The organism is Paenibacillus etheri, from assembly GCF_001012825.1.
In the GTDB taxonomy this organism is placed as follows: domain Bacteria; phylum Bacillota; class Bacilli; order Paenibacillales; family Paenibacillaceae; genus Paenibacillus_AQ; species Paenibacillus_AQ etheri.
The window spans coordinates 36,890-94,560 of record NZ_LCZJ02000030.1 but is presented as its reverse complement, the minus strand read 5'-3'; the positions used below and the strand labels follow the sequence as shown (position 1 = coordinate 94,560).

Sequence of the window (57,671 nt, the reverse complement as noted above, 5' to 3'; positions counted from 1 at the left end):
TAATACATGAGAACTAGTTGTTTTGACGTAATTTCTCCGGCTTCTAATGCAGCTTGGATCTCCGGTATAGTGGCTTCTACGATTTCAAAACTCATGTGCGTTCACGCTTCTTTCCCTATAGGATATAGCTTCTCCTTCATCTAACCATAATTTGGGTTTTAGTGGTAGTATTCTTTTTTACTTACATATCGATTTTCCATTTGATACATTGAGGTGTGATAAAAATAGATTTTTAACATAGGCTGAAGACATAAGCTTGCAAGCATTTAACTGAAAAGAGGTATCCAAATCGCCAAAATAAATGGCTGTTTGGACACCTCTTTCTATTTTTTTCAGTTAGGAGTTGTTATTACCCCTGCGCTGTAAATCCCTCTTCCGCTAAATATTCTTTAGCTTCCTCAAGGGTCTCAAAGGCCATTTCCAAATTGAGATCGGCATAGACATACCATAAATCATCCTCAAGCTTCAGGATTAAGGTATGGCCCTCATCATTAGTCCAGAGTGAGTCGGCGGTTGCCGCAGCCTTTTTCTTTCTTTTGCTGGCTACAGGGGCATCCGGAATGTAAATCGACAGTGAGGTGATGGAGGCATCCAGCAGACTCCGCAGCTCGGATTCCGAGTAGTCGCGAATGTTCACAAAGCCCTTATCATCTGTCTCATAACCCCGCAATAAGCCTGCAAATACATAACCATTCCCATTAGGATGCAGGTGGTAAGCAACGGTTTTCTTATCATGCTGGCTTTCCTCGTAGTGATAGTTCACGCGCCCAAGGGATACATTTTTACGTTCCAGTTGGGGGTAAGAGTCGAGAATCGCTAATTTTTGTTCGAAAGTAAGCATATACAGCCTCCGGTTTTCGGTGTGATTGTGCACATGATTATACCATGACGATGCTCCGCAGACTATTTTTTAGTGATCAAGCGGTAAAGACAGTACGAAGGTGCAGCCTTCCTCGGAGTGCTCCTCAAGCAAAAGGCTTCCATTCATAGATTCTGCCAGCAGACGGCTGAAGGTTAAGCCGAGTCCTAGACCACGTAGTGTGCTCTGTTTGTCGCTACCTCGGAAAAAAGCCTCGAAAACATGCTCACTATGATTTGATGAGATGCCCAGCCCATTATCTTGAACACGAATCTCCGCCATGCTATGACCATGCTGTTCAAGCAACTCTACCGTTAGCTGTACCCTTCGGTCTGGAGCTTTGGCTTGTACACTGTTATTAAGTAAATTGACGATAATTTGTTGGATACGAAGGGAGTCCCCTCGCAAAAATATGGGATTTCTCGGCATATGGAGCATGGGCTCAGCAACTTCTTCCGCCTGTGTCAGCTTCCATTGATACACGATTTCTGATAACAGGGGTACGGCATCCAGTCGGTCGTGACGGACAGAAACGATTCCTGCAGTCAGTGCGTTGTAATCCAGAAGATCGGCAACCATTCGCTGCAATCGTCCAGCTTCCTGCAAGGCAATATCTAGAAACTCTACAGCCTCATCGTCTTCAACGACCCCTTCACGAACGGCATGGATTAGACCTTTAATAGAGGTAACTGGTGTTTTTAGCTCATGGGATACCCCAGCTAACATAACTGCACGGGAATGCTCGAATTGTTGTAACTTACCCGCCATCTCTTCAAAAGACAACATCAGCTCATGAATTTCTCGTTCCTTGGCATTCTTATCAAGTACGATATCATATCGACCATGACTAATTTGTGCCGCAGCGGCGGCTACTTTCTGAATCGGTTTTGCCAGTTTACGTGACAAAAGGTAAATGGTTAGCCAACTTAAAATGATTAGAAATAACAACAGAACGGAGAAAAAAATGATTTCCTCCTGCGGAATATGCCGCAGCGATTTCTTGGATTGCAAGACAATCACCTGTCCCAGCGTTTCCCCATTCGAATTTATAGGCGCTACTGCGGCTTTGAACTCCGGACTACGTGAATCGTTCAGGCTATCATTGAGTTTATGCCTCATTTCATCCTCAGTTAGAGGCGGCATAGAGAACAGCATCTGATCTTGCTGATCCGTAATAATTACACACATTTCAACGGTTAACTTGAAAAATCGTTTTCGGTCTTCAATGAGCTTTCCAAGATTCTGGCTGATCTCTATGGAACTCTCACGATTTACGCTCCGGTCGGCGATCTCCTGTGCTAATAACCCGGTAGTCTGCATTCGGTTGCTCATAGCCTCTTGTTGAATCCACCAGAACGTCGTTAGCGCAGTTAGCAGGAGACCGACACTGATGATGAGCAGGTAACGGACCGTCCAGTAGGAGAGAATGGAGGTGCGTTTGGGGCTGCTTTTCTTTAGGTTGTCCATAATTGGTATCCTGTCCCTCTCAAGGTACGGATTTCCCCCTCATCTACTGGCCAGTGCGACAGCGCTTGGCGAAGTCTTTTGATAGATAAATCCACTGCTCGGTCACTTCCTTCGTAATCCATCTCCCAGACATGCTCTATTAATTGTTCGCGAGTACATATTTGATTAGGTCTTTCGGCCAGAAATAACATAACCGACATGTCACGTGGACTAAGGTTCAGCTCAACCCCGTTTAAAAAAACAGCACACGCTGTAAAATCGATAAACAAACTGCCATAATGTCGTTTGCGGCTGCCATCAGACCACTGCGAGGGACGGCGTAATACAGCGTTCACGCGTGCCACCACTTCCTCCGGAATAAAAGGCTTAGACATATAATCATCCGCGCCACCGTCGAGACCGGCTAGTCGGTCATTGATCCCATCTCTTGCCGTCAGCATGATGACGGGGCAGCTGCTTTTTTCACGGATGAGCTTTAGCAGTTCAAAGCCGTCCATGTTAGGCAGCATGATGTCGAGTAATACTAATGAAGGTGGGGATACAGCAAAAGACTCCAGTGCAGCGCGCCCATCGGCTACTCGGGTAACCTGAAAACCTGCTTTTTTCAGATAGGCACTGAGGACCCTGGAGATGGCTTCTTCATCTTCTACAACAAGAATGGATTTCGTCAAATTGGAGTACCTCCAGTCCATAAAATTACGACAAGTTTAACACATCATAGCTCGTTCTGCTCTGACTTCTTCCCGACATATTGCTTTGTTAGAATGAGGGACGAGCTTGAAAATATACAGAATATTTTGAATATTGGAGGGAACAGGATGAAGAGAAAAAGAATAGCCTTGATCGTGGCCGGTGTTATCATCGTAGGAGTAGTCACGGGTTATACATTGCTGGATAAATCGCTGGGCAATAATGTAGAAATCGAGTCCGTGATTCCAGGGCAAGCCTCAACAGCAGGTAATGGAGAAAGCACGAATAACCCTGGAGCATCAGCAGGTGCGACGGTCACAGCCGAACAATTAAACGGTGACTGGGCGGTTGCGGACACTTCTAAAGTATATTGGTCGGTAACAACCTCTAAAGAAACAGTCAACTTCGTAGATAACAAAGTTCAAGGTACCTGGAAAGTTAATATAGAAGATTCTACTTCGATGGCTGGGGAAGGAACCGTGGATATGAGCGCTCTGGACTCTGGCAATGGTCAAAGAGATGAGCATGTAAAAGGGGAAGACTTCCTAGCCGTTACGGAATTTCCACAATCTGCGTTTGTAGTGAAATCATTCTCGAAGCTGCCGGCGGAATGGACCGAAGGAGCAACTGTGCCAGTTGAAATGCAAGGAACGCTCACAGTAAAGGGTGTGGAAAAGGACGTTACCTTCCAGTCTCAAGCAGCGTACAGTGGTGGACAGCTGATGCTGTCGGGTACGACAACAGTGGCCTTTTCTGACTTTGGCTTAAGCAATCCGCACACCGTTGTGCTGGATACTGAAAATAATCTTGAGGTTCGCTTGGAGCTTGTGCTGACGAAATAGCAGTCTTTCCGTAAGGGAAACACTGCTGTGAAATTTATAGAGAGACTGTACTGAAGAGATTTTCCCAAGCTATGTTGGCTTTTGGGAGAGTCTCTTTGGTTTGGAATGAATTGTATGTTTTAATAGAAGTATCTGTCTAATAAATAGCAATAAAGGAGGTATTCCTTGTGATCCAGGTTGCGGCAGCGATTATACATAATGAAGAAGGGCAGATTCTTATTGCTCGGCGACGGCAAGGTAAATCTCAGGCAGGTCTGTGGGAATTTCCTGGCGGCAAAATAGAGCAGGGTGAAAGCATCGCAGATTGTCTGCGAAGAGAGCTTCAGGAGGAGATGGGGATAATAATCCTTCCCTATGAAAGCTTTGGCGTGAACGAGCACAACTATGGAAGTGTCGAGATCAGACTGTTTGCTTGGAAAGCCCGATATCTGGGAGGTGTAATTGAACTTGTCGATCACGATGAATATAGGTGGGTGTTTCCAACTGCACTCGGTCAGTTCACTTTTGCTCCTGCAGATATTCCTTTTGTAGAACGGCTAATGGTGGGGTCAAGTCAAGTGTAAAGGCAGTCTGAACATCAAGTAGAACATGCTGGAAGTAATTCAAGCGCTGGCGGAGACACATGGGAGCAATAGCGTGGAGCTGGAGAAGCTTCGTGCGGAGAAAGCTGAACATCGTGGCGGATTTAAGGATCGGATATTTTTGATTGAAGTGGAAGGAGAATAACTAGAGATTATTGTTCCGTACAAGGAGGTTATTAATGTTGTCCAAAACCAAACTGACGACAATCTTAAGCAGTGTAGTAGCCTTAATTCCTGTAGCTATTTATTTATTCCTATATTCCAAAATGCCTGATAGGGTCCCGATCCATTACGATGGGAACATGGCTGATAGATTTGTAAGCAAATCTAGTCTGGAAGTTATTTTGCATAGCGGGCTTGGATGTTTGGGGCTTATAATCATGAAACTCCTTCAGTTTCTTTTGCAAAAAGCGTTTATTCAGAGCTCTAACGGGCATTCAGCGGCTTTGAGCAGGGTCTGGAATATTGCTATTTTGGTGGTGACGGTGGTGTTCGCTGGCATCAGTTCCTATACATTTATTAGAATGGTCTGATAGAATTAAAGAGACTTAGCAGAAGGATTAGGAGGAACCTGCAATGAGAATGGATAACGCTTACAAGGTGAGATGGGGAATTCTCGGTACAGGCTGGATTGCCCATCAGTTTGTTACTGATTTAGCTCACGCCAGCAATGGTGTGGCATATGCCGTGGGTTCGCGCTCACAGGAAAGTGCGGATAAATTCGCGAGGGATCATGGAGTACCGCATGCCTATGCCACCTATGAGGAATTGGTAAATGACCCGAATGTAGACGCGGTATATATTGGAACGCCACATCCATTTCACAAAGACAATGCATTATTGGCGCTGCGTGCAGGCAAAGCTGTCCTATGTGAGAAACCTTTTACGGTGAATAGCGGAGAATTGGAAGAAGTGGTGACCTATGCTAGAGATCATAAGCTGTTCCTGATGGAGGCCATGTGGAGTCGTTACATCCCGGCGATTGTGAAGGTTACAGAATGGATCGCCGAAGGCAGAATCGGTGAAGTTCGCTTGGTGAAGGCAGATTTAGGATTTCGCACCGACTGGAATCCGGAAAGCAGATTGCTGAATCCGAAGCTGGGCGGGGGGGCGCTGCTGGATGTTGGGATTTATCCGGTTTCTTTTGCCTCGATGGTGTTTGGACCTCATCCTGAATCTATATCCAGTACGGTTCATATTGGTGAGACTGGAGTGGATGAGCATTTCTCCATGCTGCTGTCCTATGGTGATGGGAAAACAGCTTCGTTGAACGGTGGAATTCGTCTTAACATGCTGGAAGAAGCGCATGTGTTTGGAACAGAGGGCCGTATTATTGTAGAAGGGACGTTAGTGAACCCGAAATCTACCTCCCTTTATATTGGGGATGAGAAGGTAGAGAGCTTTGTGGATGATCGAGCTTCTATTGGATATTGCTTTGAAGCAGAGGAAGTAGGACGTTGTCTACAAGCAGGGCTAACAGAAAGCCCAGTCATGTCACTGGATGAATCGTTAGCGATTATGAAACTGCTGGATCAAATACGTACGCAATGGGGTATGAAGTATCCTGGAGAGTAAATAAAGAAATAATAACACCCCTCGGTTTACATGCTACTTAGATAGCTCCGAGGGGTGTTTGCTATGTCGAACGATTGGTGGAAGCTTAGTTCTGACTATTGGTGTTTTTACCTGCTTGGACCCAGCCAGCCACTTCAACGGTACGCTTCGCTTGGTGAAAAACAGCGTCACGGATACGATCCTTCTCTTCGATCATCTTACCGTCTCCATCCACACTGACACTTGTTCCGTAGGGGTTGCCTCCTGCGCCAAATGTGACTGGGTCAGTATAACCAGGTGCCGCGACAATTGCTCCCCAGTGATACATCGATGTGTAGAGTGCCAAAATCGTAGCTTCCTGACCACCGTGTGGATTCTGTGCTGAGCTCATGGCGCTGACGACTTTGTTTACTGTGAGTCCTTTGCCCCAAATGCTTCCGGTTGTATCGATGAATTGCTTCATTTGAGAAGCAATGTTACCGTACCGGGTTGGAGAACTGAAAATAATCGCATCCGCCTCCACGATATCATCGGGTGTTGCTACGGGGATATCTTTTGTTTTTTCAGCTAGGGCCTTCATGGCCGGATTTGCCGCAATTTTGTCCTCGGGAACTAGTTCCTGTACCTTCAGTAATTTCACCTCAGCCCCCGCTTCCTCGGCGCTTTCTGCGGCCCACTGTGCGAGCTGGTAGTTAGTTCCTGTGGCGCTGTAGTAGATGACGGCTAATTTGATTTTTGACATGATGTTGTAGTCATTCCCTTCGAGTGTAGTTCCATACTATTAATTACCCCATTGCAGCATTTGTAACCCGAATCGATAATTCTACGCTAACTGGACAGACAGGTGTCCACTTCCCCTCTGTATACTGAACTCAATTACAGGAAATGAGGGAGAATGATGAATACTTATTTTGAACAAAAACCGAAAATGACCTTAGCTGGGGTTAGCATACGCACGACTAATGAAGTGGAAATGGGCCCGAATGGGGGCTTGTCGCGGCTGTGGGAAACGTATTTTCAGAGTAATATTGCGGGGCAGATAGATACGATTAGGCCTGAGTATATCTATGCTTTGTATACAGATTATGAGAGTGATGCGTCAGGAGCGTATACCGTTGTGATTGGGCATGAAGTCGCTGGGGAGAGACATTTAGAGGATAGCGGCCTCGTGAGTGCGGCTGTTCCAGAGAGCAGATACATGGTTTTTACAACGAAAAAAGGTCCGGTATTCGAAGTTGTCGCGCAAGCCTGGGGGGAGATTTGGGCGTATTTTAAGGGCTCTACAGAGGTAAGAACTTATACGGGCGATTTTGAAATTTACGATTCGCGGAATTTTGATCCTGCTAATACGCAGGTTGAGATATATATTGCGATTGAGTAGACCGGGTGATAGATTTTTTAGCTAAAATAAATGTTTGCGGGGATTTGGGGGCTGCCGAGAGGCAGTTCCTTTTTTCGCGGATGAACAGAATACTCCGGATGAAGGTGAAGGGTTACTCAACGATTGAAACGAATATATATCAAATAGAAGGAACGAGTAGTGACTGACTCTTCACATCATATGGGGATATGTTGATAACGTTGCCGCCCGGACCGAGTTATCTATAGTTCGGGAGGGGGCTGAGCTAGGGAAGTGTAGTTGAATTTGCCGATAGAGTGGATGTTTGATGGAGCAGGACTGTCCCGCTAAAATACCCACACACAAACCCAAAAGAAATGGAGAATACCAAATGGGAAAACAATTCACGGCTATGCTACCTGCACATGAGGAGTTTATTCTTCGGCAGCATCTTTTTTTCGTTGGTTCAGCGCCGCGATCAGAAAAAGGACATGTTAACCTTTCACCTAAGGGTCATGATTGCTTTCGTATTTTGTCTCCTAACCAGGTGGCTTATCTCGATATGACCGGTAGTGGCAATGAGACGAGCGCACATCTGCTGGAAAATGGAAGAGTGACGGTTATGTTTTGTGCGTTTGAAGGACCGCCGAACATTCTGAGACTGTATGGAACAGGAGCGGTAATCTTGCCTGGATCATCAGAATGGGAAACGCTATACCCTATGTTTACACCTCTGCCTGGAGCTAGACAGATTATTTTAATTGATGTTCATAAAGTACAGACTTCCTGTGGATATTCGGTCCCATTCATGAGTTATGATAAAGAGCGAGATACGTTACAACGTTGGTCTATTCAAAAGGGCGAAGCAGGTCTGAAAGAATATAGACAAGAGAAGAACACTACTAGTATAGACGGACTGCCAACACCTCTTGGACAAAAAAAATGAGCGACATGGCCGCCCCAGGTTTATGCATCGTGTAAAATAGCCCGGCAAGTTTAGGATTAATCCATTAAATAATTATATCCGATTACTTTTTCCATAGGTCAATTCATCTATGCCACAAGTCGAAGGGGAGCGCATTTGTCATGACGAGTGATCCCCTCCGAATAGTAGTTATCTTATAAGTCCTAGTCCTATCGCCCAAAGCTCATACTACCCACGGATTCCACCACAAACACAGGCACATATTGCTCTCCCATGTCCATACCTACAAGCTGATAACCATTCTGATATTGACCACTAACTAACGCGTTACCTGTAACGGAACCCACGTCTCCTTGAAGTAAAATATAAACTCCATTCGAGTAAGCAAGCGTATTACCAAAGTTATCTACGACGATTTCACAGTGAAAAGATACCTTTTCAAAAGGATGAAGTGCTACATCGGAAGCTGAAATTACCGCATACTCCTGAACAATCTCAGCAAATTGATAGCTTCCGTCTACTTTACGGTAACGTGCCGTCTGTCCGTCGATACCGTCTCCAAGATCTGCATTAGGTACAACTATGGAATCATCGGACTCCAGTTCGTAGCTATCACCTGAAATTGAAAATAACTGTGAAATACCATCCGATTTCATTTCATATGCTGTAAAAAGGGTGCGTCCACCTTCGGGCTCGGATTCCGCCAGAATCACGGGGACACCAGAACCTGTAGAGGCAGCAAGCTGATCATTAAAAGTAAGACTGTGCAGGCTCTCGAATTTTGGCAAACTATTTCCAGTTAAAGTAATGACACTTTCGTCGTTATTCATTGCTGCATAATAGAGGACACCATTGCTATCCGTTCCGGCCACAATGACCTTCGTGCCATGTAGTCCCTTGCTGGAGACGACATTCCCATATTTGCCTTGCTCTTCACCGCCCGGAAGGAGGCGTACAGGCTCAGTGATATTCCAAGCCAACCTTGTAGCGGCAATGATTGAAGAAGTATCCTCTAGCGGAGCAAGATCACCGTATAGCTGAATAGCTTCAGCATATTGACCTTTACTGGTCATGCGCTTGGCATTTTTAAGTAGTTTAGCTTTACTAGTATCTACTAAGGTTAGTACTTTGGATGAGGTGATCCCTGCTGATCCTGCAAAATTACGATAGGCAACAGCATGCCCAGAAAAGGCGCTGATGTTATCGCTCTCTAGATCTTTGTTCAGGATGATCTTTCCGCTACTTTCTGCCTGCCCATGTACCCATGAAGCTTCGTAACTATGCTGTTTGTAAGCATTCATCATGGAGAGGGCGCTTTCCAGCATGCCTGTAAAGTTTCCTGTACCTGCTAAGGCTTTTAATTTAGCTGTATCGTGGCTTTTGAACTTGGAGGCTAGCAACTCCTCCTTGGAAGCGGCGCTTCCGTAATAAACATCGGGAATCTGCAACAGATTCCATTTAAACATGTCCTCTTCACCTGTATTTCCACTCTGGCTCTGAGCAAGTTCGGTAAGTAACTGCTCCTTAAATTCTCGGAAGTAGGTAGTGAACTGGTCAGAAATGCCTGAATCGGTTGATAACTGGCGATAATAGTTTTCATATGGACCACCGGGCTTCATATATGTAGCTTTTAAGCTGAGGAGAGTAGCATAACTTTTCATAAATCCGTTGAAATCCTTAGTCGCAGCTTGTGCTTTAGCGGATGATACCAAGGCATTCAAACCTTGGCGGATGGCTGTGATTGGTGACAGCTCATCAAGCCGCTTCGCAACCTTTTCTTCCATATAAAGAATGGAATGATTTGCCGCGGCTAGGCGATACTGATTCTCTGCACTTATCAGATCGCCTGCAGCATAGAGACGGTCGGCTTCCTTGGTCATTTGTATTTTGTCGGCGATGAGAAAAGCCTTCTGTCCAAGCATCACAGACATGCTTATACACAAAATGATCATAAAGTTTCGCAGGGTTATTAATGGTTTGAACGTCATATAGAGTAGCCTCTTTTTTCAAAATATAAGAAAGCATAGTTTCACTTCATTCTTTATCCTTATATTTCACCGAGAAACAATTGTCACCCATAACAGATGCCAATGCCGTTTCTTCTTGAAATATAAGAATGTCTATTGAACTTCCGGGTCCCAACGGTATTTGGCTTCGCGAATGTCAGCTACTCGTTGGTCCAGGCCGTTCCATGGTTCATGGGGATTCGCAGCAATAAGTTTGGATAACCGCATAAAGCGGTCTTTAGGCAGATCTTGCACGTATCGGCCGATCATACTGGAGTAGAGCAGGGCATAACGCTTCATTCTTACTGCAGCTCCGGCAACTCCCGTAAGGATGGTCATACCATTATTCATATGACGAATTTCTACTTCATAGTTCTTTACGTATCGTAGTGTACGATCTTTGATCAGATCAGGACGGACCTTAGCGATCTCGCCGATATATTCGGCTAGTAGCGGCTCGAAATCCTTAAGAAGAAGCTGCTCCAGTTCTAAATCCATATCCTTGCGAAGCAAAAATCCATGCAGCAAGGCGATACGTTGCCGTGCGATCCGGTCACCACGAAGCAGGATGGAGAGTTCGCGTAGCTTCTCGTAGGCAAGCACATCATCCTCACGGAGTACGGAGACAGCCTCCTGACGGTTGATCTCCAGTCCCTCTTTGATGATGCCAATCCCTCGTCCAAGCAGCTCGTTAAGAGAACGAAGATTCTCGTTCTGCCGTACTTTTCGCTGCGTATAGTACAATAGTCCAGCGAGGAGGATCCCTCCGGCACCACATAGCATCATCTGCTCTATGCTGTTTCCAAAATAGACGGAGGCTAGCGTAAGCAGTAAGATGAATAGGAGGCGTGTGTGCATTTTTCTTCCTGCAATGGATGCAGCTTGCTTCTCTACCGTTATAAGTGAGTCTTTACCGCATTTGGTGCATCGATCTTCACCGAGAGCGGTATATTGTCCACAGTGGCGACAAATGCGCAGCTTGTCATAAGCGTAACGAGGAGCCTTGAAAGGGCGAAAGGTAACAGGTCTTTTCTTATTCACGGCCTTTATCGCCTCCGTTCAAAGCGGCCAGTAGGCGGTCGTTAATATCATCTCTAGTGAGTGGTTTACGTTGGCGTGCAGCATAGATGGAAATCTGAATTACGACAATTAGGAACGTAATCCCAAGAATGACGTATGAAATCATGGAACAGTCCTTTCTCATAGACGCCTCGCAGTCTGGATGGCTCATAGAATGAACACTCTATGCATCATTGCTACTTTGGTCCGGCGGTCCTAAAGTTGAAGTTTACAAGGTTTAATTATATCATAATGGCATACTATTTACAGATTTTAGCGATAGTGCTGAACCTGTCATATGTGCCTAATATAACACAAGAGGAGCCCTATTTATGCTTCGTAAATATCAAAGTAACAGAACAACTAAGACACTTATTCAACGTATCTTCCCGGCATTACTGCTGGCTCTGTGTATTGCTGCATCACCTTTTGCAGCTGTTCAGGCCTATGCGGCAACGTCGGCGCAATCTCACATTGATGCTGTGCTTCTTATCGATGTCAGCAACTCCATGAAGACTAGTGACAAGAACAAAGTCGCGAGCGAAGCGATGAAAATGTTCATAGATATGCTATCTACTCAAGGTGATAAAGTAGGTATTGTTGCCTATACCGACAAAGTGCAGCGGGAGAAGGCCCTGCTGGAAATAAGTTCAGAGACAGATAAACAGGATTTGAAGGATTTTATTGATGGACTGGACCGTGGAGCTTATACCGACATTGCTGTCGGTGTAGAAGAAGCAGTCAAGGTGCTCCAGAATGGTAGCGATCCGAATCATGAGCCAATCATTGTAATGCTAGCTGATGGCAATAACGATTTCAACAAATCAACTGGCCGGACGCAAAGCGAATCGGATAAAGAACTGAACGCCGCTGTGGAGGTCGCCAAGAAGAATGGCTATCCCATTTATACGATTGGGCTTAATGCAGACGGTAAACTGAATAAACAAAAACTCGCTGATCTGTCCAAAGAGACAGGTGGTAAAGCATTCTCAACAGACTCTGCAGATGATCTTCCACAAATACTCAGTGAGATTTTTGCTAGTCATCTGAAGCTGAAGGTAGTACCTGTGCAGTCGATCACTGCAAACGGGGATTATCAGGATGTGACCGTTAACGTGCCTAACGGCAGTGTTTTGGAAGCCAATATCTCAATTATGTCGTCACAGCCTGTGACCGCGAAGCTAACTGATCCTTCAGGAAATGCTGTCACCATCCCGTCCAAAGATGTTGTGCTGTCGAAGTCTTCCACTTATAGCTTGATCAAGCTGTTATCACCGCAAGAAGGAGATTGGAAGCTTCAGGTCAAAGGTGTGCCAAAGGATAAGATTGATATTAATCTAGTTTTTAACTATGATTTGGAGCTTAAGATCGATGCGTTGCCATCAGCAACCTATAAAAAAGGTGATAAAATTGATATTACCTCCCACCTGTTCAGCAATGGTACTCAGGTAACGCTCAGTAATTTGTATCAAGATATGAAGGCGGTACTGCTTGCTACTGATATCGATACAGGTGATGTACAGGAAATCGAACTGGATAACTCCGGGGATGTTTTTAAGGGCACCTTCGAGGTAAAAGAAAGCCATGACTATGAGTTGAAGGTTCGTGCAGAGGGAAGCAGTTTCTATCGTGAGAGTGCTCCTGTAAAGATCAGCGCGAAGGCAGGCGGCGCTGCAACTACTAGTCCTCCGACAGGGACTGGCAAAGAAGAACCTCTGAAAGAAGCTTCGTCCAATACCTTGTACTACATTATAGGTAGTATTCTTCTGGTGTTGGCAGCCGCTGCCGCATGGTATGTGCTGAATAAGAAATCGGCACGTGGTTTTGTTGGCCAGCTGGTAGTTGAGGTTAAAGACAGCAATACGGGTGAGAAGACCTACCCACAATATAAGAAACTTGCTGGATTCAGAGGTAAGTTTACCCTTCATCAGCTGCTGCAATTAGCGCCTGAGCTGAAGGAAAGCGAGAGTGTTATTTTCACACCAGCTAAGAATGACCGATTGCTGCTACGCAGCGGAGAAGGTGTTACCGTGGAGAGATCCGGACGTGCTGCGGATGCCTCACGTGGTTTGGAGCTGAAGAGTGGTGACCGCGTTTCAGTATCCCTAAACACGGTAGATAAGACGATTTATCTCGAGTATTTAGTATAGAAGTGGTTTTGCAAGAGATCTGAAGTACAGCTTCCGCAAAACTTTTAGGAGGATAAAGCATATGAAACCAGTAGTAAGAGAGCATATACAGCAATTGGATGTATCACTAGGCGGCGGGATTGTCAGCGATAAGATCAGGGTGGATACGATTGATAATCCGATCCTGATCATAGGACTAGGCGGCACGGGCATTGATGCCCTGCTGCGTCTTAAATATCAGATTAACCGCCGCTTTAAGCTGCCGGAGGATCCGATATCCAAGAAGAAACGGGACAAGCCGGATAATGTAGAGTTTCTAGCTTTTGAGACGAACGAACAGGATCGAGGAAAGAAATACAAAGGGATCGGACTCGATCCTCAGAATGAATTTGTTCTGCTGGCGAATGCTGAAATCGGCGGATTGCTGCAGAACCGCAGTATTCTTGACTCGTACATTACGGACTGGTTGTCACCCGAGTTGAGTATCACAGATGGTATGAATGGTGCTGCTGGTGTGCGGCAGGCTGGACGTCTGCTCTTGTTCACCAAGATTAATCAGGTGGTAGGCGCGATTGATAAGAAGATTAAGACCTTATCCGTAGGCACTAACAAAAAGCTGATGGTCTTTCTGCTGACAGGTCTGTCGGGCGGTACAGGTAGTGGAGCTTTCCTCGATATTGCCTATATCGTACGCGGTATTATTGAACGTGATTATGGATCAGCCGGGATTGACCGTGTGAACACACTGGGTTATCTATTTACACCGGACGTGAATCTGTCTAACAAAAGTTTAAGCGAGCACACGCGTGAATATATTCGCAAGAACGGTTATGCGGCGCTTAAAGAGCTGGATTACTGGATGAATGTGGACAGTCGTGGCGAGCGATTCCAACAGCAATACGGAAATATTTTGACGGTAAATTCACCGTTGGCTCCATTTAATCTATGCCATTTGATCTCTGCAACGAATACCGAAGGTAAACTGCTAGAAAATGCGTATGATTACTGTATGAATGTAACAGCTGAGAACATCACGAACTTTATGGCGAGTGAAGAAAAAGCGTCTGGCGAAGAATTCGCCATTCATGACTATATTAGTAATATCCGCACCAATATTGCGCAGATGAACAAGACTTACCCAGCCAACTATGAGTACAACATTATTGGTGCCTCGTCTGCCGTGCTTCCGATTGAGGAAATGACGACTTATCTGGCCTTCCGCTTGTTTGATAAAATGGAAAAAATGTTCCAGCAGGCGCCTGGTCAAGAGGATGTAGAGAAATTCGCACGCAAGCTTGGTATTGATCTCGACAGTATGATTAAAACATTCGAATCCCGTGTGCCGGAGCCATTGCCAGGTTACGAGAATAGCGAACGCCTGAGTCATGCCAATGTAGTTAAGAATCAGGTTGTAAGCATGGATACAGAGCTGGAGCAGAACTTCCTGGCTCGTGCCCGTGAAGAATATATCAAATCGAAAAAGCAGCTGCCTGGTGAAATTGTTGGACGGTTCAGCGAAGAGCTGGAGCGCATCTTCCTGCACCCAGAGCAAGGGCCATTCTACGTTTCGCGCCTGCTGTATACCGAGAAGGGCTTCTGTATTTTGAAGCTGATTCAGTCTTATATAGAGGCTTTACGTGAAAGCTTGCTGCGTTTGCCACGCGATATTGAGACAGCGCAGGACAGTGCGGATGAGAAGCTGAGCGATGCTCGCAGTGCTTTTGTATCCAAAGAGAAGAAGAAAAATGCCTATATTGAGGCTAAAATCAATGAGTATTGGTTGCATGCCGATGTAGAACGCACTGAGCAAATGATTCAATTTTATGAGGACTTATACGAGCTTTTAAACGACGAAAATAGCCGGATTTATGGTGTGTTTACAGAGATTCTTAGTGCACTTAGCTCAATTTTTGCCAAGAACGGGGACATCCTTATCAATGGTGAAGAGCAGGCGGATTATAAAGGAAACAAAACTTATTATTGGAACATTGTTAATGTACCAGATATTTCAGCGACCATCTCCAAAATCATGGATCAGAAAGACGGAGACGACCTGATTCGCGACTTTACCCGTGAAATGCTGAAGTATTCCGGACGCTGGGTTAAGGAGCAGGAGATTGATATCGTTCGTTCGATTTCGGAGTTCCTTAGCGATAAGTTCGGGGATCTGATCACTCGTTCGATGGAAGATTTCCTTGTGATGAAATTCGGCCATGAAGAGCCGCTGGATAAGTTCGTAGAGCGGATTATTGCCGGTAAATTGGACGAAGAGGCTGTGCCTACCTTCCACCTTAGCAACAGCTCGGGCAGCTTGCATTTCCCATCATGGGGCTTCGTTTCCGTGCCTGTTAAAGCACCTGGCATCCTGAAAGGGATTCGTAATTATCAGAATAATGCGCTTGGTAAATCGCAATTTACGATCAAAGAAAGCCAAGTGAAAAACCGTATTTTCTGGCTTAACACACGTAATGGTGTGCCACTCTTTGTATACACGCCGCTGCGGGTGTTTGAAGAGAACTATGAGCGGACCATTCTCGATAAGGAAGGGATCGGCCGCCATCTGGTGATGACAGATAAGAACAATTGGACGTACCTGCCTTCTCCGATTCCGGAAAAATCATGGGGTGACACCTACGTTAATGCCCGTGTCCGTGATTATAACGCCCGTGTGCGTGCAGACTTTGCAAAGGCATTGGCAAGCGGCGTGATCATCGAAAAAGGCGTAGACGAGAACACAAGCAACAGATACTCTGTTGTGTTCACGAAACCATTTGATATGGATGCTCTATTGAGTGGATTTGATATGCAGTTAAATTCTTCACGTCCGAATCTCGGAGAAGTGAAGAAGGCGGCTGATGAACTGAAGAATCTGCGTGAGAAGGGCTTGGAGCGTGAAGGCATTAAAGATATCTTTGGTAGCATCAACAAAGAAATGGCACAGGAGAATCTTATTCGTTCACCACAGCTGATTTCTCGTGTTCGTGTTGAGCTAGCCAAATATGCTGAACTGACTGCCAAAGCCACAGAGCTTGAAGGTCTGCTCCATCAATATTTGGACGAAGACAAGTGGATGGACCAATTCATCGAGGCGTTGTACACAGACAGCATTATTAAGAAAGGCGCACTCTACGTTTATGATCGTGATGAAGAAGAGGATGCTTGGGAGCCGTTTGCCAACTTGATGAAAGAACGTAGCTACGTGGAATATGCCGTATATCGTCATTTCCGGGAGCTGGATGAGAAGAGCCGTAGCGTTCTGCTACGTAAGGCAGCTCGTCGTGCGAGTGAAATGACTGCCGCTGAAGACGTAACACCGCTGCTGTATAAGCTGGAAGGACTGTATGTATCGTTCTTGGAAGCAAGAGACAGCTTGGAATACGAACGAGTAGAGTATGAGAGCGGCGATGAAATGTACAGCTTCTACAAGAGCATGACTAGCAAACTCGGCAGTATCCGCAGAAAGTTGAAATAGACCTATGATCAAAACACTGGCATTATCTTATGGTGAACAATATGCGGTACAGGAAGAGGCACAGCGCAGTAAAGGGGATGGACGCAGCAGCATCCATTACCCTGCCCTGTTTCTGTTCGTAGGCGACAAGGTTGCTCCGGCCATCGGTCCGGTGCTGGATAGCTGCGAACGGAAATGGGATAACACTGGCGGTGTTATGGCATTACATGCTGTGTCAGGCGCGAAAAGTGAGGAAACAGACAGAAGCAAGAGTGGATCTGATGCGGGAGGAAAAGACCGGGTGCTGGCCATGGCCCTGCCGGATATGGCAGGGTCAGATCCACGCACTGTGCGTCATGAACTTTACCGCAAGTTTCATGAGGATACATGTTATCTTGCTGAGATGAATAAAGTTATCCGGCGGCTGAGCAACAGTATAGCGGATTATGGACGTCTATATTCATCTTTTGACGTGATCCATCTCTCTATCATTACGCGGGTCGATGACCCGCTTAATGTATTGTTGCCCGAAATCACACTGCTGGCTCGTGCAATACTCAGCCAGTCCTTTAAGTCGGTACAGTCGGATCTCTACGCTTTAATCAATGAGCGGGAGCAAGGGGATAATTTTGGATATTCCAGCTCAGTAGGGCTGGCTTTTCTGCGTGAATTGGACAGAATGCAAGCTAAGGATTATACGTTTAATGCGCCGCTGCTTGTAACCGAAGATGGTCTGTCGATTCCAGTTAGCCATGGTCCTTCTGCGTTATTTGACCTTGTGTATCTACTGTCCGATAAGAATGAGCGCGGCATGATGTCTACGCACGGCATGGATGATAACTATGAGATCATCTCCCATATCAGTCTACTTAAGAACCGTGTCCGCCCGACCTCTGATCAGGCAACCGGACACGGCGGCTATAACAATATGACCTTCAAAAGCGGTATCAGAGGCAGCACAGGAAGACAAGGCTACGCCTCCGCGGGCTTTTCTGGCGTAAGAAGACCTAATGTTCAAATTGCATTGGCCGTGCTATATCACGCTTTCGGGCGACTTGCAGCGGGTATGCGTGAGGGCAGTCCATGGACTATGCGCGAGCGTCAATCTCTATTAGGGCTGGATCCTGATAGTCTGCGGGAACATGCGACGCAGCTAGTCCCGGAGAAAGACGGCCTTAGTGAAATGACGGGGCTAATGAGCCACGGACGTCCGTCCTACAATGAGTTGAAGCAGATGTCGCTACGTGAAGCCGAACAGCAGCTGTTCGGTGACGGGGGCGAAGCTTATTTCCGCAATAATTTTGTAGCCGAATCTAACCGGAGAGTAGAGGGCATCCATCCTATTCGTGGATGGCGCGCCCTATTGGCGGCACAGGAAACGGCTACACCTGCCGTAACATTTTATCAACTTGCGGAGTGGACAGCTGATCGCGATGAGGGAGGCAGTGTGCTGCATGCTTTGCGTCAACATATGAATGGATTGCGTTCAGCGATTGTCTCCGCGCAGGATGAGCTTGAGGATCTTTATGCGGAAAGTGTAGAGCGTCAGCCGTTCCAGCGTGTGCCGCTTTTTGACAAACGAACGGTACGCAACTTCATTCATTACTTATTCTCAGCGGTATATGGCAAAAAATATGAGCTTTTATGTATGGAAAGTGAGCTCGCGCTGTGCAGTCGTTTGGAATCTGCGCTTGAGCAGCTTCATGTGGAAAGTGTGGCTCGTGTGAAAGCTATGGAGACGCTCCAGGAAGATCTGCGTATTACTGTGATGGACAGCATTGGGCGAACGAACGAAACCACTGGCCAGAACGTGATGGAATACTACCGAGTTGTCACAGAAGAAGTAATGAAGGATATCGAAACCCGGCGCGGGGCAGGGATATTCTTCAGTGAGAAGTACATGGGTAGCATTTCTAAGCTTTTAGAGCAAGGCAAAGAGACGGTAGCTGAGCGTTTGATTGCCATTTGTCAGCGGGAAATATTAACGGCAGATCCGTTTGCTCTATCTTTCGAAGAAGAGCTGTTGCGGCGTGCAAATGTTGCGGCTGCTTATGAGAACCGTCAGGTTCTATCTAAGGAAGAGCTGTTCAAGCGTCTGTACCATAATCTGGAGGATGGCGCGACGATTAATGTTCGTCTGTTCGAATATACGCAAGAGCATCGTCATGAGGAAAAATATTTCTTCGGTGACAGCGCATCCGAGTTTCTGCGCTACGCATTTGGCGTAGATGAGACGACTCGCATCTATCGTTTGGGATTCGTGCATGAACAACGCAGGAGTGGAGTGGAGAAGCTAAATCTGATGGGTGGTTTCCATTTAGAAGACCTGCTCTATTACCGTAATGGGAAGGTTTATTATGAAACCTACGCTAAGAATGGCTACCAGCTTCATGGGCTGAGTGAAGAGCAGCTTCCAGAGATGCGCTGATGGCGTAATAGATAGGTACCCTCTCACTTTGATCCTCTTTATTGCACTTTGTGCAATAGAATCATCGGAAATAACCTTTAATTAGGGTTCTGTTGTATTTGATACATTAGATTTAAGCAGATTTCTGGAATAGGGACATTTCTCCTTATTTCAAATGCACATTATGCAATAGAATTGAGATAGATGTTTCTTCTATTCCATTCTATTGCACAAAGTACACACTGGGGAGCAATATGACATCCGGGCAACCCGTTAAGCGGGCTACATAACCCCCGAACAATGTTAAGACCATAGGAGTACAATTCAGGTTTCACCCGGAAAGGAAGTATAAAGATGCAGAGAAAAATCAATATGCTCCTGCTCTTCTTCAGTCTGATCGGCGGTGGGGTCGCCTTTCTTTTTGGCGAATGGCTGCTAAGCTGGTATAACGATCTGCCATCCATTTTACTCGTGGGCATTTATTTCGCCATTGTGGCGCTCGGTATCGGTATCGGCTGCCTGATTGCAGAGATGATCTCGCCACGACTAAACGGAGCCTCATGGAAGCAGCGTTATCTAGGGCTTTCATGGAAGCTGCTGCCTCTGATGATTGTCCTTGCACTTGGAGTTGGAGCATTAACGGAATTCGTTTATGAGCTGAATTTTGGCGGTGCTAAACCGGTTAAGAATGTAGTAATGGCTATCGATGACTCTGGCAGTATGGCTCAGAGTGATCCTGATAACAGCCGTTATTCAGCCGCTAAGGCGTTAATTGCACGAATGGACAATGACAATCAGGTATCGGTGGTGACATTTAACCACGAAGCTGTAGTCGTCCAGCCGTTAACACCACTCTCAGATTCACAGAATCGTGAGAAGGTACTGACTGCCATTGATAATTTGAAGCCAACTGAGGGTGGCACGAACATTAGCGGTGCGATCTCGGAAGCACTTAAAGAGATAGACAGTGACGGCAAAAAAAATCAGGGCGCAATGGTTATTTTGCTGTCGGACGGAGTAAGTAATTTCGATACCTCACGAGAATTGCAGACTTATATAGATCGTGGAATTGCCGTAAATACCATTGGTCTGGGGATGCAGGATCCTGCAGGTACCCAGTTGCTACAAGATATTGCGAAAATAACGGGTGGTCATTATTATGATGTGACAGATACAGCCCTTTTGGGTGATGTATTCCAGCAAATCTATGATCGTTTGGGAGATCGAACATTGCTTACGGTACGCAGTGATGTTACAGCAGATAGTCCGTACTATGCTGCAGTTCGTATTTTGTCGCTGATGCTAATCGGTGCTGCACTTGGACTCGGACTTGGTATTATGTTTGACAACCGTCATTTAGCAAAAAGCTTCGGGATTGGCGGCGTAATCTCAGGGTTGTTCGCAGGACTTATTCTGGAATTCGGACTTAGCGGTCATAATTTCACTGACGGACTTATTCGCCTCCTAGCTGTTCTTATATTGGCTGCAATCATCTCATTATTTACGGGCGTCATTCCAGTAGGAGAAGGACGTATTTACCGTAATAGAAGAAATAATGCAGCTCCTACTCCACCGACAGAAGGCTTTCCTGATCGACGGAGAAATCGGAACAGCAAAGGATTCTAGTAGTTGAAAGGGGCTTACAGTAATGAGGTACGCCGAGGATAATGCTTCCGCTCTGGTAATAACGGATGTGACATCTCAAGTGGATGACCGGTTCTGTATGCTGAGATGGCGTTGGCCGGACGGCGTGCAGGCGGTGTACATCCACAAGACCTCCGCAGAAGAGGCTTCCATGGGAGCCGGGGATATTCCACCTGTCGGAATGAAGCTCTACACTCGTGAGGAATACAAATCTAACAATGGATACCGTGATCGATTGGATGAGATCGGTCTAGTCTCCTATACCATATTTGCTCGCCTTGCGGAGAACGGAGAGACGCTGCTGGTGAGACAAAGTGACGGTGCGAACCGTGTGGTGGTCAGTGCAGGCAAAGCCAGAATCTATTATTCCATTCAACAAAAAAAAGGATTATTCGGAAAACAAAAGACCGTACATATGGCGATTACGGCAGAAGTTCCAGTAGCTCGAGATGTCCTCTGTTATGTTAAGAAACGGGGAGGACATCCGGCAGGGAAAGAGGATGGTATTCTCTTTCCCTTTGTACAGGATTTCGCCCCTGGACGCAACGTACTCCCGCCGATTGAGATCGGCAAGGATGATTTTGTACGCATCTTTTTCACCGACGGTCCTAAGTATGGGCTTTATTACGAGTTGGTGCCGGAGTAAGATATCAGTCTACGCGTACAAGCGAGTGTTGGACATTTCCTGTCCATAGCAAGATACGCATATACAACTTTTGGGAGGATGAGTAGATGTCTTTTTTTAGCCGTTTTATGAAAAAGAATCAGCCGGAGCCAAGGCCACTTTTTTATGATATTGTGTGCCCGTATTGCTTCACCAAGTTCTCTCCGGAGGATGTCGTCTTTCGGGCTATGCATAGCCGGGAGGACGATGAGAATTACGCACTGGGCGAGGATGATGCCTTAAATAAATACCGTGAGCGCTTTGGGCTCGATACGGTGGATGACATAGAAGCGATCATTAATCCGGCGGATATTCCGGAAGAATACCATCATTATACCGATCATGTATTAACAGGGCTTACGGATCGTTATGGAGTACTCACGCGCAGACGGCTTTGTCCATCCTGCCATAATGAGCTACCTGTGACTGCAGGAAAAGTTCCTAGTAACATTATCTCAATTATCGGAGCTTCCCAAGTCGGGAAGTCGGTGTACATGACCGCGCTGATTCACACCTTGCAGCATACGACAGCAGGCCATTTTGATGCCGCTTGTATGCCGCTAAATGCAGAGATTAGCCGTAAGTTCCGTACGCTATATGAAGAACCGCTTTTTGAGCGCGGGGATCTTCTGGCTTCTACACAAAAGGAAAAAATGCAGGAGCCGTTTATTTTTCAATTCGTCTTTAAGGATGAAGAGAAGCCGCCACTGACACTCGTGTTCTTTGATGTAGCGGGTGAGGGCATGGTGGATCAGGATTATCTGGGACTACACGGTCAGCATATCAAGAACTCTGCAGGTATTCTGTTTATGGTCGATCCGCTGCAAATCCGTTCAATTCGTGAGAAGATTCATATTAACATCGGCGATCGCCCGGGAGAATGGGTCTCGCAATATGACGAGCCACGTGATGTTGTGCTGACAATGTTCGGTGATTTTATCGCTTATCAGGAAAAGAGCAAAACAGACATTCCAACAGCAGTCGTTCTTGCGAAAAGTGATATGTTACATTCGCTGAAGGATGAGGATGGCGATTATATCAAGTCTAACAGTAATGTGTTCAATAACTATGTTCATCGCAAAACATTGAATATGGATGAGTTCCATAACATCGACGGAGAAATCCGCAGATTTATTGGTAAGGTGGACAGACCTTTTAAAGATACGATGGATGTATACTTCTCGAATACGGGCTATTTTGCGGTATCTGCGTTGGGCAGTAATCCTGTGAATCAGAAGATTGAGGGAGTAGTAAGTCCAATTCGCGTAGACGAGCCATTTATTTGGCTGCTGCATAAGCTGAAGTATATTGAGGGGAGCGACGGCCCGTGAATGTTTTCTCAGGGTCTAAGATTACCCAACAAATGTATACCCGCGAACGCCGCGGATTATTTCGTTCCACTGAAGGTTTTGATACAGTAGCGAAATCGGACAGTCTGGACAATAATTTTATCAAAAAAACACTGCATCCTTTCTGTCTCTACGATGCTCCAGTAGAGCTGGCCGCTCGTGGAGAGAAGGATGAGTCTGTATATCCTAATGCGCTACACCTGTTCCATGCAGAGAATGGCGACACGGTCATTGGGATGAGTCGTTATCAAGCAACGGATTTTACGGGTCAGCGCAGCGCTTTTTTTGCACATAACTTTGTAGTTCCTGCCTCACGTTCAGAGGAGATTATTCAGAGCTATGGGGACTTTCTACATGCTGATTTTGCAAAAAGTTATGAAGGTGAGCTGGGCGGAACCTTGCCGGAGCTGTCTGCTATTCCAGTTATTCGTACGGATCGTCGCCCTGATCCTATAGCGGGATTACGCTTGTTAGGGATTAATGAAGGGATATTTAAGTCATTGCTGCAAGCAGTGATGCTCTCTGTGGCAGGTAAGAAAAAAATCTATATCGCTCTAAATGTACCTATCACGGAGCTGTCCGCACGTGCGGTTGAGCTTACAGAGATTTTATATAGCGTGCTGCCGTATGAATTCCGCCGTAGATTAGGCGTGATTACGTATGCTAATGAACCGCAAAGCCGTAAATATATACATCTTAGCTTCGTGGAAAAAGGTTCGCTCCGTCCCGGTGATCGCAGCATCGAAAAGGATTTTACATTCGATTTGGTTTCCGGACGGATGGGAAATGTAGATTTTGGCGAGTCCCGCCAGCCATATGCTGATCTGGTTTGGAAGCTGTTGCTTTTGAATCCAGGGGATCTCGACGATTTTGTAAGTTTTGCCGATCAGATCCTGCGTGGAGAAAGTCCTGAGCATAAACTGTCGCTCGCTTTCTATAATGAGTTAGCCGTATTTTATGAGATTGAGCAGGGGAATGAGCATTTATATACAGAGAATAAGAGTGCGGTGCTAAGTGGATTGCTCTCTTATCTTAAAGCGGAGGGTGCTATTCATTCCAGAATCCGACTGAATGATATTTTCTTGGAGCGGTTCGACCGAGAATTTGATTTAGTCCGGCAAAGGAATGTTCCGGAGCCTGCCATTATGGAGTGCTTTAAGGATTATTTTGTGCTTAAGGATCATAATTACAAAGTAAAAATCGTCGATTATTTCATTAATGGAATGCTTCATAGCGTGGAAGCGGGACGCAAAGATGTACTCAGTGCAGCTTACGGGATTATTGAGAGTAACGATGAGCTAAGTGCTACTTTTTTTCAACGGGTAATGTCCGAGTCGTATTTCCGCAAGCAGCTATTAGAACCTTATATGGAGTCGAGACTAGTTGCAGCTACTAAATCTGTGGACATTCTGAATTTTGTACTCCATTGGGGCCGTTTTCTGCCGGCTGCGTTAGAGCAGCCTTTTGCTCAGGATGCTGTAAGGGATTATTTGCTAGAAAAGCTACAATTGGAGACTGATCCGGTTGCTGCGGTGGCGGAAATTCATGGCATTGTAGATAAAACGGAAAAAGATCGACGTAGAGGGACAGGCGTTTCTCCTAAAGTACTCTCGCTCATGCTGGAGCTTGCAGCATCTGCTGATAGATTCTTGCTGAACCGGCTATCCCTTACTGAAATGACGCAGGAGGACTTACTAGAGGTTGTTTTCTTACGTTATGGCAATGTTGTGGATTGGCAGCCGCCACTAGATAGAATTAGCAAGCAGAAAGAAAATGCTCTCCGCGCTGCTTATCGCTGGTTTGGTGAAGAGAAGCCGAATGAAGAGATTTTTGCAGGCTTGTCTCCGAAGGAACTAGACGATGTGCAGCTGCTCGGCCGCCGTTTACTAAAGGAAGCCCGGGTGCTAGAGCCATTTGAACGTCTTCCACTAGCTTTCTACTACACCAGTCAGCGCGAGGGTGGTCCGCTGGATTATGACGCATTGCTGGAGTTAGTTAAGCATAAAGCCGGTAATGATAAGGATGTTATCTATCGATTCTTTGCATGGTCCCAAGGAAATTCTTTATTCACGATATCGAATAAAAAGCTTCATCCGGGATACCGCCGGGCGATTCTGAAGTATTTCCAGAGCAGTGACCGTGAGGCGTTTAAGAATCGTGAGTTCCGTAAAAGCTATGTCGCTACAGCTCGGCCTGCGCTACAAAATGTCTATAACGAAGCTCGCTCCCAGCTCGCTTCCCCGCTGGCGCGCTGGATCAGCCGCAGTCGATTTCGACTCCTGATCTCCGGTTCCATTACGGGCATTCTGGTGATTATCGCTATTATCGTATTTAGTATGCTACGGCCGGATGATACGAAGACGGCTCTGCCGGGGACAAGCCCTGAGCCGACACCCGTTCAGAGTGAAGGCAATAAGCTTCCTCCGGCTTCCGTATACCTGAAGGATCTAGGTGCCGAAGGAGATAAAGGAAGCAGTGTATTGGTGTTTACGTTTGCCAACGCGGATGATTGTGTGCAATTTAATCCGACGGAGATTAGTCTAATGACTTCATCCGATGTGGTGGATAAGAGTTTTAAGGTTGCTGCTAGCAATGGGACTTGCCCGGTTCCGTCAACGGATGGAACGGATGAGGGGAACTCGTCCGAGAATACGAATGCCACTGGCACTACTGCTGAAACGGCAGAAGGCGCAGAGGCTACTAACTCAGAAGCCGATGCTTCGCCGTCTCCAACGCCTTCAGCTGATGCGGGGGACAACACAGTTGTACCATCCGCGACAGCTGTCTCAGAAGGTGTACAACCCTCCTATCAGGTGGAGGTTACCTTGGAGCCGGGTGCGACCATCGTAGAGAAAAGTATGATCAAGGCAGGGAGATTTACATTGATTGTAGATCCCGCTCCAAAGGATACACCGGGAGTTAACTCAAGTGCTGAACCTTCGCCAACTGCAAGTCCAGAAGGAACAGCTGAATAAAGGAGTTTCTGAACAGCAGGACGTATCCGAAAGGTTTAGTTCTGCTGTTCTTTTTTTGTTGCTCATACAAAGCTTTTCTATAGACATGCTGTGTATTAATAGATATGATTATGAAAATAAGGTTATACCGCCCTTCATAGGGGCGGTTTTTATGTTGTGCGCACTTATTTTGTGTAGTACCTATTCCTTTTTAGAAAGAGGTTGAACAATGAAGAAAATATTCTCCTCCAAGTTTTTTGTGCTTGGACTGGCCATTTTCATGGCCATTTCGATTCTAGGAACATCTATTGTTCCGGCAGGAACCATTTTCGCAGAGGCGGATGTTAGCACCGGGCTGGAAGTATCTAGCGATTCAGCTGCTAATGCGGAGCGGATTAATGTTGCGGATGCGACCTATACGGCTGCAGAATTTATTCTGAAGGGTGGCGTGCAGTCAGATTGGCAAGCCATTGGACTAGCTCAAGCAGGATATAAACTGCCAGCGAGTTATAGCCTATCCCTTGAGAAAAAGGTGAAGGATGCAGAGGGCAATTTCTCGAACGTAACGGATTATGCGAGAATTGTACTCGCAGTAAGAGCAATTGGTGCTGATCCTACCAACTTTGCTGGAAGCGGAACAACTCCTGGCTATAATTTAATAGAGAAGATCTATAATCATGACAAAATCAGTGGACAGACACTTAATAATCCAGTATATGCTTTGCTCGCACTGGACTCTGGTAAATATAACATTCCATATAACGCGAAATGGACAGCGGATAAGCTCATTGCTGAGATTCTCTCCAAGCAAAATCAAGATGGCGGCTTTGCCTTAACGACAGGCGCTAGTGAGCCAGATATGACAGCGATAGCTTTGACCGCTCTAGCGGCACATAAGCTTAATCCGGAAGCGTACACAGCAGGGCTACAAGCCGTATCTTGGCTATCTAATGCTCAGGATAGTCATGGAGGTTACGGAGATAGTGCTGAGAGCGCTGCACAAGCTATTCTAGGTCTCACATCCTTCGGTGTAGATCCAAGTGGGTTAGAATATACCAAGAATAAAGTGAATCTGATCGGGAATTTGCTGAGCTACCGTCTCGCTGACGGCAGCTTTACTCATAGCCGTGGTGGAAGCAGCAATATTCTAGCTACAGAGCAGGGGATTCAGGCGCTTGTAGCCTACAATCTACTCCATAAAGGCAGTAACAGCAAGTTATACGATTTTTCTAATTCATCCGTTCAGAATGCCTTAATCTATGCACCTGTTACTCTAGAGGGTCCTAAGAGTACTTTAGCACAGGGATATGGATATGCTAGCAACGTGCTTGGTGCACTAGAGAAGTTGGCTCTTCAGACGAACCTGCCGATCACGAATCCTTCTGGTGCTTATGTCACAGGAATTGGGAACATTCCGGCCGGAAGCTATGGCGGTTATGATGGATGGATGTATGTCGTATCCCGTAACGGTCAATGGATTAATCCTGATGTTGGAATGAGTGATTTTGCGCTTAAAGATTCAGATCAGGTGCTGGTTTATTATGCCGGAGATGATACTAAACTTGTAGATTCGGTAGCGGTGTCTAAACCAAGCCCTAAAGAGGGCGATTCTTTTACTGTAGTAGTGACTAGTAAGACATGGAAATGGGACGCTGTAACGAATACGTCCTCCCCGGTAACTGCCAAAGCTTCTGGCGTTCAGGTCCAAATTGGAAATCGCATCGTAACGACGAATGCTAAAGGTGAGGCATTATTCTCAGGGAATGTTCCAGCAGGTGATTACAAGCTGACTGTAACAGGCTATCGGGAAGGAAAAGCACCGTCGATAGCTAAATATACTCAAGATCTAAAGGTGATTCCTAAGAATGTAACGACTTCACTTACCGTTGAGGGTCCGCAAGGAGTGATCGGTGAGGGGACTTTAAAGGCTTCCAATGCCCTTGAAGCTTTGCAACAATTGGGGTCTTCCAACGATTTTAAAGTAGATATCACGAAATCTTCGTATGGTAATTTTGTATCGGGCATTCATGGAATTACGCAAGGTCTTTATGATGGCTGGTGGAGCTTCGTAGTATGGCGTGGCGGAGAATGGATCTATCCAAGTGTGGGTATGGACGTTTTTGAATTACAGGAATCCGACCGTGTTCTTGTATATTATGCCGGGGAAACCACACAGGTTGTTGATACTGTGGTCGTCTCCTCATCACAACCAAAGCCGGGTGAAGCTTTCACAGTAACTGTCTCTCAGAAAAAATGGGTGTGGAATAAGGATACCTTTACTTCCGATCCAGTGACTTCTCCAGCCGCTGGCGTGCAGGTCTTGATCGGTGATCAGAAGGCCATCACAAATGCTAAGGGTGTAGCTGCTTTTGACCAAGGTCTACCAGCGAATACCTATACGATCATTGTTACCGGATATGCTAAAGATAGTGTGCCAAGTGTGGCGCGTTATACTCAGTCACTAAACATTGCTTCAGACGTTATTGCCCCTGTTAAAGCTACGGCTACCATTTCAGTCGTTGGGGATAACAAGAAGGGTACGATTCTGAACAGTACAACAGTATCGCTAAAAGAAGGTGAAACGGCTTATAGCTTATTGATTAGTCAATTGGGCGATAAGGTAGTATCATCCGGAACCGCTGGAAGTAAATACGTGAAATCTATAAATGGTTTGTCCGAATTTGATGGCGGACCTAGCAGTGGATGGAAGTATAAGACGAATAGAGATGCTGATCCAAGTATCAGCGCGGACAGCTACATTTTAGAGAATGGTGATATATTATATTGGTACTATTCATCGGGTGAATAAGTACGATTGATTTTTCGTTAGGCGGACACTACGATTCGGAGCATTAGCGGATCGAGTGTCCGTTTTTGTTTTCGTTCGTTGCAATATTTGACAACATAAACTTTTTTTCGACATTTTATTCATGTTTTTATTTAAAAATCATCACACTATTCGCCTTTCTTGCCGATAAAAATAGAATGTGAATTAGAATATGTGAAGGCGGAATGCAGATGAAGAATATGAAAGTAAAATTCAAAATTGGGATTCTATTGGTATTCTCAGTAGTCATGTTGAACATTGTGGGGGTAACTGGCTTTATCACCATGGACAAAATGGCTCAAAAAACAACAGAAACGTATAATGAAAACTTATTGCCTGTTTCTTACGTGGGACAAATGCGTACAAACAATCGGGCCATTGAAGCTTTTCTCTTGGAGCGCTTGATGAGCGTTGATGTAAACAAGAACAAACAACTGAAAGAGAACATTGCGGTGAAAGTTCAGGAAAATAGTAATCTTTTGAACAAGTTGAAGACCGTCCAGTACAATGATAGTACGGTAGTGAGTAAAATTAAGGAATATGAGTCCTCCTTAACAGACTACCGTGTACAAAGAGAGAATATTATTCAGGTTGCGGATAGTAAAGGTAGCAAAGAGGCCTTTCAAGTATTCACAGGTGAGTTTAGTAATTCTCGTGAGAAAATGATCAATATGCTTAAAGGAATAAGCGATTCGCTGCTAAAGGGAGCTGGAGATCATAATTCAGAGTCTACGGCTACCGCTAAGAGCATGAAGATTAAAAGTCTAGTATTGATATCGTTCTCATTGATCATTTGTATCGTGCTTAGTGTTGCAATCATTCGACTGATTACGAAACCTCTTAAGGAACTGCAAGGTTTAATGAAGCGGGCGGAAAATGGAGATTTAACCGTCATAGCAACGTATACCGCTAAGGATGAAATCGGCCAAATTAATAGCTCATTTAACAATATGCTGGAGAGCTTACGGAAGATGATGCAAGGCATTGCGGAGAGTGCAGAATTGTTATCAGCCTCATCGCAAGAGATGAGCGCTAGTGCTGAGCAGACCTCGCTGGCTTCGCAAATGATCGCCGAATCTTCAGGAGAGATTGCAGCGGGGTTTGATGAACAGACGGAAAGCATTAATCGTACCTCTCAGTCTATACAAGCTATGACCAACAATATTTCGGCCGTAGAAAGTAGCAGTTTTGAAATGTCCGACCTTATGGGATTCGCTTCCGGTTCAACAGATCGAGGAGTAATCGCCGTAGATAACATCATTGAACAGATGAAGGAAATCGACTCCGGCGTAACTCAGAGCCAAGAGATTATTAGTAACCTTGGGCAGCTGTCTCAGGATATAAATACAATTATTACTACGATTAACGGAATTGCAACACAGACGAACCTGCTGGCGCTTAATGCTTCTATTGAAGCAGCGAGAGCTGGAGAACATGGACGTGGTTTTGCTGTAGTTGCTGGAGAAATTCGGGGTCTTGCAGAAGCGACGCGAAACAGTTCACTGAAAGTAACGGATATTATTACGTATATTCAAAAGCAAACTGAAAAAGCAGTAGAATCAATGGCCTTCGGCTCTGAGCTAGTCTCTATCGGCGTAGTTCAAAGTCAGCTCGTATCTCAAGCTTTTCATGAGATTCAAAGTTCTATTAAAGAAGCTACGCTGCAGACGGAAGAGATTAGAGAGGCGGTTGCGCATGTCTCTTTAGAGTCACAAGGTGTAGCGGCAGCAATGGAACAGGTCAATGCTATATCCGATAAAGGGGCAGTGGGTGTTCAGGACACCAGTGCAGCTAGTCAGCAGCAACTGTCTGCTATGGAGGAAATGTCCGCATCAGCTCAGTATTTGGCGGTGCTGGCGGAAGATCTGCAGAAGACTTTAGCACGATTTAGATTATAACGCGAAATGAAAAAAAAAGGACGTCCCAGAGCCATTTAGGCTTTGGAGACGTCCTTTTGTGTGTTATTGAATGGAGTTAAGCATACCAGCCCCATACGAAGATGAAGAGTGTACCAAAGATCGTAACTAAGCCAACGAATAAGGCATAGGCGATATTGATGTAGAGTTCTTTCTTGGTATCAGCTGATTCTCCAATATGCATGAACAGGAAGAGCTGCAGGGAAGCCTGAATGAGCGCTGTAACAAGCAGGATAGCCATGTTCGCAGTATTAGATAGATCAAGGTAGATTACAGCAAGTGCAGCCACAGAAAGGACAAGAGAGGCTAAGAAACCCATCACATGGCGAATTGGAAACAGTTGCTTCATCATGCTACATCAGTCCTTTCAGATAGACGAAGCTGAAAATAAAGATCCAGACAACGTCCAAGAAATGCCAGTACAGCGAGAAGATAAAGGATTTATTGGCCGTAGCCGGAGTAATACCTTGACGCTTCAACTGGATTAAGATAGCCGCACCCCATAGGAACCCGAACGATACGTGAGCTCCGTGTGTTCCCAGCAGTACAAAGAGACTGGATAGGAAACCACTAGTTTGAAGTGTAGCCCCTTCGTGAACATAAGTGACAAACTCCATGATTTCAATACCAAGGAAGCCGAGACCCATTAGTAGGGTTAGTCCGAAAAAGACCATCATAGCTTTCTGGTAACCATGACGCATAGCATGAACTGCAAGACCGATCGTAAATGAGCTTGACAACAGCAGTAATGTTTCGATCATCACTGGACCAATTTCAAAAAGGTCCGGCCCGCTAGGGCCGCTGGCAAAACGGTCTACCATTACAAAGTAAACAGTGAACAACGTAGCGAACAGTGCAATCTCTGCTCCTAGAAAGACCCAGAAGCCAAAGATTTTATTACTATTCTCTTCTGTTGAGTATTCAAGCGGCTTAGACGCATCTATTTTCATACTGTCTCACCCCGCAATTTCTTTTCAGTAGCAATAACTTCTTCTACAGGGATGTAGAATCCGTGATCCCGATCGAAGGACATAGCCGCTAGAACGATGAGGATGCCTACTCCGGAGATAATTGCTGGAATCCAGAGACTGAATACCAGAGAGAATCCTGCGACGAAGAAGATAACACCCAGAATAAATGGTTTGCCTGTATTGCTAGGCATATGAATCTTAGTAATCTTATCTTCAAAGAGTGGTACTTTGTCCATTTTAGAAGTCCAGAAGGCATCGCGTGTTTTTACAGTTGGAACCACTGCGAAGTTGTAAGCCGGAATCGGGCTCTTGGTTGCCCACTCCAGTGTACGTGCATCCCATGGATCTCCATCGGTATCTCTTGGCTCATAACGTGTACTCCAGTAGATGTTATAGACCAGAATAACGAAACCAATCATTAGACCAACTGCCCCGACAAACGAGAGCATACTTAGCGGTCCAAATCCGGTATCCGCGGAGTAGGTGTATTGACGACGAGTCATACCCATAAGTCCAAGAATAAACAGCGGGAAGAACGCTACGTTAAAGGAAATAATAATCCACCAGAAGGCGTGCTTGCCAAGACGTTCGTTTAGGCGGAAACCGAATACTTTAGGGAACCAGTAATGGAAACCTGCGATAACGGCGAACACGGCACCTGGAATAAGAACGTAGTGGAAATGCGCTACCAGGAACATCGTATTATGGTACTGGTAATCGGCACTGGCCATAGCCAACATGACACCTGTAACCCCACCAATCGTAAAGATCGGAATAAACGCCAGGGTGTATAGCATAGGTGTCGTGAAAGTTATTCGCCCTTTTCGTAAGGTGAATAGCCAGTTGAATATTTTAACACCTGTCGGTACGGCAATAGCCATGGTTGTAATCGAGAAGAAACTGTTAACCATAACGCCTTGACCCATTGTATAGAAATGGTGAGCCCATACTAAGAAGGACAAGAGGGAAATAATCAACATACTAAAGACCATGGATGTATAACCATACAGGTTCTTTTTGGAGAAGGTGGCGATTATTTCGCTATAAATACCGAACGCCGGCAATACAACGATATATACTTCGGGATGTCCCCATACCCAGAATAGGTTGGCCCATAACATATCCATACCGCCGTTGGCCATCGTGAAGAATTGAGAGCCGAACAACCGGTCGAACATCATCAACGCGAGCGCTACCGTAAGCACTGGGAAGGCGAAAACAATAATTACGTTCGTGATTAGTACGGACCAAGTAAACATTGGCATCTTCATCAACTTCATGCCAGGAGCACGCATCTTCAGAATCGTTACAATAAAGTTAACGCCTGTGAGGAGTGTACCGATACCTGATATTTGTAGCGCGAGCGAGTAGTAGTTGTTACCAACCGTTGGGCTGAACTCTATACTTGCTAGTGGGAAGTATGCAGACCAGCCAGCATCCGGTGATCCCCCGATAACAAACGAAATGTTAAGCAGCATTGCTCCGAAGAAGAAGAGCCAGAAGCTGACGGCGTTGAGACGCGGGAAGGCAACGTCTCTGGCACCGATTTGTAGCGGAACGATAACATTCATCAGACCGATAATAAACGGCATGGCCATAAAGAGAATCATAATCAAGCCGTGTGTTGTAAATACCTCGTTGTAATGCTGTGAGTCAAGGAATTTCATATCTGGAGCTGCAGTTTGCAGCTTCATCATCATAGCGTCAACGCCGCCACGGAAAAGCATTAGCAGTGCAGCAAGGATATACATAATCCCAATACGTTTGTGGTCAACGGTAGTTAACCATTCGCGCCATAAATATCCCCATTTTTTAAAATAGGTCAGGCCGACGATAATCCCGATTGTAGCTAGAACAATACTTGCCATAGCCCCGTAAATCAGGGGTTCGCCGTGGACCTTAAATTTATCCCAATCCATTAGGAATCGCTCCTTTCAAGTTGCTCAATTAACATGGACTAATGTCCTTCATGTGTAGTGCTCTGTTCATCCAGTTCTGGATTAGGTTCACTGTTGAATTCCGTCTCGCTGGATGGTGCAGGACTTGGATGAATTTCTTTATTATCTTGGTGCTCCGTAGTTCCATTGTCCATATCCATTTCTTTACCATTATTACTCATATGGTCGCCATGGTCTCCCGGAGGAGGGCTAAAGGATAAGTGAGTGTTGGTGTATGTTTTACGTCCGACATATTCCATTTTCAAAAGATTTTTGAATTCGTCTTCGGTTAATGGACCTGCTGTCTCTTTAACATCTTTTACCCATTCTTGATAGTCCTTATCAGTCATCGCAAGGGCTTCGAACTCCATGTGGGCAAAACCCTTACCATTAAAGTTCGCATTTCTTCCAGTATAAGAACCTACAGTATCCGCTGAAAGATGCAGAGTGGTAAGCATGTCACTCATCGCATATTTTTGTCCTCCCAATTGAGGGATCCAGAGACTTGAGATCGTACCGAAAGAGTATAATCTGAACTCGACAGCGCGGTGAACTGGAATGTTCACGTAGTTTACGGTTTCAATACCTTCCTCAGGATAGCTGAAATGCCATTTCCAGTTGGAGGAGGAAGCATAGATTACAAGCGGTTTCTGATCTTTATAATCCGCTGCAACGTTTTCTACATCTACTGTCGTTTTGACAGTGACCACGGAGAGGAATGCCACGATAATAATCGGGATTGTAATCCAGATGGCCTCCAACCATTTGTTTCCTTCCTCGTGAGGAGGAATATAATCTTCGTTGCTTTTCTTAGCGCGGTACTTCAATAGTACGAAGACATATAAGATGTAGACAACTGCTAGAACGCCGAGCATCACAACAATGGAGAGGATGATCGTGTCAGACAGAGTTCTCGCAGCCGGCCCCTTCGGATTCAGAACAGCGATTGAACTGCATCCTGGCAAGAGTAAAATTAGGCTGAGAAATAAAGCGTATAACGGTCCCTTTTTGTTCATGCTTAAGCTCCTTCCTTCAATACTTCTATTAATTAACCCTCATCATTACCTTCATATATAGTAAGAACTAATGGGAAAGAAAGCAAAAGACTTATTTTTCCATATGAGACATAATAGACCTTAATAATGGCGATCAAGTTAAATATTTGTGATCAATTTGTTACAAGTTCCTAATGATATGATAAAGATCACTGTAGCTGCGCTGTTTAATGGTTATTTATTTCTGTTCAAACTTTGTTCAATAATTTACTAATGTTGCTAATTTGGACACATCTATTTTGTGCAAAAGGATTGGGATTTAAGCGTTTTTTGTTGGTATGACAGGATTTGGCCGGAATCTGTACTTTGGTGAAATTTGTCGAAAATTCTGCAAGTGTTAAAAAGGGTAACAAATTATTCTGTATTAAGTTACAATCTCTCAAATTTCTATCTATTAATCTATGATAATGTTATAGGTAAATATACGAGATGGGAGATTTTTTAAGATGTTTAAAAAGAAAGTGTGGCTATTATTTATAGTATTATTCGTATGTACGGGCTTGGTACGAGAGATAGATACAGTGAATGCTGCGGGTGCAGGATCCCTGAAATTAGGGGTGAACGATAAATTAACCAAAATTGATGCAGTGTCGATAAAGGATACATATTATGTTTCACTGCGTGATTTGTCACTAGAACTGAATCTTAATCTTACCCTTCAGGGTGTTGGTATTCATGTTAAAGGGAACAACGGTTCCATCGAACTGCTGAATGATCACGCAACAGCTCTTCTTCCTAATGGAAAGACTATTCCGCTGAAAACATTCGTGGAAAATGGTAGAACGATGGTTCCTGTGAAGATGACCTCTCATCTTGGATTTTCAATTTCGTTCAAGCCAGCTCAATCTTTATTAAGGGTGTATAATTCCGGAGCTAAATTAGACGATGCTGCATTCGTGAATCAACATAAAAAGGCTTTGCAACAAAATGTAACTACAGGGACGACAGGCACTAAAGGGAAAGTCGTATATCTTAGCTTTGATGATGGCCCATCCGCTACAACCTCTCAACTACTTAATATCTTGGCGAAGTATGATGCGAAGGCAACCTTCTTTATGTTAGGAAATAACATGAACGCACATGCGTCTCAAGTGAAACGCTTAGTGAAGGAAGGGCATGCACCTGCTTTACACGGCATGACACATGTGAAAGATAAATTTTATGCTTCTCCAGCTTCTGCGTTGAAAGAGATGAATGACGATAATGCAATTCTGAAGAAGATTACGGGTCAGAGTACAACGCTGATTCGTACACCTTATGGTAGTAAACCTTATTTAACAAAACCTTTTAGAGATAAGATACTAACTCAAGGGTATCATCTGTGGGATTGGAACGTTGACTCTGAGGATTGGAGATATAAGAATGATAGTAACTCCATCTATAACACGGTTATGAGAGAGGTTCATGGTCTGAAGAAGAGCAGTCCAGTGATTCTAATGCATGATCAAAAGGCTACACTTAAAGTTCTTCCGCGCATCCTAGAGACGCTGAAGAAAGAAGGCTATGCGTTTCACGTTATTACTTCAGATATGGAGCCTAACAATTTCTGGAAGGATAAGCGCTAAATCTGATGTGAAATTAAATTATTTCTATTGATAAGGCGGCAGAATTAATCTGTCGCCTTTTTTTGTTGTCTGAAATCTTTGTAGATTTGACACATATAGGTTCTCTAATCTATCGACGAAGTTAATATGTCATGTTATCATGATACTCTGATAACGTATTAGCGAACTAAAGCACACGGCGATGTGTCAACGATGGGGGATAAAAGAGATGAAGAAAAATGCACTTTTAGTTTTATTTTTGATCATGGTCGTTGCAGCTTTATCAGGCTGCTCGTCTTCTGGGAGTAAGGATGGAAAGCTGGTAATTGGGATTGATGATAAGTTCGCTCCGATGGGCTTTAGAGATGAGAACAACGAAATTGTTGGGTTTGATATCGACTATGCTAGAGCTGCAGCTGAGAAAATGGGCGAAGAAATCACTTTTCAGCCTATTGACTGGTCAGCTAAGGAGTCGGAACTGAATAGTGGCCGGATTGATATGATTTGGAATGGTTATACGATCACAGATGAACGTAAGGAAAAGGTATTATTCACTAAGCCTTATCTTGAGAATAGCCAGGTAGTAGTCGTATTAGCGGATTCCTCTATTTCGGAGCTTAAGGATTTGGATGGTAAAGAGGTAGGGCTTCAAAGTCTTTCCTCTGCTGCCGATGCTTTAAATGCTAATCCGATTAAAGACCAAATTGCTAATCTATCGGAATTTCCGGATAATGTGCTAGCGCTCACAGATTTGAAGACTAAGCGTCTGGACGGTGTAGTCATTGATGAAGTGGTGGCTAGATATTATATGTCAAAAGAGCCTAATACCTTTAAGCTGCTAGATGAATCGCTTGCTCCTGAGCAGTATGGTATTGGAATTAAGAAAGGCAATGAGGCACTGCTGGAAGAACTTCAAAAGGCTTTGGATGAAATGAACAACGACGGAACGGCTGAGAAGATCTCTACGAAGTGGTTTGGTGAGAATAAGGTATTGAAATAGAAGGTCAATATAGAGAGATTATTGGAGAAATGAAAATGGATTATATTATACAAATTTCCGGGCCGATGTTAGAAGGCGCACGTACAACTGTTTTATTGTTCCTTATTGTTATTTTGGTGTCGATTCCGCTCGGCTTCCTTGTCACTTTGATGGCGAAGAGTGTGATCAAACCCTTGGCATGGATTGCTCATACTTACATCTATGTCATGCGGGGAACACCACTTTTACTGCAATTGCTATTTTTTTGTTTTGGATTGCCGCAGATTCCGGTGATTGGACAATATCTGGTCATGGACCGCTTCGTTGCGGCGAGTCTTGGGTTTATTCTTAACTATGGGGCATATTTCGCAGAGATCTTTCGTGGTGGCATGCTCTCCATTGATAAAGGGCAGCATGAAGCGGCCAAAGTACTCGGACTGAGTAAATGGCAAACGCTGCGCAAAGTAATTCTAGCTCAAATGTTCAGGGTTGCTTTGCCGGCTGTGGCTAATGAATCGATTTCCTTGGTCAAAGATACGGCTCTACTATATGCCGTTGCTGTGCCTGAGCTACTGAACTATGCCAAAACAGCAGTAAATCGAGACTTTACTGTAACCCCTTTTGTAGTGGCGGGAGTGATTTACTTACTGATGACGCTGGTGCTCACTTTATTCTTCAAAGCACTGGAGAAACGTTTCAAATTCGAGTAGAGGGACTGTCTGAATATGAGTAGCATGATAGAAGTGAATGATTTAGAGAAATCCTTCGGCAATTTGGATGTGTTGAAGAAGGTTAGTTTCAATATCGCGGCAGGTGAAGCCGTCGCTGTTATCGGGCCTTCCGGTTCAGGTAAGAGTACGATGCTGCGTAGTCTAGTACATCTGGAGGAAGTTACAGGCGGAAGCATCGTTATCCAAGGCAAGCCGCTCGTAGAGAATGGAAAATACGTTAGTGGAGCAAGTATTCGTGAGATCACGTCGTCCATGGGCATGGTGTTTCAACACTTTAACCTATTTCCACACCTAACGGTGCGAGGCAATCTAGAGCTAGCTCCAAGGATGTTGAAACGGGAGAGCGTGAAGGAGATAACGGCTAGAAGCAGAGACTTGCTCTCTAAAGTAGGTCTTGCTGAAAAAGCGGATGTGTATCCTGCAAAGCTGTCAGGTGGACAGAAGCAGCGGGTTGCCATCGCGAGGGCGTTAATGCTGAATCCGGATATTTTATTGTTCGATGAACCCACTTCCGCGCTTGATCCTGAACTCACTGGCGAAGTACTACGTGTCATCCGTCAACTTGCCGAGGAGAATATGACAATGATTGTTGTCACTCATGAAATGAACTTTGCTCGTGATGTTGCCGATCGTGTGATTTTCATGGACAACGGTGAGATCACAGAGTCTGGAACACCATCGCAGATTTTTGATCATCCACAGCAGGAACGAACTCGGGTTTTTCTGAGTAAAGAGTCGAGATTGTAAATATTTTAGGCTAATAAAGTGTCTATTAATGAGAACAAGTCCCCACAGTGTTTTATAGCTGGGGGATTTTTTGCGTTGACATAAAGATTAAACTGTATTAATAATAGTAGTGCAGATAATACACATCATTATGGATATAGTGCAAAATAGTGGAAGGAGACAGGTTATGTTCGAATTGGATGTTCGTAGTCGCAAACCGATTTATGAACAGCTGACCGATAAGGTCAAGGAAATGATTCTGCATGGTATTTTGCAGACAGATGAACAACTACCTTCGGTAAGGACGTTATCCCAACAGCTAACCGTGAATCCCAATACGATTCAGAAGGCTTATCGTGAATTAGAACGTGAAGGGTATATCTATTCATTGCAGGGGAAAGGCAGCTTTGTAGCTCCGATGAAAAAAGAACAAAATGAGACCAAAAAAGCTGAGGTCCGAGATGCGTTGCTCAGACTGATGGCGGAAGCGGTATACCTTGGATTCACCGCAGCTGAGATTAGTTCATTGTATAAGCAAGTGGAGAAGCAGAGAGAAGGAGGGAAGAGTGATGATTGAGATTCGAGGAGTCATCAAGTTATTTCAAGGAGAGAAGGCAGTCGACGATATCTCTTTAACGGTACATAAAGGAACAATTTATGGGCTGCTCGGGTCCAATGGCGCGGGTAAAACTACGTTACTGAAGACCTTGGCAGGCATTTACTCTCCAGATAAGGGGACCGTAAAGGTGGATGGTGAAGTGGTATTCGAACACCCGAAGACCAAGCAACGGGTTATTTTTATGCCGGATTCTCCGTACTTTTTCCCGCAATCTACAATGCTACAAATGGCAGCCTTCTATCGCTCGATCTATCCGAGCTGGAATCAGAAGCGTTTTGAAGATTTAGGAACCGTGTTTCAACTCGACAAGAAGCGTAAGCTTAGTCGTTTCTCCAAAGGGATGCAGCGACAAGCGTCATTCTGGTTATGTTTGAGCTGTATGCCGGATGTGCTTATTATGGATGAGCCGATTGACGGGTTAGATCCGGTAATGCGACGCCAGATCAAAAACCTGCTATTTCAGGAGGTTGCTGAACGCGAGCTGACGGTAATCATCTCTTCACATAATCTTCGTGAGATCGAGGATTTATGTGATCATGTCGGGATTATGCATGGTGGGAAGATGCTGATTGAGAAGGATCTGGATGATCTGAAGGCGGATACACATAAGATTCAAGTGGCGTTCCAAGATGAACGGCATGAAATTCCGTTAGCAGCGAAGCTGCAAATTCTGCATCAAGAGCGCCGGGGAAGCGTGAACCTGTATATAGTAAAAGGGGATCGTGAGCGAATCAAAGCGGCTTTTCAAGTGTACGAGCCATACGTATTCGATTTGCTTCCATTGACATTAGAAGAGATCTTTATTTATGAGATGGGGGATGTCGGATATGACGCGCAGCCATTACTACTTTAATAGCAGTATTTTTCGCCAGAACTTCCGCCAGCATGGCTGGATAGGGATTATATATGCACTTGGCTTATTGTTCGCACTTCCATTGCAACTCTTCATGAGCAACAATCCGAACGCAAAGCCGCAGGAAATTGATCATTTATTTCTTATAACTGGTAGTGTGCAATCCTTGTTTATCATTACGATCCCTGTTGCCGCAGGACTATTCTTATTCCGATACCTTCAGGCGAAATCACCCGCAGATCTTTGGCATAGCCTGCCTTTACGCAGAGAGCATTTATTTACAGCTCATCTGACAAGTGGACTTACCTTACTGTTGGTGCCGGTTTGGTTAACTGCTGGGGTGGTTGCGGTAGTTAAGCCATGGAGTGGGAGTTTTTATATTTTTCAAGGCGCTGATATTTGGCACTGGTGTATCACGGTTAGTATTCTGACTTTGTTCCTCTTCTGCTTTAGTATTTTTGTGGGGATATGTACAGGTCAATCTATTCTACAGGGGATTATTGTTTATATTTTGCTTATTCTTCCTGTTGTACTGATCTCATTAATCAATAGCCATTTAGTCATGTATCTTTATGGTTATGCAAATGCAAATGTAAACTTACGTGATTCTAGTTTGCAGATATGGTCTCCGTTTGTTCATATTGTATATTATTTTACCGGCAAACCATTTACCAATACAGAATTGTGGATTTATGGAGTATTGTCACTTTTATTTATTGGATTGTCCTACCTGTTATACCGTAAACGTAATACGGAAAAAGCGGGTCAGGCTATTGCTTTTGGATATTTCAATCCACTTTTTAAAGCAGGGGTTATGTTATGCTCCATGCTTATTGCCGGGAATTATTTTGCACAAATGAAACAACAGCAAATGGGCTGGGTGATTAGTGGATATGCCATCGGAGCCATCATTGGTTATGTTGCTGCGGAAATGATTATTCGGAAAACCTGGCAGATTATGACGCGTAAAGTGTTAGCCGAGTTTGCAGTTTATGCAGTAATGTTGGGATTACTTCTGTATATCCCGGTATCAAGTGTTACTGGGTATGAAGCTAGAGTACCTTCCGGTGATAAGATTAGTGGTGTGTATATGGGATCTAACTACCGGTTGTATACCCCGACGGATGATTTGTACACTACACCCTATATGGGACAGAATCCTTTTTCGGATGATAAAGATTATATAGAGGCGGTCCGTAAACTTCACCAAGCAGTAATTATAGGACGTCCAGAACATACCTCACAACAATACGTTTATGAATATTTTACTCTCGCCTATCAATTGGAGAACGGCGATAAGCTAGTGAGGGAATACTGGATTCCTAACAAGGGGTTCGAAGCAGAACTCAAGGCGGTTAAGGATACCGAAGCTTACAAGAATGAAAAGTATAATTTAGCTCTCTTAGACAAAGACCTGGATTATATGTGGGTTACTAACAGGAATAAAAAAGTAGCCATCTCTGATCCCGGGGAAATTTCAGAGCTAAAGGAGATTATCAAACGTGAGATTTTGAATATGTCCTACGAAGTGCAGATAGATAAGGACGGAAAACCTGAGGTGGCTAATATCCAAGTAGAGGTAAAGGTAAAAGAGAACAGATATCAAGTTTCTACAGATTATGGTTATTATTATCCGTGGAAGTCTTCTTTCCATGAGTTAGATAAATGGATGGTCGAAAAAGGGTATGCTGATAAAGTACGAACAGCCGCTGAAGATATACAATCGGCAGAGATTGTAAAAGACGACTTTATGGATAAGCAAACACCTAAGAATCCTACGAGTCCTGAACAAAGATTAGTGCTTGCACGTGAAAAGAATCGTACAGTTGTTACGAAGGATAAGGCACTATTAACGGATATTTTGGATCATCGTTTCAATTATGAAGTTGAAAATGGGAACTATATTGTGAAATTGCTTTATAAGGAGGGGTATAGCGATTTCGTAATGTTAAAAGAATCGGATATGACGCCTGAATTGAAGGTATTACTGAAATAAGGTAAGAATAAGGAGAGTAGAAGATTACAGAAAAAGACTACTGGTTGACAGAAACTGGATAGTTGGATTATGCTTTTGGAGATATGTTAAGGATGAAATGGAACTGAGTAAATATAATTTGACTAGGGGGTAAGGACAGATGAATAACAATATGAATAATCAGCTATCGTATAATGTGTATCCATATTTGCGTCCATCTGTTATCTTGGCTTACAGGTCAGCCTCAGAACCAGTATATGCGTTTCCGGTGAAATTACATCGCTGTATTAACCGGTAAGGAGTTCTGTATTTAGGTGAAGCCCGGCCATGGACGATGGAGTCCATGGTCTTTTTTTGCATATTTAGAGGTTAAAAGGGAGGAAATGAGATGGTAGAAATACATCAATCGATCATTCAGCAGCTGCGAGCAATTGAATCTGAAGAACATGTCCGCATCTTGTATGCGTGTGAATCAGGCAGTAGGGCTTGGGGATTTCCATCCAAGGATAGTGATTATGATGTTAGATTCCTATACATACGGCGACCTGAGGCGTACTTATCCATTTTTGAGCAGAGGGATGTAATAGAGCGGCCGATCAGTGACATGCTTGATATTAACGGTTGGGACTTGAAGAAGGGGCTTAATCTATTTCGGAAATCTAATCCGCCTCTGCTGGAATGGCTAGAATCACCGATTCGCTATGAAGAAAAATACGCTGTAGCGCAAAGCCTCCGCGGACTCACGCCACAAAGCTTTTCGCCAAAATCATTCATTTACCATTATTTGAACATGGCGCGGGGAAATTACCGGGATTATCTGCAAGGCAGCGAGGTCAAAATTAAGAAATATTTTTATGTGTTAAGACCACTCTTAGCATGCGCTTGGATTGAAAAATATAACGAAGTGCCACCGCTCGATTTTAACGTGCTTGTGCAGGATTTGATTCCACAAAGTTCAGAATTACAGGAAACTGTGCAGAACCTGTTATCTCGTAAAATGTCCGGTGTTGAACTAAATCTAGAGCCGCGCTTGGCTGTGATCAATATGTACATGGAGGATCGAATTGCTCATTACGAGAAGATTGCTTCTGCTTTTGAACAGAGTGTTGGTGTTATGGATGAAGCGTTAGATGTCTTGTTCCGATCAGCACTAATAGAGGTCTGGGGAGAAACGGGGCAGTGGAGCTGGTAAATCTGCAGTTCAATAATGGTTAAGGAGAGATGAAGATTATGCATTTAATTATCAAGGCAACGGGTTCAGGGGCGGGGATGTTGTCCCATCTACTGGCCAAAAACCCGCATAATTTATATGACAGGAGCGACAAAGAAGCTAGAGTGCGCATTGTATTCACTGCAGCTTCCGACGAAGAGACAGAGGCCGTTATCTATGTTACTCCAGATCCAATTGCTCTGGTCAAAGGAAGTGCTGCTCATAATGACATCACACAATATATTAATGATCGGGAGTTTGTTACGAGCAGCCGGTTCTGCTCCTATATCCGTCCAGCGCTAGGTACAGCACTTAACGGAAAGCCTAAGGAAGCAATTCTACCTTGGGTAGATCACAAATTTCAATTGGAGCTGTCCTTTGGACCGGTAGCATCGAACCTGCCTGATCACACGATTGAGGAACTGTTTCAAGCGCTTGGTTACGAGCTTGAGCTTGAAAGAGGAGATGCAGTGTATTCTTTTGTTTTAAAGAGCCGCAGTTCAGCTCGATATATTAGACTGCGCGGAAAACAGACGCTGCAAATGGCCCTTCGTCAATTGTTCATTCTGATTCCGGCACTGGATGATGATAAGCATTATTTTATTAGTGATGATGAGATCGAAAAAATTAAGCGGTACGGAGAGGGCTGGCTGGATAGTCATCCGTTACGTGGGTTAATTCTCAAGCGATCACTACGATTTGCTAATCTTATTAAGCAATTTGATGCTGAGGAATCCGCCAATTCTCCTGAAGAAGTAGCTATAACTCCTGCCGAGGTTTTAGCTGAGCCTAGAGTTAGATTAAACGATCTGCGTTATGCGGCGATTGCGGAAACGGTAGAAGGATTGGCTTTCAGGAGTAGCATTGTTGATTTTGGTTCCGGTGAAGGGAAACTTTCTGCAAGACTTGGGAGTGTTCCGGGTGTTAAGCAGATATGGGCGGTTGAACCTTCCGCAAACTCACAGCTGCGGGCAATGGATCGTTTCTCGAAGCTTCAAGATAGGGTGGGAGTTATAGTTCCAACACCAGTTACAGGTTCTTTGTTCTACTTTGATGAATCGCTGCGAAACAAGGATATTATGATTCTATGTGAGGTTATTGAGCATATCGACGAGTATAGGTTGGCTCGAGTGATGGAGACCATTCTTGCGGAATATTGTCCTAAGGTATTAATTCTAACTACACCGAACAAGGAGTATAACGAGGTGTATGAGATGGATTCGGAAGAAATGCGGCATAGTGATCACCGATTTGAATGGGGACGAGCAGAGTTCTCCGAGTGGTGTATGCGCTGGACGAGCTCCTTTGATTATTCGGTTGATATTAAAGGGATTGGCGAAATTTCTGACACTTTTGGATACCCGACACAGATGGCGATATTTAGTAGGGAGGATGCGTTGTAATGACTATAGAAGAGCAAAAAGAAAAGCAGCGAACCGTTCCTTTTCCGCATGCAGGAATTATTGTATTGGTCGGTCCCTCCAATAGTGGAAAGACCACTTTGCTGCGTAGATTAGTGGATGAAGGAACACTGCTACAGACTGAAATCGTCTCATCGGATGATTACCGTACCATGCTTGGCGACACTGATTTTATGGATTGGAAGAATCGTCCCCGCGAGGAAGCGGATATTATTTTTAATGATTATCAGTTGCTCTCGAGTTTAGCATTTGAAGCAATGAATTCAGTGATTGCCGTGCGCTGTCGACTAGGAAAGCTGACGGTGGTAGATGCTACACATCTGCAAGCGGAATATCGTAAGCAATATTTAGAATTAGCAGATAAGTATAATGTTCCATGTATGGCTTGGGTGCTCGATGTTCCAGAGGAAACGCTGCTGCAGCGGGATATTCAGCGTGAGCATCCACGCGGCCGCCAGCGGGTCAAACAACAATACGGACAGTTTAAGCGTTCGCTGCGGAGTGTTAAGGATGAGGGTTTCGCTTCGACTTATTTTTTAAATAATTCTGAAGAAGTGCTTTTTGAGCGTAAGCAGAACCCGCTTTGGGTTGAAATCGGCTCAGGGCTTGATATTATCGGTGACATTCATGGTTGTTATGAAGAGATGATTGAGCTGCTCGAAAGATTGGAATATAAGGAAGACGAGCAAGGGTTGTACAAACACCCCGAGGGTAGGCAGTTAATTTCTGTGGGGGATGTGATGAGCCGGGGCCCGGAATCGCTGAAGACAATGAGGTTTTGGAAAAAGCATGTAGATGCTGGAATCGCCCGTATGATCGACAGTAACCATGGCTGGAAAATCGCCCGCTATCTAGCTGGCCGCAAAGTTACATTAAATCACGGGGACGAGAATATCGCCGCTGAGCTGGAGTTATTTGCGCTAGAAGCAGGCGAAGAGGAAGCGAAAAGGCTTAGGGATGAACTTAAACAGTTTCTGTTGTCCGCGCCTAGTCACTTGTTGTTTGGTCATAATGGCGTGCGACGGGTGGTAGTTACCCATGCAGGAATTCGCGATGAATATATCGGCAAACAGTCCAAGCGGATTCAGGATTTCTGCCGATACGGGGACACTGATGGTATGGACGGCAAGGGTGCTCCTGTCAGGAAAGAATGGTATGTCGAACACGAATCTGGAGAGATCATCGTTTGGGGGCATGATCCTAGACCGTCCCCTACAGTGGTGAAAAATACAGTGAACATCGACCAAGGTGCTGTTTTTGGTGGCTCATTAACTGCGTACCGTTATCCTGAACAAAAATTTGTTAGTGTTAAAGCGAAGCGCGATTATGCAGGTGACCCAGATAGTCCGTTAATTCGTTGGGAGCGGGGGCGGTTCTCACCACCTAACCTGCGTAAATTCGTGGAGGGCTACTCAGTTCAAACTGACCTTTATGGTGAGTTAACTGTGCGCAGAGAGTTCGTTAAAGCAGCGATAGATACGGTCTCGCACTTTACGGTTCCACTAGAGGAACTGGTGTATATTCCGCCGACCATGAGTCCGCCACCTTCAGTGTCTATAGATAAGAACTATCTGGAGCATCCGCGTGAAGCTTTTGCTTATTTCCGCGCACAAGGTGTTAAGACAATGATTGCGGAGAAAAAACATATGGGCAGCCGGGCCATCCTATTGTTATTCCGGGATGAAGAGGCGGCATTATCGTATGTGGGTAGACCGACGTTAGGTACGATTTATACACGTACAGGCCGAGCTTTTTTTGACAGGGATACTGAATCTGAAGTGTTACGTAGGCTGAACGCGGATCTCGTACGGGCGAATTATTTTGCGAAAAATAACACGGATTTGCTGCTCCTAGATGCGGAGATCGTACCGTGGAACTTGAAAGCACGTGAGCTAATTTCCTCACAGTATGCCCATGTAGCTGAAGCTGCTTTGCTGGATCGGGAGCATCTTTTGGAGAAGCTGCATGAGGCTGAAAGATTAGGGCGAGATGTTGCCTCGTGGATAATGGAAATGGAGGAGAAGCTTCAGAATGCTCATCTTTTTAAGGAAGCCTTCCAAAAGTATTGCTGGGATGTCAGTGGATTAGAGGGGATAAAGATTGCCCCCTTCCACACTCTTGCGCATAGCGGACAGACTTTCTTTGAACACAGTCATCTTTGGCATATGGAGCATAATCGTGAATTAGCTGAGTTATCACCTTTTTTTATGGAGACTGAATACCGTACAGTTTGTAATGAAGCTGACGAGGAACAGGTGATCCGCTGGTGGGAAGAGATGACGGAGGACGGGCATGAAGGGATTGTCATCAAGCCGGAAACCTTTATAACACGTAATGGAGGTAAACTGGTTCAACCCGCACTTAAGGTGAGAGGACGTAAATATCTGCATATTATCTATGGGATAGATTATTTACATCCGGACAATCTTGTACGCCTCAAGCAGCGCAAAACAAGCAAAAAAGAGCGCCATGCTTTGATGGAATGTGCACTAAGCCGGGAATCGGTGGAACGCTTTATTCGTAAAGAGCCGATAGAACGAGTGCACGAATGTGTGCTTGCCGCGTTGTCGCTGGAGTCTGATCCGGTTGATCCTCGGCTGTAGAATAATAGAAATGAGTAGTGAATTGAGGTTGCGAGAAGCAGCGATTTGAAATCGAAGGAGACCGAATCAAAGCCCGGTACGGGCATAGTCATACCAGAATCGCTTATGAGCCGGGTAATCCACCACCTTCGCTATATCACGGAACCCATCCTGGTGTGCTTTCTGCTATTTTGGAAGAGGGACTCCAATCAATGGGACGCCAATATGTTCATTTGTCTGAAGGGACTCATTTTGCCAGTCTGGCCGGAAGTCGGAGAGGGAAATTGATACTGCTGACTGTTGATACGATTAGCGCTGGTCAAATGGGTGTAACCTTTTATTATGCGGGTAATGAGGTATGGTTGGCGGATCCTATTCCACCTTCCTGTCTTAATGTGTATAACCCATAAATTACCACTAGATCGTCGTTTGGTTAGGAGGCAGAATCACATGGATGGAATCTCAGATCACCTAGATCACGGATTACAGATTGTATTTATTGGTTTTAACCCGAGTATTCGTTCTGGTGAGGTAGGGCACCACTACGCGAATCCGCGAAATAATTTCTGGAGAATCCTACAACAGTCGGGACTTACTCCTCGCTTGTATGATGCTTCTGAAGACGGAGAGCTACTTAAGCTGGGATACGGATTTACGAATATTGTGGCTCGACCTACACGAGGTATCGATGATATTACCCGTGAGGAATATAATGAGGGCCGCGAATTGCTTCGCTCCAAGCTGGAGTTATATCGTCCACAGGTCGCCTGCTTCGTAGGAAAAGGTGTATATACAGAGTTTAGTCGTAGAACGAAAGCTAACTGGGGATTCCAAGGGGATGTACCTCCGAAGGTAGATGGTGTGCGTGAATTTGTAGCTCCCTCATCCAGTGGATTAGTGAGGATGCCAATGGAGGAGATCGTCGGGATTTACCGTAGGTTAGCTGAGTTTACGCAAGAAAGCGACAGATGAGATGATATGTTTGGATGCTTAGCATCAAACAAGAAACGAGCAAGTCTCCGTATTGGAAACTTGCTCGTTTTTATTACTTCAATGGACTAGTCGATGAGATTGCTCTTGTACGGCACTAATTCGCAAATAATACATCAAGTCTCGATCAGCAATAGAATGATAGAGGATAAGGATAGACAAACGCTGATCAAGCATAACACGGCAACGACTTGCTTTTGGCTCAGACCTGCACGGAGCAGGCGGTAATGAGCCTGGGTAGCGTCGGCCTGATAAATGGACTTGCCTTGAATGAAGCGTTTGACGACGACAAAAATATTGTCGAAGATCGGAACGCCAAGCGCCAGAATCGGGATGAACAGCGACAGTGCTGTGGCTTGCTTAAACGCGCCGTCGAGTGCTATTACCGCAAGAATGAAGCCGAGAAAGGTTGCCCCGGCGTCGCCCATGAAGATCTTGGCAGGCGGTTTGTTATAGCGTAGATAAGCAATGGTGACACCGACGAGCGCAATCGCCATAATCGCAGAAGAGGATTGCCCCTTAGTTAATGCGACAATAAATAGTGTTATGGCTGAAATAGCAGTTAAGGCGCCAGCCAAACCATCCATACCATCCGAGAAGTTAATGACAGTTGTTACACCGAAGATCCAGATAATCGTCAATAGAAACTGTAATACAACGGGAAGAACGATATAATCCCCAGAGAAGGGGTTGTAGAATCCGGTAAATGCATTACCTGAAAGATAAACAAGAACAGCTGCACTAACCTGAACAATCATTTTAGGTAGCGCTGGGAAGTCTTTGCCCTTTGTTTTGTACCAGTCATCTATGGTGCCTATGGTCAGCAGCAGTACACCCCCTGCAAACAGTGCGACTGTCTCCATGGAGAATTCACGGGCAAATACCAGATAAGTTATGAAGAATCCGATGAATATAGCGTAACTGGCCGTAAGCGGTATGGGTTCTCTATGAATTTTACGCTCAACATCTTGACGAGGCTTGTCCACAAAATCAAGTCGGAAAGCTAGTCTGCCGAGCGGCGGAATTAGAAAGTATACGATAGAAAAAGACATTAGAAAGGATAAAACGTATAATATGACGCTCACCACCGTTTTCTTTTTAAAATAACACAGTTCGCTTAAAACTACCTTAAAAAAGTAAATTTTTGTCGTCTGACTGATAAGTTGACTTGATTGTATCACTGTAGTACCTTTTTGAGAAAAGAGTTTTGGGGGATATTATGAAATACGACGTTATTTTATTTGATGCCGACGATACACTGTTTGATTACGGAATGGCAGAAAGTCACGCGCTATCTAACGCATTTCTACACTTTGGGATGCCCACAGGTGCAGAGGATTATGCTGCCAGTTATCAGGAGATAAATCATGCACTGTGGCGGGATTTGGAGCAAGGGAAGGTTAGTTCAGCGGCATTACGTGTGGAACGGTTTAATCGGTTATTTACTGCGAATGCGCTGGAGCTAGATCCTAATGCATTTAGTGAAACGTATCTACGTTTCTTAGGCGAAGGAACCTTTCTGATTCAGGGAGCGATTGAGTTGTGCGGGGAGCTTGCGGGCTGCCGACTGGCCATCATTACGAACGGAATTAAGGAAGTGCAGACTTCCAGAATCCAAGGATCACCGCTTAGAGAAACATTTGAGCAGATCATTATTTCAGAGGAGGCCGGTTGTCAGAAGCCGGAGACAGGGATTTTTGATTATGCTTTTGCCAAATTGGGGATTTCGGATAAGGAAAGAGTACTGATTGTAGGTGACTCCTTAACCTCTGATATTCAAGGCGGAATCAATTATGGGATCGATACCTGTTGGTTCAACCCGCTTGGTAAGGAGAACACGTCGGGTGTTCAACCGAAATATGAAATTCGAAGCCTATCCGAGCTATTAGACATTGTAGGGGAAGACAGCTAATCTTTAATATATAAAATAAGGTGTGAGCGCATAAGCGACTCACACCTTTTATTATATGAACTGAAGAATAATCTTACTGACGAGTATCCAGCGGTTTAAGATAAGCTTCGATTTGCTCACGCTTTGATTCCAGAAAAGGTGGCAAGGCAAGGGATTCGCCTAGACTTTCCATCGGTTCATCAGTAGCAAATCCGGGTCCGTCAGTAGCCAGTTCAAAAAGAATACCGTTAGGCTCACGGAAATAAAGGGAGCGGAAGTAGAAACGATCCACGAATCCGGAGTTAGGAAGCTGAGCTGTGCGAATATGCTCGATCCACTGCTTTAATTCCTCCTCGTTATTCACGCGGAATGCGACATGGTGCACACCACCTCGTCCCAAATGCTCCTGATCTAGATCATTACGTTCCTCCAGATGAACCTCAGCGCCCGATCCACCTTCTCCAGTCTCGAATACAATCACATCTGGCCGGCCCGTTACCGTTGAAGGATAAGTGCCTTTGCGGCGGAAGCCAAGCAATTGCTCCAGTACTACCGCTGTATGCTCTGCACTTTCAACAGTAAGATGTCGGGACCTAGACCAACAATTCCATACTCAGCGGGTACCGGGCTTTTAGCCCAAGGGATGCCGCCGGCAACACCAATATCATTTTCGTCGGATACTAGAATGAAACGTTGCCCTTCGTGATCGCGGAAGGCTAAAGTCTGGCGACCACCGAGTGTTTGAATCGTTCCATGCTCTACGTTAAGCTCAGTGAAGCGCTGCTCCCAATAGGTAAGTGCGTTATCGTTCGGTACTCGTAGTGAAAGGGCTGAAATACTGTTATTCCCTTCACGATTGCGTCCGGCCATTGGGAGTTCGAAGAAAGTTAATTCGGTTCCGGGATTGCCCTTCTCATCCCCATAGAATAAATGATACACTGAAATATCATCCTGATTTACTGTTTTTTTAATGAGGCGCAGTCCTAGTACTTCTGTGTAGAACTTGAAGTTCTCTTGTGCCTTGCCTGTAATAGCTGATACATGGTGAAGTCCTTTTAATGTTAAACTCATGGTAATTACCTCCGTGTAATGCTTATTGTGAGCGAGTTGTATTATTAATGATGGGAATTTAGTGAGTATTATTAAGTTGCTATAATTTTAATAGTGAATTGCGGTTTTTGCAAGTAGAGATTTAGGTTTCGCAAAATCTAATCCATACATAAGGAGAGCGTACAATGCACACAACGACTAGCTTGATGAAACAATTGCAGGAACTTAAGCTTGATCCACACGGAACCATTCTGGTCCACTCCTCATTAAAAAGCATTGGGGAAGTAGATGGAGGCGCGAACACGGTGCTGGATGTGCTCAGTGAATATATGAAGGACGGGCTGCTTGTTTTGCCAACTCATACATGGGCATATATTAATGCAGATAATCCGCGGTTCTCTGTTCAAGATTCCCCATCTTGTGTAGGTATATTACCGGAGTTGTTCCGTAAACGTCCAGGCGTTGTTCGCTCTTGGCATCCGACGCATTCTGTAGCGGCTTTAGGTGCAGATGCTGAGGAATTCACTATGGGGGATGAACGCTGGGATACGCCGTGCGCCCGTGGTTCAGCGTGGGGCAAGCTGTTTGATCGGAAGGCGGAAATTGTACTGCTGGGTGTCGATCTTCGGCGGAATACGTTCATTCACGGGATCGAAGAGTGGGTGGATATTCCGGGTAGAATGACAGATAGTCATGAAGAGCTGTATACGATAACACCAGATGGTGATGGAATTATGGTACCTTCGCGCAGACACTGTGGTCTCTCGTGGTCAGAGCATTTTTGGAAAGTGGAACGTGAGCTTGAAGAAGGCGGTGCAATGCGTAAGGGGAATTTCGGAGATGCGCTGGTTAGGGTGTGTGGGGCGCTAGAAACGACGAATATTCTAAGTCAGATGTTGAAGGTAAATCCGGATCTTTTCTCGGATAATGAGCCACTGCATGGTGAGGCCAAACCAGATCCGCTTCCAAAGACTAGGCGTGAACAACCTTAGAATAGGCTAATAGGATTGCGATAAAACATTTTTCAAACTGCACAATCTGGAAGCCGCTATCAATGTATGGTATATTAATCTCACTAAAACATAGTAAGGAGATTGGAAATGGAAAAAACTTTGGTTTTTGGACACAAAAATCCGGATACGGATACCATTTGTTCTGCAATTGCTTATGCTGCACTCAAAAAGGAATTGGGCTGGGATGCTGAGGCCGTTCGTCTGGGTGACGTTAGTGGTGAAACGCAATTTGCGCTTGACCATTTCGAAGTAGCCGCTCCTCGTCTGGTAGAGAACGTGGCTGGTGAAGCAAATCAGGTTATTCTTGTTGACCATAATGAACGTCAACAAAGCGCAAATGACATTGATCAAGTGCGTGTGATTGAAGTTATCGACCATCACCGGATCGCAAACTTTGAGACCGCACATCCGTTATACTATCGTGCTGAGCCAGTTGGCTGTACAGCTACTATTCTTAACAAGTTGTATAAAGAAAACGGCGTTGCTATCCCTAAAGAAATCGCCGGATTGATGCTGTCTGCGATCATTTCTGATTCCTTGCTGTTTAAATCACCAACTTGCACAGCAGAAGATGTAGCTGCTGCACGCGAGCTTGCTGAAATCGCTGGTGTAGATGCAGAAAGCTACGGTCTCGACATGCTGAAAGCTGGCGCTGATCTTAGCGACAAGAGTATCGCTCAACTGATCTCCTTGGATGCTAAGGAATTCAAAATGGGTGCATACAAAGTCGAAATCGCTCAAGTAAATGCAGTGGATGTTAATGATGTTCTCTCCAAACAAGCTGAACTGGAAACAGCACTTACTGCCATTATAAATGAAAAAGAATTGGATCTGTTCCTGTTCGTAGTTACAGATATCCTCAATAACGATTCTGTTGGTCTGGCTTTGGGCCGTGTTGCAGGTGCAGTAGAATTGGCGTACAACGTGAAGCTTGATGACAATAAAGCACTTCTCAGAGGTGTAGTATCCCGCAAATCACAAATCGTACCTGTTCTTACAGAGACGATTGCTAAGCTGTAACGCATTTTGATAATTGCACGCTATTCTGTGCAGTAGCATTCATATAAGAGCCACGTCATCCATTAGAAGATATGATGGTGACGTGGTTCTTTTTGTTTTACGACGCATTCTGCTACAATATTTTGAGAGGTAAGCGTAATAACCAACATATGGAATATAACAAAGAGACAGGGGATATTAAGAATGGAATTGTTTGCAGCATTGGAGCGGGACGATTACGAGGAACTGTTATTTTGTCAGGATAAAGCATCAGGATTAAAGGCCATCATCGCTATTCATGACACGACATTAGGACCCGCACTGGGTGGAACACGGATGTGGACCTATGCTACAGAAGAGGCAGCGATTGTTGACGCGCTTCGATTAGCGAAAGGGATGACGTACAAAAATGCAGTATCCGGCCTAAATTTAGGCGGTGGAAAAACAGTGATTATAGGAGATCCCAAGAAGGATAAGAACGAAGCTATGTTCCGTGCTTTTGGAAGATACATACAAGGCTTGAATGGACGCTATATAACAGCCGAGGATGTAGGCACAACTGAAGAGGATATGAACATAATCTATCAGGAGACAGATTATGTTACAGGTACATCACCTACATACGGTTCCTCGGGCAATCCTTCACCAGCTACGGCTTACGGCGTATATCAAGGGATGAAGGCAGCGGCCAAAGCGGCATTTGGCAGTGATTCGCTAGAAGGGAAGACTGTAGCCGTTCAAGGCGTTGGGAACGTGGCTTTTTCGCTGTGCAAGCATCTTCATGAAGAGGGCGCTCAGCTTATTGTAACCGATATTCATAAAGAAGCTGTGGGGCGCGCAGTAGAGGCTTATGGTGCCAAAGCCGTCGATCCCGCAGATATTATCAGTACAGACTGTGATATCTATGCTCCATGCGCACTCGGAGCAACGATCAATGATGAGTCCCTAAGGGTAATTAAAGCGAAGGTGATCGCAGGTGCAGCCAACAATCAGTTAAAAGAGGCCTATCATGGTGATACTCTTCACGAAATGGGCATTGTGTATGCTCCTGATTATGTGATTAATGCTGGTGGCGTTATTAATATCGCGGATGAACTGAATGGATATAATAAGGAGCGTGCGTTTAAGCAGGTTTCAAAAATTTACGATAACATCACCCGTGTGCTAGAGATCTCACGTCTAAACGGAATTCCTACTTCTGTCGCTGCAAATCAGCTTGCAGAGGAACGGATATCCTTGTTAAGAAATACTCGTAGTACTTTCCTGCGTAACGGTCAACATGCACTTAGCAGAAGATCACTACGGGGATAAGTGGCAAAGGCACTTTAATTAGTCTTTCACAAGCAAAAACGCCTTCGGCTTCCCTAAAGGACGGTAAGCGTTTATGGGAGATATAAGGATAATGTATAGTGTGTAACTTATACTTTCATATATTTCAAAAAAACTCGGCATTCCCTCCGAATTACTTTTCGGGTGGGAGCTTGCCGAGTTTTTTTATTATTGTACTTTTTGCGGTTCTGGGTAAGTGACGCCCAGTGTGTCGACGGTTACTTTCTTCATCACTGGTGGCTCTTCCGGACGATCTGAACTGTCTCTTTTCAAGCCAACAATGGATTTAACTACTTCCATGCCTTCAGTAACTTTACCAAAAGCGGCATAGCTTCCATCTAGACTAGGGTATGCTGCATCCATAATAAAGAATTGGGAACCGGCAGAATCTGGAGCCTGCGATCTTGCCATGGACAGAACACCTTCCGTATGCAACAGGTTATTCGTAAACCCGTTTCCCGAGAATTCTCCAGCGATACTATACCCTGGGCCACCCATACCTGTACCATCAGGGTCACCGCCCTGAATCATGAAGTCAGGAATTACTCTATGGAATATGGTACCGTCATAAAATCCTTTTTGAATCAGTGAGATGAAGTTATTCACAGTGTTAGGGGCAACTTCAGGATAAAGCTCAGCTTTGATGATGCCTCCATTATCCATCTCAATAGTCACTACGGGGTGGCTTGCTGTAGCTGAAGGAAGTCCTTCGTTAGCCCCAGGATTTGTCTCATTACTTGCGTTATTTCCTGCTGCGCCACTGCTGCTTCCATTATTACTACTGGCATTGTTATTGGTAGGCTTATTACCGCAACCTGCTGCAATAACCATCACCAGGCATAACATGACCATTAGGATAGCAGATCTTGCTCGTGTAGACTTCACTAATCAATCTCTCCTTTTTTCTTGAATAATCTCGTAGGTACTTCTCATAATAACCTCTTTGTCCCTTTACATGCAAAGGTCAGTTGTGACATGTGGGATTGGCACATCCTCCAAAGAGGTTTACAATAATAGGAATGTTTCCAAGAGGACATCAAGAAAGGAAGTGTAGATCATGCGCTTTTCATGGAAACGGAACTTGATCGTGCTTTGGGTGGGTGTCTTTTTTTGTAGTACGGCGTATTCGATCTCTATTCCGTTCCTCTCTATTTTTTTGAGTGACGAGCTTGGGGTTACGAATCATTTGGAAATTTGGTCAGGGGTTAGTTTTGGTATAACCTTTCTAGCCAGCGCTTTAATATCTCCTTACTGGGGTTCCCTCGCCGACAAATACGGTCGGAAGCCAATGCTTATTCGTTCGGGCTTTAGTTTGGCAGCCTTATATCTAATTAATTACTTCGTGCATGATCCTTACGTCTTTCTGATCGTGCGCGTACTGCAAGGGTTGCTTGCTGGATTTGTTCCCGCTGCAATTGCCATGGTGGCTACGAACACACCTGAGGATAAGACCGGTTATGCGCTGAGTATTATGTCTACAGCCGGAGCAACAGGCAGTATCATTGGTCCATTGATCGGCGGTGTAGTAAGTTTTTACACAAGTAATCGGGTTGCCTTTTTATTCTCAGCAGGTATCGTACTTGTTTCGGCGCTTATCGCTACTTTCTTTGCTAAAGAGGAGAACTTTGACCGATCGGCTCCGAGGTCTCATGTAAGTGATGATATCAAGGAAGCGAGAAGTAATCGCGCATTTATGACTTTGCTATCGCTGGCGGGGATTAGTACCTTTTCTGTTATGATTCTGGAGCCGCTTATTCCGATACATTTGCTAGACATGGGAATCGCCAAAAGCAGCGCCTCACTAAGCTCAGGAATTGTATTCTCAGCTGTGGGTATCGCTACTGTGCTAATGGCTCCACAGTGGGGGAGAATCGGAAGCCGTAAGGGCTTCGGGATGATCTTGTTCATTGGTTTAATCGGTGGAGGTATCGGTAATATTCTGCAGTTCTTTGTTACGGGGTATGTGGAATTCGCTATTCTTCGTTTTGCCTACGGTTTGTTCTATGCAGGTGTGCTTCCATCTGTAAATGCAATGATTGTACAAGTGATTGAGCCCGGATTTCGCGGACGTGCTTTTGGTCTCAATCAAGCGGCATCTCAACTCGCGACAATGGCCGGACCTATTATAGGTGGCTTACTTGGGGCATTTATCCAGATTCGCTGGGTGTTTGTGATTAATGGGGTGATGCTGCTTGTAGCAGCGGTATTGGTGAAGACCCGCAAGCTGGATGCTCAAATCGCAGCAGCGCGTTCAGCAGAATAACGAATAGTGCTACAAAAGTCCTTACTGAGGCTAGCACTCGTGTTGGAAAACAAATAAAGCCGCCGGATCCTGATATGCTCCCATCATAGTAGACAGTAGAAAAAACAAAAACTTCTACTGCTACAATGATGGGAGTTTTTCTAATGTCTAAAAGAAGTCCAGCATCTTTAGAAATAAAATTACATGTCGTACGGTTGTGCCTTGAGCACAAGTCAAATCCAAACTATGAGGCAAAACAGCTATCTCTTAGTCCATACACGGTCAGAGAATGGATCAGGAAATATACAGCAGATGGTTTGGACGGGTTGAAGGAATCAAGAACATGGAAAACATACTTAAAGGAATTGAAACTTGCTGCTGTTAACGCTGTGATGTCTGGTCATTGCTCCGTAGAAGAGGCGACAAAGAAGTATCGTATTTCGAGTAGAAGTGTTTTGGGGAAATGGATTACCAAGTATACTAATGAGATAGAATTGAAACCTACACATAAAGGAAAAGGACTATCTCATATGAACAAAGGACGTAAAACAACTTTCGAAGAACGGATTGAAATTGCACACAATATACCATCGCTAATGGATTGGATTATCAGAAAGCGATTGAAAAATACGGTGTATCTTATCAGCAAGTTTACGCATGGGTTCGGAAATATCAAGCTGGCCGTGAGGAGGCTCTTCAGGACAATCGAGGTCGCAAAAAGCCTGTAGAAGAGCTAGAGGAGCATGAACGTCTTCAGCTACGGATTAAAGAGCTAGAAGCGCGAAATGAATACCTAGAGATGGAGAATGACTTCGCAAAAAAGTTGGCGGAGATCAAGCGACGAAATACACGCTAACCCTTGTTCGGCAAGTAAACTTGTATCAAGCGATT

General features: G+C 44.9%; 48 protein-coding genes and 3 pseudogenes (1 of these 51 cut by a window edge). 36 read left to right on the top strand and 15 right to left on the bottom strand.

The window, feature by feature from the left end; all coding sequences use genetic code 11:
• The 4 genes from UQ64_RS19145 to UQ64_RS19130 all read right to left on the bottom strand — a co-directional run.
• Nucleotides 1–95, bottom strand: the 5' end (the start) of a protein-coding gene (locus tag UQ64_RS19145) for an amidase family protein (RefSeq protein ID WP_060625122.1). It extends 1,363 nt beyond the left edge of the window; only the first 95 of its 1,458 coding nucleotides appear in the window; it begins with the start codon at nucleotides 93–95; the stop codon falls past the left edge of the window.
• Between the two features lie 254 nt (nucleotides 96–349).
• Entirely contained in the window at nucleotides 350–841 is a 492-nt protein-coding gene (locus tag UQ64_RS19140; RefSeq protein ID WP_060625121.1) for a hypothetical protein, read from the bottom strand.
• A gap of 69 nt (nucleotides 842–910) precedes the next feature.
• Nucleotides 911–2,326, bottom strand: a complete 1,416-nt coding sequence (locus tag UQ64_RS19135) for a sensor histidine kinase (protein WP_060625120.1) — start codon at nucleotides 2,324–2,326, stop codon at nucleotides 911–913.
• The gene (locus tag UQ64_RS19130) at nucleotides 2,314–3,018 is read right to left on the bottom strand and encodes a response regulator transcription factor (protein ID WP_060625119.1); all 705 of its coding nucleotides are present in this window, start codon (nucleotides 3,016–3,018) and stop codon (nucleotides 2,314–2,316) included. Before UQ64_RS19130 ends, UQ64_RS19135 begins: the two co-directional genes overlap by 13 nt.
• Before the next feature lie 126 nt (nucleotides 3,019–3,144).
• On the opposite strand from UQ64_RS19130, the gene UQ64_RS19125 reads away from it, so the two are divergent.
• The 5 genes from UQ64_RS19125 to UQ64_RS19110 all read left to right on the top strand — a co-directional run bounded on the left by UQ64_RS19125 (nucleotide 3,145) and on the right by UQ64_RS19110 (nucleotide 6,014).
• Nucleotides 3,145–3,858 (top strand): YceI family protein, encoded by a 714-nt coding sequence (locus UQ64_RS19125; protein ID WP_060625118.1) that lies wholly within the window; start codon nucleotides 3,145–3,147, stop codon nucleotides 3,856–3,858.
• 167 nt (nucleotides 3,859–4,025) lie between these two features.
• Nucleotides 4,026–4,421 (top strand): 8-oxo-dGTP diphosphatase MutT, encoded by a 396-nt coding sequence (gene mutT, locus UQ64_RS19120; RefSeq protein ID WP_060625117.1) that lies wholly within the window; start codon nucleotides 4,026–4,028, stop codon nucleotides 4,419–4,421.
• A 25-nt stretch (nucleotides 4,422–4,446) separates the two neighbouring features.
• The gene (locus UQ64_RS30980) at nucleotides 4,447–4,584 is read left to right on the top strand and encodes a nucleoside triphosphate pyrophosphohydrolase family protein (RefSeq protein ID WP_156417618.1); all 138 of its coding nucleotides are present in this window, start codon (nucleotides 4,447–4,449) and stop codon (nucleotides 4,582–4,584) included.
• Between the two features lie 34 nt (nucleotides 4,585–4,618).
• Nucleotides 4,619–4,972 carry a DUF1648 domain-containing protein gene (locus UQ64_RS19115; protein WP_060625116.1) on the top strand — a complete coding sequence of 118 codons (354 nt, stop codon included), beginning with the start codon at nucleotides 4,619–4,621 and terminating at the stop codon, nucleotides 4,970–4,972.
• Nucleotides 4,973–5,015: 43 nt separating this feature from the next.
• Entirely contained in the window at nucleotides 5,016–6,014 is a 999-nt protein-coding gene (locus UQ64_RS19110; protein ID WP_082651208.1) for a Gfo/Idh/MocA family protein, read from the top strand.
• Nucleotides 6,015–6,099: 85 nt separating this feature from the next.
• Here UQ64_RS19110 and wrbA read toward each other — a convergent pair whose 3' ends face one another.
• Nucleotides 6,100–6,735, bottom strand: coding sequence for an NAD(P)H:quinone oxidoreductase type IV (wrbA, locus tag UQ64_RS19105; protein ID WP_060625115.1), 636 nt, complete (start codon nucleotides 6,733–6,735; stop codon nucleotides 6,100–6,102).
• Nucleotides 6,736–6,888: 153 nt separating this feature from the next.
• On the opposite strand from wrbA, the gene UQ64_RS19100 reads away from it, so the two are divergent.
• The gene (locus tag UQ64_RS19100; protein WP_342447595.1) at nucleotides 6,889–7,374 is read left to right on the top strand and encodes a GyrI-like domain-containing protein; all 486 of its coding nucleotides are present in this window, start codon (nucleotides 6,889–6,891) and stop codon (nucleotides 7,372–7,374) included.
• Nucleotides 7,375–7,723: 349 nt separating this feature from the next.
• Nucleotides 7,724–8,278 carry a pyridoxamine 5'-phosphate oxidase family protein gene (locus UQ64_RS19095; protein ID WP_060625113.1) on the top strand — a complete coding sequence of 185 codons (555 nt, stop codon included), beginning with the start codon at nucleotides 7,724–7,726 and terminating at the stop codon, nucleotides 8,276–8,278.
• Nucleotides 8,279–8,466: 188 nt separating this feature from the next.
• On the opposite strand, the gene UQ64_RS19090 is transcribed toward UQ64_RS19095, so the two are convergent.
• The 3 genes from UQ64_RS19090 to UQ64_RS30975 all read right to left on the bottom strand — a co-directional run bounded on the left by UQ64_RS19090 (nucleotide 8,467) and on the right by UQ64_RS30975 (nucleotide 11,449).
• A complete protein-coding gene (locus UQ64_RS19090; RefSeq protein WP_060625112.1) occupies nucleotides 8,467–10,245 on the bottom strand; it encodes a hypothetical protein in 1,779 nt (592 codons plus the stop codon).
• 132 nt (nucleotides 10,246–10,377) lie between these two features.
• Entirely contained in the window at nucleotides 10,378–11,304 is a 927-nt protein-coding gene (locus UQ64_RS19085; RefSeq protein WP_082651207.1) for a hypothetical protein, read from the bottom strand.
• Complete coding sequence (locus UQ64_RS30975) at nucleotides 11,297–11,449, bottom strand: hypothetical protein (RefSeq protein WP_179086680.1); 153 nt, start codon at nucleotides 11,447–11,449, stop codon at nucleotides 11,297–11,299. The genes UQ64_RS19085 and UQ64_RS30975 overlap by 8 nt, the downstream gene beginning before the upstream one ends.
• 205 nt (nucleotides 11,450–11,654) lie before the next feature.
• Here UQ64_RS30975 and UQ64_RS19080 point away from each other — a divergent pair, with 205 nt between their 5' ends.
• From UQ64_RS19080 to UQ64_RS19040, 9 genes are all read left to right on the top strand, one after another.
• On the top strand, nucleotides 11,655–13,472 hold the full coding sequence (locus UQ64_RS19080) for a vWA domain-containing protein (protein WP_060625111.1): 1,818 nt from the start codon (nucleotides 11,655–11,657) through the stop codon (nucleotides 13,470–13,472).
• Nucleotides 13,473–13,533: 61 nt separating this feature from the next.
• The gene (locus tag UQ64_RS19075) at nucleotides 13,534–16,923 is read left to right on the top strand and encodes a tubulin-like doman-containing protein (protein ID WP_060625110.1); all 3,390 of its coding nucleotides are present in this window, start codon (nucleotides 13,534–13,536) and stop codon (nucleotides 16,921–16,923) included.
• 4 nt (nucleotides 16,924–16,927) lie between these two features.
• Nucleotides 16,928–19,330 carry a hypothetical protein gene (locus tag UQ64_RS19070; protein WP_060625109.1) on the top strand — a complete coding sequence of 801 codons (2,403 nt, stop codon included), beginning with the start codon at nucleotides 16,928–16,930 and terminating at the stop codon, nucleotides 19,328–19,330.
• A gap of 333 nt (nucleotides 19,331–19,663) precedes the next feature.
• Nucleotides 19,664–20,935, top strand: coding sequence for a vWA domain-containing protein (locus tag UQ64_RS19065; protein ID WP_060625108.1), 1,272 nt, complete (start codon nucleotides 19,664–19,666; stop codon nucleotides 20,933–20,935).
• Between the two features lie 22 nt (nucleotides 20,936–20,957).
• The gene (locus UQ64_RS19060; RefSeq protein WP_060625107.1) at nucleotides 20,958–21,599 is read left to right on the top strand and encodes a hypothetical protein; all 642 of its coding nucleotides are present in this window, start codon (nucleotides 20,958–20,960) and stop codon (nucleotides 21,597–21,599) included.
• 86 nt (nucleotides 21,600–21,685) lie between these two features.
• Complete coding sequence (locus UQ64_RS19055; RefSeq protein ID WP_042124368.1) at nucleotides 21,686–22,948, top strand: TRAFAC clade GTPase domain-containing protein; 1,263 nt, start codon at nucleotides 21,686–21,688, stop codon at nucleotides 22,946–22,948.
• Complete coding sequence (locus tag UQ64_RS19050; RefSeq protein ID WP_060625106.1) at nucleotides 22,945–25,941, top strand: GAP1-N2 domain-containing protein; 2,997 nt, start codon at nucleotides 22,945–22,947, stop codon at nucleotides 25,939–25,941. The genes UQ64_RS19055 and UQ64_RS19050 overlap by 4 nt, the downstream gene beginning before the upstream one ends.
• 208 nt (nucleotides 25,942–26,149) lie before the next feature.
• The gene (locus UQ64_RS19045) at nucleotides 26,150–28,729 is read left to right on the top strand and encodes a DUF4430 domain-containing protein (RefSeq protein WP_060625105.1); all 2,580 of its coding nucleotides are present in this window, start codon (nucleotides 26,150–26,152) and stop codon (nucleotides 28,727–28,729) included.
• A 209-nt stretch (nucleotides 28,730–28,938) separates the two neighbouring features.
• Nucleotides 28,939–30,645 (top strand): methyl-accepting chemotaxis protein, encoded by a 1,707-nt coding sequence (locus UQ64_RS19040; RefSeq protein WP_060625104.1) that lies wholly within the window; start codon nucleotides 28,939–28,941, stop codon nucleotides 30,643–30,645.
• 76 nt (nucleotides 30,646–30,721) lie between these two features.
• Here the strand turns inward: UQ64_RS19040 and qoxD are convergent, their stop codons facing one another.
• The 4 genes from qoxD to qoxA are packed head-to-tail and all read right to left on the bottom strand — an operon-like array spanning nucleotide 30,722 to nucleotide 34,587.
• On the bottom strand, nucleotides 30,722–31,012 hold the full coding sequence (gene qoxD / locus UQ64_RS19035) for a cytochrome aa3 quinol oxidase subunit IV (protein WP_036680878.1): 291 nt from the start codon (nucleotides 31,010–31,012) through the stop codon (nucleotides 30,722–30,724).
• 4 nt (nucleotides 31,013–31,016) lie between these two features.
• Nucleotides 31,017–31,613 (bottom strand): cytochrome aa3 quinol oxidase subunit III, encoded by a 597-nt coding sequence (gene qoxC / locus UQ64_RS19030; RefSeq protein ID WP_060625103.1) that lies wholly within the window; start codon nucleotides 31,611–31,613, stop codon nucleotides 31,017–31,019.
• Complete coding sequence (qoxB, locus tag UQ64_RS19025) at nucleotides 31,610–33,553, bottom strand: cytochrome aa3 quinol oxidase subunit I (RefSeq protein ID WP_060625102.1); 1,944 nt, start codon at nucleotides 33,551–33,553, stop codon at nucleotides 31,610–31,612. Before qoxB ends, qoxC begins: the two co-directional genes overlap by 4 nt.
• Before the next feature lie 38 nt (nucleotides 33,554–33,591).
• Nucleotides 33,592–34,587 (bottom strand): cytochrome aa3 quinol oxidase subunit II, encoded by a 996-nt coding sequence (qoxA, locus tag UQ64_RS19020; protein ID WP_060625101.1) that lies wholly within the window; start codon nucleotides 34,585–34,587, stop codon nucleotides 33,592–33,594.
• A 485-nt stretch (nucleotides 34,588–35,072) separates the two neighbouring features.
• Here qoxA and UQ64_RS19015 point away from each other — a divergent pair, with 485 nt between their 5' ends.
• The 13 genes and pseudogenes from UQ64_RS19015 (at nucleotide 35,073) to UQ64_RS18960 (ending at nucleotide 48,238) form a co-directional block, all read left to right on the top strand.
• A complete protein-coding gene (locus UQ64_RS19015) occupies nucleotides 35,073–36,191 on the top strand; it encodes a polysaccharide deacetylase family protein (RefSeq protein WP_060625100.1) in 1,119 nt (372 codons plus the stop codon).
• Between the two features lie 208 nt (nucleotides 36,192–36,399).
• Nucleotides 36,400–37,170, top strand: coding sequence for an amino acid ABC transporter substrate-binding protein (locus tag UQ64_RS19010; protein WP_060625099.1), 771 nt, complete (start codon nucleotides 36,400–36,402; stop codon nucleotides 37,168–37,170).
• Nucleotides 37,171–37,199: 29 nt separating this feature from the next.
• Nucleotides 37,200–37,859, top strand: coding sequence for an amino acid ABC transporter permease (locus UQ64_RS19005; protein WP_042124383.1), 660 nt, complete (start codon nucleotides 37,200–37,202; stop codon nucleotides 37,857–37,859).
• A 15-nt stretch (nucleotides 37,860–37,874) separates the two neighbouring features.
• Nucleotides 37,875–38,627 carry an amino acid ABC transporter ATP-binding protein gene (locus UQ64_RS19000; RefSeq protein WP_425339605.1) on the top strand — a complete coding sequence of 251 codons (753 nt, stop codon included), beginning with the start codon at nucleotides 37,875–37,877 and terminating at the stop codon, nucleotides 38,625–38,627.
• Between the two features lie 166 nt (nucleotides 38,628–38,793).
• A complete protein-coding gene (locus tag UQ64_RS18995) occupies nucleotides 38,794–39,183 on the top strand; it encodes a GntR family transcriptional regulator (RefSeq protein WP_060625097.1) in 390 nt (129 codons plus the stop codon).
• On the top strand, nucleotides 39,176–40,078 hold the full coding sequence (locus UQ64_RS18990) for an ABC transporter ATP-binding protein (protein ID WP_060625096.1): 903 nt from the start codon (nucleotides 39,176–39,178) through the stop codon (nucleotides 40,076–40,078). Before UQ64_RS18995 ends, UQ64_RS18990 begins: the two co-directional genes overlap by 8 nt.
• The gene (locus tag UQ64_RS18985; RefSeq protein WP_060625095.1) at nucleotides 40,053–42,074 is read left to right on the top strand and encodes an ABC transporter permease; all 2,022 of its coding nucleotides are present in this window, start codon (nucleotides 40,053–40,055) and stop codon (nucleotides 42,072–42,074) included. The genes UQ64_RS18990 and UQ64_RS18985 overlap by 26 nt, the downstream gene beginning before the upstream one ends.
• A 139-nt stretch (nucleotides 42,075–42,213) precedes the next feature.
• Nucleotides 42,214–42,351, top strand: coding sequence for a hypothetical protein (locus UQ64_RS30970; RefSeq protein ID WP_156417617.1), 138 nt, complete (start codon nucleotides 42,214–42,216; stop codon nucleotides 42,349–42,351).
• 90 nt (nucleotides 42,352–42,441) lie between these two features.
• Nucleotides 42,442–43,245 (top strand): nucleotidyltransferase domain-containing protein, encoded by an 804-nt coding sequence (locus UQ64_RS18980; RefSeq protein WP_060625094.1) that lies wholly within the window; start codon nucleotides 42,442–42,444, stop codon nucleotides 43,243–43,245.
• A 38-nt stretch (nucleotides 43,246–43,283) separates the two neighbouring features.
• Nucleotides 43,284–44,666 (top strand): 3' terminal RNA ribose 2'-O-methyltransferase Hen1, encoded by a 1,383-nt coding sequence (locus UQ64_RS18975; RefSeq protein WP_060625093.1) that lies wholly within the window; start codon nucleotides 43,284–43,286, stop codon nucleotides 44,664–44,666.
• Complete coding sequence (locus UQ64_RS18970; protein ID WP_060625092.1) at nucleotides 44,666–47,287, top strand: polynucleotide kinase-phosphatase; 2,622 nt, start codon at nucleotides 44,666–44,668, stop codon at nucleotides 47,285–47,287. Before UQ64_RS18975 ends, UQ64_RS18970 begins: the two co-directional genes overlap by 1 nt.
• Nucleotides 47,288–47,319: 32 nt before the next feature.
• Nucleotides 47,320–47,676, top strand: a pseudogene (locus tag UQ64_RS30215) (RNA 2'-phosphotransferase); the annotation flags it as partial.
• A gap of 40 nt (nucleotides 47,677–47,716) precedes the next feature.
• The gene (locus UQ64_RS18960) at nucleotides 47,717–48,238 is read left to right on the top strand and encodes a mismatch-specific DNA-glycosylase (protein WP_060625090.1); all 522 of its coding nucleotides are present in this window, start codon (nucleotides 47,717–47,719) and stop codon (nucleotides 48,236–48,238) included.
• 134 nt (nucleotides 48,239–48,372) lie between these two features.
• On the opposite strand, the gene UQ64_RS18955 is transcribed toward UQ64_RS18960, so the two are convergent.
• A complete protein-coding gene (locus tag UQ64_RS18955; protein WP_042124401.1) occupies nucleotides 48,373–49,308 on the bottom strand; it encodes an MraY family glycosyltransferase in 936 nt (311 codons plus the stop codon).
• Between the two features lie 167 nt (nucleotides 49,309–49,475).
• On the opposite strand from UQ64_RS18955, the gene UQ64_RS18950 reads away from it, so the two are divergent.
• Nucleotides 49,476–50,168, top strand: a complete 693-nt coding sequence (locus UQ64_RS18950) for a YjjG family noncanonical pyrimidine nucleotidase (RefSeq protein WP_060625089.1) — start codon at nucleotides 49,476–49,478, stop codon at nucleotides 50,166–50,168.
• Nucleotides 50,169–50,241: 73 nt separating this feature from the next.
• On the opposite strand, the pseudogene UQ64_RS18945 reads toward UQ64_RS18950, so the two are convergent.
• Nucleotides 50,242–51,218: pseudogene (locus tag UQ64_RS18945) on the bottom strand (ring-cleaving dioxygenase).
• Nucleotides 51,219–51,382: 164 nt separating this feature from the next.
• On the opposite strand from UQ64_RS18945, the gene UQ64_RS18940 reads away from it, so the two are divergent.
• From UQ64_RS18940 to UQ64_RS18930, 3 genes are all read left to right on the top strand, one after another.
• Nucleotides 51,383–52,189, top strand: coding sequence for an AAC(3) family N-acetyltransferase (locus UQ64_RS18940; protein ID WP_060625088.1), 807 nt, complete (start codon nucleotides 51,383–51,385; stop codon nucleotides 52,187–52,189).
• Between the two features lie 108 nt (nucleotides 52,190–52,297).
• Entirely contained in the window at nucleotides 52,298–53,230 is a 933-nt protein-coding gene (locus tag UQ64_RS18935) for a manganese-dependent inorganic pyrophosphatase (RefSeq protein WP_060625087.1), read from the top strand.
• A 183-nt stretch (nucleotides 53,231–53,413) separates the two neighbouring features.
• The gene (locus tag UQ64_RS18930) at nucleotides 53,414–54,520 is read left to right on the top strand and encodes a Glu/Leu/Phe/Val family dehydrogenase (protein ID WP_060625086.1); all 1,107 of its coding nucleotides are present in this window, start codon (nucleotides 53,414–53,416) and stop codon (nucleotides 54,518–54,520) included.
• A gap of 186 nt (nucleotides 54,521–54,706) precedes the next feature.
• On the opposite strand, the gene UQ64_RS18925 is transcribed toward UQ64_RS18930, so the two are convergent.
• Nucleotides 54,707–55,423, bottom strand: a complete 717-nt coding sequence (locus UQ64_RS18925) for a peptidylprolyl isomerase (protein ID WP_425339604.1) — start codon at nucleotides 55,421–55,423, stop codon at nucleotides 54,707–54,709.
• 172 nt (nucleotides 55,424–55,595) lie between these two features.
• Between UQ64_RS18925 and UQ64_RS18920 the strand changes: the two genes are divergently transcribed.
• From UQ64_RS18920 to UQ64_RS30210, 3 genes and pseudogenes are all read left to right on the top strand, one after another.
• Entirely contained in the window at nucleotides 55,596–56,801 is a 1,206-nt protein-coding gene (locus UQ64_RS18920) for an MFS transporter (protein ID WP_060625085.1), read from the top strand.
• A gap of 125 nt (nucleotides 56,802–56,926) precedes the next feature.
• Nucleotides 56,927–57,283: pseudogene (locus tag UQ64_RS33090) on the top strand (IS3-like element ISSth1b family transposase); the annotation flags it as partial.
• A gap of 98 nt (nucleotides 57,284–57,381) precedes the next feature.
• Complete coding sequence (locus UQ64_RS30210) at nucleotides 57,382–57,636, top strand: helix-turn-helix domain-containing protein (protein WP_167348501.1); 255 nt, start codon at nucleotides 57,382–57,384, stop codon at nucleotides 57,634–57,636.
• The last annotated feature ends 35 nt before the right edge of the window (nucleotides 57,637–57,671 follow it).

Bases quoted from the DNA above. Each gene is read 5' to 3' on its own strand.
- UQ64_RS19140 (WP_060625121.1), bottom strand. From the start codon at position 841: ATGCTTACTTTCGAACAAAAATTAGCGATTCTCGACTCTTACCCCCAA.
- UQ64_RS19135 (WP_060625120.1), bottom strand. From the start codon at position 2,326: ATGGACAACCTAAAGAAAAGCAGCCCCAAACGCACCTCCATTCTCTCC.
- UQ64_RS19130 (WP_060625119.1), bottom strand. From the start codon at position 3,018: ATGGACTGGAGGTACTCCAATTTGACGAAATCCATTCTTGTTGTAGAA.
- UQ64_RS19125 (WP_060625118.1), top strand. From the start codon at position 3,145: ATGAAGAGAAAAAGAATAGCCTTGATCGTGGCCGGTGTTATCATCGTA.
- UQ64_RS30980 (WP_156417618.1), top strand. From the start codon at position 4,447: ATGCTGGAAGTAATTCAAGCGCTGGCGGAGACACATGGGAGCAATAGC.
- UQ64_RS19115 (WP_060625116.1), top strand. From the start codon at position 4,619: ATGTTGTCCAAAACCAAACTGACGACAATCTTAAGCAGTGTAGTAGCC.
- UQ64_RS19110 (WP_082651208.1), top strand. From the start codon at position 5,016: ATGAGAATGGATAACGCTTACAAGGTGAGATGGGGAATTCTCGGTACA.
- wrbA (WP_060625115.1), bottom strand. From the start codon at position 6,735: ATGTCAAAAATCAAATTAGCCGTCATCTACTACAGCGCCACAGGAACT.
- UQ64_RS19100 (WP_342447595.1), top strand. From the start codon at position 6,889: ATGATGAATACTTATTTTGAACAAAAACCGAAAATGACCTTAGCTGGG.
- UQ64_RS19095 (WP_060625113.1), top strand. From the start codon at position 7,724: ATGGGAAAACAATTCACGGCTATGCTACCTGCACATGAGGAGTTTATT.
- UQ64_RS19090 (WP_060625112.1), bottom strand. From the start codon at position 10,245: ATGACGTTCAAACCATTAATAACCCTGCGAAACTTTATGATCATTTTG.
- UQ64_RS30975 (WP_179086680.1), bottom strand. From the start codon at position 11,449: ATGATTTCATACGTCATTCTTGGGATTACGTTCCTAATTGTCGTAATT.
- UQ64_RS19080 (WP_060625111.1), top strand. From the start codon at position 11,655: ATGCTTCGTAAATATCAAAGTAACAGAACAACTAAGACACTTATTCAA.
- UQ64_RS19075 (WP_060625110.1), top strand. From the start codon at position 13,534: ATGAAACCAGTAGTAAGAGAGCATATACAGCAATTGGATGTATCACTA.
- UQ64_RS19070 (WP_060625109.1), top strand. From the start codon at position 16,928: ATGATCAAAACACTGGCATTATCTTATGGTGAACAATATGCGGTACAG.
- UQ64_RS19065 (WP_060625108.1), top strand. From the start codon at position 19,664: ATGCAGAGAAAAATCAATATGCTCCTGCTCTTCTTCAGTCTGATCGGC.
- UQ64_RS19060 (WP_060625107.1), top strand. From the start codon at position 20,958: ATGAGGTACGCCGAGGATAATGCTTCCGCTCTGGTAATAACGGATGTG.
- UQ64_RS19055 (WP_042124368.1), top strand. From the start codon at position 21,686: ATGTCTTTTTTTAGCCGTTTTATGAAAAAGAATCAGCCGGAGCCAAGG.
- UQ64_RS19045 (WP_060625105.1), top strand. From the start codon at position 26,150: ATGAAGAAAATATTCTCCTCCAAGTTTTTTGTGCTTGGACTGGCCATT.
- UQ64_RS19040 (WP_060625104.1), top strand. From the start codon at position 28,939: ATGAAGAATATGAAAGTAAAATTCAAAATTGGGATTCTATTGGTATTC.
- qoxD (WP_036680878.1), bottom strand. From the start codon at position 31,012: ATGAAGCAACTGTTTCCAATTCGCCATGTGATGGGTTTCTTAGCCTCT.
- qoxC (WP_060625103.1), bottom strand. From the start codon at position 31,613: ATGAAAATAGATGCGTCTAAGCCGCTTGAATACTCAACAGAAGAGAAT.
- qoxB (WP_060625102.1), bottom strand. From the start codon at position 33,553: ATGGATTGGGATAAATTTAAGGTCCACGGCGAACCCCTGATTTACGGG.
- qoxA (WP_060625101.1), bottom strand. From the start codon at position 34,587: ATGAACAAAAAGGGACCGTTATACGCTTTATTTCTCAGCCTAATTTTA.
- UQ64_RS19015 (WP_060625100.1), top strand. From the start codon at position 35,073: ATGTTTAAAAAGAAAGTGTGGCTATTATTTATAGTATTATTCGTATGT.
- UQ64_RS19010 (WP_060625099.1), top strand. From the start codon at position 36,400: ATGAAGAAAAATGCACTTTTAGTTTTATTTTTGATCATGGTCGTTGCA.
- UQ64_RS19005 (WP_042124383.1), top strand. From the start codon at position 37,200: ATGAAAATGGATTATATTATACAAATTTCCGGGCCGATGTTAGAAGGC.
- UQ64_RS19000 (WP_425339605.1), top strand. From the start codon at position 37,875: ATGAGTAGCATGATAGAAGTGAATGATTTAGAGAAATCCTTCGGCAAT.
- UQ64_RS18995 (WP_060625097.1), top strand. From the start codon at position 38,794: ATGTTCGAATTGGATGTTCGTAGTCGCAAACCGATTTATGAACAGCTG.
- UQ64_RS18990 (WP_060625096.1), top strand. From the start codon at position 39,176: ATGATTGAGATTCGAGGAGTCATCAAGTTATTTCAAGGAGAGAAGGCA.
- UQ64_RS18985 (WP_060625095.1), top strand. From the start codon at position 40,053: ATGACGCGCAGCCATTACTACTTTAATAGCAGTATTTTTCGCCAGAAC.
- UQ64_RS30970 (WP_156417617.1), top strand. From the start codon at position 42,214: ATGAATAACAATATGAATAATCAGCTATCGTATAATGTGTATCCATAT.
- UQ64_RS18980 (WP_060625094.1), top strand. From the start codon at position 42,442: ATGGTAGAAATACATCAATCGATCATTCAGCAGCTGCGAGCAATTGAA.
- UQ64_RS18975 (WP_060625093.1), top strand. From the start codon at position 43,284: ATGCATTTAATTATCAAGGCAACGGGTTCAGGGGCGGGGATGTTGTCC.
- UQ64_RS18970 (WP_060625092.1), top strand. From the start codon at position 44,666: ATGACTATAGAAGAGCAAAAAGAAAAGCAGCGAACCGTTCCTTTTCCG.
- UQ64_RS18960 (WP_060625090.1), top strand. From the start codon at position 47,717: ATGGATGGAATCTCAGATCACCTAGATCACGGATTACAGATTGTATTT.
- UQ64_RS18955 (WP_042124401.1), bottom strand. From the start codon at position 49,308: ATGTCTTTTTCTATCGTATACTTTCTAATTCCGCCGCTCGGCAGACTA.
- UQ64_RS18950 (WP_060625089.1), top strand. From the start codon at position 49,476: ATGAAATACGACGTTATTTTATTTGATGCCGACGATACACTGTTTGAT.
- UQ64_RS18940 (WP_060625088.1), top strand. From the start codon at position 51,383: ATGCACACAACGACTAGCTTGATGAAACAATTGCAGGAACTTAAGCTT.
- UQ64_RS18935 (WP_060625087.1), top strand. From the start codon at position 52,298: ATGGAAAAAACTTTGGTTTTTGGACACAAAAATCCGGATACGGATACC.
- UQ64_RS18930 (WP_060625086.1), top strand. From the start codon at position 53,414: ATGGAATTGTTTGCAGCATTGGAGCGGGACGATTACGAGGAACTGTTA.
- UQ64_RS18920 (WP_060625085.1), top strand. From the start codon at position 55,596: ATGCGCTTTTCATGGAAACGGAACTTGATCGTGCTTTGGGTGGGTGTC.